The organism is Bacteroidetes bacterium GWF2_43_63, from assembly GCA_001769275.1.
Lineage (GTDB): Bacteria > Bacteroidota > Bacteroidia > Bacteroidales > DTU049 > GWF2-43-63.
The window spans coordinates 1-57,671 of record MEOQ01000050.1 but is presented as its reverse complement, the minus strand read 5'-3'; the positions used below and the strand labels follow the sequence as shown (position 1 = coordinate 57,671).

Below are 57,671 nucleotides of genomic sequence, written 5' to 3'. Positions count from 1 at the left end.
TAAAAAGTTCACCAACACCCTCAGTTGAGAATTCAAGCCAGGTACTTACACCAGCTTTATATGCGGAGGTGATTGGATCTTCAACCTTTGAAAAGTCAGCGGTGATACTACCATCAGGGCTCGTTGAGAAAACAACATCCTTCATCTGTCGATTGGCATACGACTCAAGGAATGCGGGGGAAACCGCTGTATAAAACGCTCCTTCTATTGAGGCGCTTGTCACAGTGCCAGCAATACGCGGGAGGATCTTCGTGGTTATTTTCTCTGTCTGCTGTATGACGTATTTTGTTGCGCCCCTTGACATCCCTTTTGCCATACCTCGTCCAGCGCCAAATGTGAGCATAAACGGAACCATTTCACTGACAGCACCGCCAGTATTATACACCCACGACAGCTGATTATTCTTTGCAGCCTCATCCTTGAAAATATACCCCATCAGGGCAGCCTTGTCAGCATCAGAGGCATTCGGTCCAGTTCCACGCTCAACAAGATTTTTGACATCCTGAGTCTGACCATAACCATACAGGCCAAGTGTAAGTGCATCCGCAAGGGCTTCCTCTCCGTTGTCAGCAAAGTACTGGAAAAAGTCTCCTACGCTTTCTTCACCGCGCTTTGGCGCTGCTTTGATTTCTTTGGTTTTTTCAATCTGTTTGAGACCAGCTCCAATATTTGCAAGCTCATCAAATATAGCCTCCCCGTTTGGCAGCCCAGCCTCAAGTAATCTCTGTTTCACACCCTCTGGGTTCGAAAATATTTCATTCTGAGGAATAGACAGCGCTGTTTCAATCTCAATAAGACGGTCACGTAAAACCCATTCGGTGGCCAGAATTGGATCCATTGTACTCAGCCGATCCTCTGCCATCTTTTTATACTTGTCTTTCGTAGCCTGATCAACATTCAACTGATCAATACGGTTTGCAGCATGGACTTTCGCCATGGTGATTGCATCCATATTTCCGGCTTCTCCCATGGCGGGAATAACATCAATCATTTCGCGGACCTTATCCGTCGTCATGTATCCGTTATCAAATACTCCGGGAGTGAATTCCTGCTTTTGATACCCCTTAACTTGTTCCTGTTTTGCGGCGCCGGCGGCGTTGACTCCTGAATAATTCAGCTTTGTAAGTCGCTGATCAATCTGCTGTAAATAGTCTGCAATTGCAAACTGAGACTGAGCATCCTGGTTCAAAAGAAATTGCTCCGGTGTAATATCCGGCTTTGTGAGTGTAACCCGGTCGGGGCTGTTCACCTTTGCGAATGTAAGATTAGCAAGGTTTTCAGCATCCTCCGGAGACATCTTTTGAGTCCGGATGAGGTAATCTGAGAAACGTTGGAAGGCATCATCTCCCACTCCATAATTCAAAACAATGGACTCAAAGTCATCCGATATCCGTTTGTTTGCATCTCTGGTTTCGCCAGTGAGCTCAGACTTTTCAATGTTTGGCTGTGCAAGAATTTGATTACCCTTGACCTGATTGGCGGCCGCCTGAGTTGTTTGAGGTGTGGCGGTCATCTGGGTTGTCTCAGACTTCTGTTCAAGCAATGCATTAGGATCAAACCCGAAATCATAGTTTAATGGGCTTGCCTGTTCTGGCTCCGGCTTAGGTTTAGGCTTGTAGTTTTTATATGCTGGATTGATTCCCGGCTTATTCTTGAGGGCTCCACCAATATTTTCATCACCACCATCCGGCTGTTCGATCACCGGAACCTGTGGCGAATATGTAGTTTGAACGGGTGTTGTCTGGCCGCCGCCGTACATTTTGGCGCCCTTCTGGATCTCATCAAAATTAACTGTACGTTGCTGCTGGTTTTTGGTTGGATCGTTATCAGGAAGCATAGTGTTTACTTTGTTATGAACTGTTCGGTTACTTTGGCTGCATCCGGGACGGATAGATTATACTGATTGGTCAGCATATTGATGGCCTCGCGCTGATATTGCTCAGGGCTCAATCCGAGTGTGGTCAGATATTGCATTGAATAACCAATCTCAGCATCGGTCCCGCGGATATCCTCTGGAATTTCTGGCGCCTCGAGTGGATCATATCCAATATAGAAGTCATCATCCTGTAAATACGGAGACATCGTTGGATCGGCAGCAAGCTTCATTTTAGCAAGCTTCAGGCGCTCGTTGTCGTTATTCAGTCTCGCGTATGCAAGTTGTAGAGCCTTCGCATCTTTAGTCTTGAGATAGTCTTTCCAGGCTTTATCCTGTTCCGCTTTAGCCTGCTGCATCGATACCCTGGCGGCGTTATACTCATTCATGTCCTTTTGCTTCTGCAGCTGCATGTCCTGATTGCCCTTGTAAATTCCAAGCTGCTCATCCCACTTTTTGTTTGCATCATCCTGGGCCTGTTTCTTCATCCGGAGTCCAGCGACGGTATTGGTATATGCATCTCGCCTTGTTGTGTAGTCGGTGTTTAGGTCCTGTAACCCCTTGAACACGAATGGTTGTATCTGTGATGGCTGTCTCCTTTCGACATTACCCTTCGTTGCGGCAGTAACCATATCCCCGATTGCGCGAAATCCTTCACCGTAGGCATTGGCCTTTGAAAGTCGGCGGAGTCTTTCTTCGGATGCTGTGTCATACTTAGGCTTGGTTGTTTCAAGGAGGGTTTCAAGCTGTGCGTACCAATCCTCCTGCTCTTTTTCCTGTTGCTGACCTGAGCCAGCCTGGACCGGAGTTTTAAACAGGTCGAGGTTTGCGGTTATTTCGTTTGGATCTGGCATGTGATTATTCATTTGGTTTCATTGAATCAAGCCACGCAAAGTTCATAGCCGCGTCACCAATGTTTCCGCCGGCGTTGGACCAGTTGGCCGCATTCTGTTGATGGAAATTCGATTGGATGTTCCCGCGTGCCATTGCAAGGTTGTTTAATACGCTGTCAATACCTGACTGGCGCTGATTGAATTCAGATCTTGCCGCATCCTTCCGTGCCTCATCCTGAATTCCAATGCTGTTCACTGTATCACCGACGGTCTGACCCATCGCAGTGTTGTTTGCAACAACCGCCTCGTCGGATCCACCGGTTAGTGCAGCCTGGGCCTTTCCCTGCTCACTCCTTCCGCGAACATAGTCCATCAGCTTTGTCATCTGGGCTTTTGCTGTTTTGCTCTGTAGTGCGGGAGTGTTGGATATATCCGAATACCACTTATCAAGTTCAGCCTGCCTCTTATCCGCAGTACCCTGAACAGTGTCAAGCGCGCCGAGTGACGCGTTAAGCGCTTTCTTATTCTGTCGTCCGGAGAAGATCCCCGAGACAAGTGATCCGGCAGCGCCGATTCCGAGAGCTAATAATGGGAGGGGCATGGTTGTAAATTTTCCCCGAAAATACGTCGCAATAATAAGGTGATTGCATCAATTATATTCAATATTGTTGTTATTAACTGCAAAAATCACATCAAACCAGCGTACATTTGTCGAACACAATGTTTTATGCGCAAGAAAACGGAAGCAAAAAATGACACCAAAGAACTTCAGGTTACCAATCTGGACGAATTAATGGTGTTGGAGTCGGATGAGATTGTGCCATTATCCGATGAGCGAATGACGGAGCTCGAAGACAACGCAACAAGACTGGCCTATGAGATCCGGGATAAGGCTCTGCAGAAATTAAAGACGGCAACAGAAAGAGCATTCGACGCAAACACCCTTGGGAATATCATTGCAGTCTCCCAGGGTGTGATCAACCGTCCGAAGTTGGGAGCCAAAACAGCCGATGTCGGTTTCTTTGAAAACCTAAACCAGCAGCTAAAGGTCAAGGTTGAAACCAAGACAATTGAGATAACATATCAAAAAATACCCACACAGAATGAAAAAGAAATTAAGCCTGAACGGAATAGTGGCAAGTCAACCAAACGCGCAGGGTCCGGCGGGAAACATGTCGGAGGTAATAAACGCAAGGCTCGATGATGGTGCGTGGAGATCTGTTCCGCCGGTAAAGAAACACACACTATCTGCTGATGCTCTGTTTGTTCACGTGTTGGATGACCGGGAGAATTTTATCTTCTGGGAGGAGAATAATCTGTCGGTTGGCTACATGGATCCAGCGGGAGTGACCTATCCAATATTTGATGCTGTTTCAACTGATTTTATATTCACTCAGTACAAAAATATTCTGATCGTGTCATCGGTTACGGATATGTATCGGAAGTATTGTATCTGGGACGCAACGGATGAAACATATCTTGTGATTGATACATCTGAAATAAACCTTGATATTCAGTTATATACAGAGTTGACCGCCACACCGCTCGTGGCGTGTAGTGGAATGAGTGATCATGAAACAAACCTAACGACCGCCAAAAAGAAGGGTGAGTTTTACGGGCAGGTTTTGATAGTGTATGCTTTCGAAACAATTTACGGGGAAATCATTAAGCATAGTCGGCCTATTTACGCATACATAGGAGCTGGATGGTGGGGGGATCCATACAACGGAAACTATAATTTTTATAAAGGGTTTGTAATGGCGCGCATCCTGAACAATGCAAGGAATAACGCGTTTATGCTTAAAAAAACATTGTTTGGAAAAATTATAAAATCTGTAAACTTTTACATGACCGACCCTCTTCATGACACAGTTCTGAAAGAGGATAACGATCTTGAAAAACTCAATATTGATTATTTTTATGGGGAACAGGTTTTTTTAGAATTATATAAATACGACTTCAAGTCTCTTGTGGAAAACAATACAAGCGTGTACACGGATTTCAAGCTACTAATGAATAGTAATTTACAGTTTGATACAGTCACGCCATCATATCAATATCCGGGAGACGTCACGGATATGGCAACCAGAGATGAAATGCCGGTTGATAATTTTTCTCATCACGCATTTGTTGCAAACCATAACCACATATACAACAATCGGTTACTATTGGCAGACGTTTCAACATCCTTGCGTGATCCAGAGACGGCGGAAATGTTTACATACCCAACTGATAAGTGTGGTGGTGGTGTGTCGATTGGCACACATTCATTAAAGCTTGAAATAACGCTTCAATCTTCAAGTGGTGAAAAAATAACACTATGTGATTATGCTAATGTTGATGTTATTTCACACAACGCAACGTCGCAGGTTGCATGGCTTCCCGTAATAACATACCCAGACAACAGGGCAATCAGGGTTAGAATTATCGAGGATTGGTTGGGGGCTTTAACTTATTTTAATTGTCCTTTGGCTGGTTTAGAGATGAAGGCCCATGCGCTTCACAATTATTCGTTTGTTTGTGCAAGTAGCGGTAATCCATTTATTCCATACGGGGGTGTCGAATTTGCATCTCTTAAGGGCGTTACTATTAACTGGAAGGGTGGTACTTCTGCTGGACCAGTGGTTGATAATACTAAAGACAACATCATAAAAGACCCAAACCGTGTTCAGGCGTCCGCGGTCGACAATGTGTTTTATTTCCCGGCACTAAATTCCTATCAGGTTGGAAACTCAAGGGTCCTCGCCATCAGTGAGAATGCAATGCCGGTATCAACTGGCCAGTTCGGATCATATCCGTTGATCGCCTTCACGGAGTCTGGCATCTGGGCTATGAATGTAGATCCATCCGGAGCCATGTTTGTCACATCCATCACTCCGATATCGGATGATCGACTCTCGAGTGCGGGATCATTAACGAAGGCCGGGAATATTATTCTCTTTGCCTCATCAAAGGGCATCGGCGCCATGGCTGGGCAGGATATTCAGTACATCAGCCAGCTGATTGATGGGTTGGATTTCAAGACGAAGATCTATTCCAACGCGCATTTCAACACCATCGCGACCGGCGCAAACTTCGGGACGTTCTTCAGCCTCCTGACAACCACGAAGCTTAGTTCCTACATCGGGGGGATGACTGGCATCGGAGGAACAACCGCCTGTATTATGGGTTTTGATCCGATTGAAAACGAGTTGATTATCTCCAATCCATCATTCGCATATTCCTGGATCTATTCATTCAAACATCAGGTATGGACAAAGAGTAGTGTTGTTTACAGAAGGTTTCTCTATGGTCGAAGCCGGACCTACGCACTCCGGAATGGATCCAATCAGCTTTATATCCTGGGGGAAGTCAGCGCAACAACCTACACGGGTGTTTATGCTACGGACTTTGCTGCAGAACCGGAATTGTTCCGGCCGATGGTATTTATCAGTCAGCCATTCCAGGGAGAGGCCGCGGATATCTATACGAAGATTGAGCAGCTTTTTGCCGACGGATCCGGAATTGTCGCCAGTGGAAAGTCGCTTGGTATATTTCTGTTTTCATCCGTTGATGGTGAAAGCTGGTATATGAATTCGGCGGTTGATATTCTGGGAACATCCACGGAACTGAAGTGGCGCAATATTCAGACACAAAGATCTGGTTTCTCAGCAAAGTATCACATCCTGATGATCTGCGGCCCGATGGGCGACGTGTATATTTCTCCTGAGATGGAGATTAGTTTCTCTGAAAAATATACAAGAAAAAGCCGCTAAAATGACGTTAAGTTATATTTCTGTATATCAATACATTATGGCATGATAAGGCAATTAGAAGTTCAAAACAGCCAAATTGATAGAAGCACCGTGGGTATAAAATGCTGGCTCACGGCAAGCGGTATTACTGAAGTTCGGAGATACACCAAAAGTTACGAGGGAGCGGAAATCGTAAATACGTGGGTCTGCGAGGAGAAAAAGATCCTGGTGGAGATAATCTACAGTGGACAGCTATATACGCTCTGGTTGCCCGCCTATGAGCGTTTTTATCGGCTTGGATTGCGTAAGGAGTCTCTGATGTTTCAGCCGCGCGCAAGAATTCCATTTTTTTTGTATGAACGGATGATGAGAATTTCCGGGGTGTGGCGGATGGATATAAACGACACGATGAGAAGATTGATTGATCTGGGAATTCAGGCAGCCGAAAAAGAGATTCGGGATAATTCAAAATAATTTTTTGTTTTAAAAAAAAAGAACACGATGTGCGAAGCACTTCTTTCTTTTTCTTTCTTTTCCTTTCCTTTCTATTTCCTTTCCTTTCCTTTTATGCACCGATTGATCGACGATCGTTCGACGAGTGATCGTAGAAATTTACGATGATTCGACGATTAATCGACGACCATTCGACGATCGTTCGACGACAAAACGCTGTAACGTATTGATAATCAAGATAGGCATTTTTGGGGGTACATAAACTTTTGGGGTATTTCCGGGGATGTTTTTGAACGTTGGGTGAATCTTTGTAATTTATGATGCGGGAGGGTTTTTAAAATTCGACGAGCGTTCGACGATTGATCGACGATGATTCGACGAGCGTTCGACGAATAGTCGTCGAATGGTATGCGAATGATCGTGGTGTTAATTGATGGTTAAATTGTTGCATTGTGTTAGCGTATTGCTTAACTTTGTGTTCGTGATTTTTTCATAGGTAAGTTTTAGTTGACAGCCGCGAAAGACCGGCACCTGGTTCAGTGGATTAGTGGAAGATCGTCAATATGAAGCCGGTAGGGGAAGCTCTTGAAAAAACTCGTAAAGTAAAGGCACCGTAAAGCTTTGAGAAGGCGAGGGTTCGATTCCCTCCTGGACCGCAAACCGTAAAAAGAAAGGGTGTGGTGAAAGTTATTTTTTTCAGGTGAAGCTGACAGGGAAAAGATGATTTCGCCAAAGTACACGGAGATAGCCACACCCGTTATTGGTTCAGTAGCTCAGTTGGTAGAGCGCAAGCCTGTTAAGCTTGATGTCGGTGGTTCGAGTCCACTCTGGATCGCGGATTCCGTTCGAGTCGGATCGTTGACTGAGGTTATGGTAAGCAGGCACGCAAAGCCGGATGGCCTCTGGTGTGCGGACAGTCACCCGGAAACGGGTTTAGTTATAACTAAACAGAAAAATCAAAACCAAAATAAAATGGAAGAACAAAACGACATCAAAAGACTGGACCAAATTTCGAAGGCGTTAGCACTTGTTGGTATTAATACAAATGTAGCCAGTATGTATGCAATTGAACAGGTGCAAAAACGCGTAGCGGAAAAAGGTAGCCAATTCAGTATTCAGGATGCTGAGGAAATCAACGCTGATCTAATGCAAAAATTTCCACCGGAACCTGTAAAATAACGCAGATTATGATCTGGAAGGCTGTTCAAAGAATATTACAAAGCAAAGAGGGTAAGATCAACTCGAAAATGCTGGGCACTCCCCGGGCGCTGGTAGTTCCGGTTGGTACAGTGATCCCGGATGATGTGAAAGATATGTCGCTCAATCTGGGTGCCGAAATTATATTCAGCGAGAAGGTGTCGGGCGGGATTGCACTATCGTGGATCCCGGTGTCAACAACGCAGATCCCGAAAAGCATTTGGGTAATTTTCGAAAACTTTACAGCACAATGAAATCAGGTGATAAAGTAGTGTGTATAAAAACACATTCGAAAAACTTCGTAATTAAAGGTAGGATTTATACCATCACACGTGTTGTCAAATGTGTAAGGTGTAATTCTGTTTTTTACGAACTGGCAGAGGTCCCGCCGCCATTAAAGCGGGAGGGTGGAACATTCTGCCATCAGTGTAACGATCGGGTGTCCATCGGGACGTTTGTGTTTGTCCACTGGCTGTTTGAAAAGCCCATCGAAAACCATGCGGAGAAGGATGAGACTGAGGTGGTGAAGGTCGGTCAGGAGAATGTGTTGGAATTGGAGGAGGTGTTATGAAGCCCGAAATAAAAGGATTTGAGCTGTCAACCGACTACAAAGAATTGTGGCGATTGATACATGAAGGTTTCAGAATTCCCGCGTGGATTTTATACTCAAGAGGATACGATGATCCAATTTATGATTTGGTTGAGGTAAAGACACTTTTCGGCCAATATAGGATTGGGGTCAGGGGAATTGGTTATGAGGGTTTTAGTAAAACAATTGAAGAGTTTGAGTCAATCTGCAAAAAATATGAACTCCGATGGGTGAAACCTCAAATACAACCACAATGATCTACTTGGACAAAATAAAGAAAATCAGGATCAGAAACATTGATTGGAGTGGTCCGCGGGATGATATTTCAACTGGGTTTAATCTTGCTTTCAAGAGGCCGGGAAGCAATTTGTGGACGATATACGACTTTCATATTCGGATGGAGGCCATGATGGACACATGGTTTACACTCCGGACGACATATTGGGTTGAAGTTTCACGCGATGGCGATGGTGGTGAGGTTTGGGATAATAATGGTTGTTGGGCTCAGTCATTGCGTCGTGCGAAACGTCAGGCAGTAAGAGAGATAAACAGGATGATCAAGGAGTTAAGATGAGCGAAGAAGATAAAGCGATAGCGAACCTGCATGATTTTTTTATTACCAGCATCCGGAAGGAGATGGCTAAACAGGGCATGACTCAGGGTGTGTTGTCAAAGAGGATTGGATATTCATCGGCGTATGTCTCCCAGCTGTTCAATGGTAAGCGGATGCTGAACCTGAAAACACTGGCGAAGATTCAGGAGGCCCTTGGAATTAAGTTTGAAACTAAGAATGTGGAGGAAAAATGATCAGCCAGGAAGCGGATAAAAAAACAATAGTGGTTTGGTTTTCATGCGGCGCCGCGTCAGCTGTTGCGGCAAAACGAACAATTGAGTTATATGGCAAGGAGTGCCGCGTTATTGTTGCAAACAGTCCCATAAAAGAGGAGCACGAAGACAACAGGCGGTTTCTTAAAGATATTTCAGAGTGGATTCAACAGCCGATTATTGAGGTAAAGAATAAGGATTTTCCAAACGCTTCCATAGTCGAGGTGTTTGATAAAAGAAAATACATGGGTGGAATTATAGGAGCTCCATGCACTATGATTCTCAAAAAAGAGGCAAGATATCAATTTGAAAAATCAGTAAAGATTAATTTTCATGTCCTTGGCTTTACTGTAGATGAATGGGAAAGACAAAAACATTTCAACGAAGGTGAAAGACAAAACACCATTCCGGTTCTGACAACATCACTGATCACGAAAAAGGACTGTTTTAATATTCTGAGAAAACAAAACATTAAAATTCCAGAAATATACACCCTCAAATTTCCGAACGCTAACTGCGTAGGCTGTGTTAAGGCGACAAGCCCGAGTTATTGGAATTTGGTACGCGAGTGCTTTCCGAATGTATTTGAGTGTAGGGCTGAACAGAGCAGACGACTTGGAGTTAGATTGGTGCGCGTTAAGGGTAAACGAATTTTTCTTGACGAGTTAAAGAAAAGCGACACTGGCGCACCAATAAAAAGTTGGGAGTGTGGAATATTTTGCAAGTAAATTATAACAAACCCGCCCCCGGCGTTCCGGGGAGATAAAAACCAGAAGCAAAATGGAATTTACAATCAACATTCAAGCAACAGGTGATTACACCGAAGAAGATTTAAAACAGTATCTACTTTTTACAATAGGATTCGGAAGTTGTCCGCAGGATAATCCATTTATTAATGAGGATTGTGATGCAGATATTACAGATGTGGAGTTATACTAAGCATGCCAAAAATACCCATTTTACTATGACATTAAAAAGAAATAAGAGAGAAAAAGCCGGATGCTTGATCGCGGTAATGCTTGTTTTGACAATAATATTCTTTGTCCTGGCATGTGTGCAAAACAACTATTATTTTGCGCTGGCCGCAATAGTCTCCTTTGCAATGATATTTGCGATCAATAATTCTGTTGAAAGGAGTGACAAATGAATACCACAGAACAACACGTCAATTTGGCGGCAAAGCTCTATTCCTGCCGCGATGCCTGCAAAACACTTTGGGGTAAGAATTGGAAAATGGAGCTCGAGTTTTATACAAACCTTATCCACGCCGTTATGAAAAAGCATGGTATTGACAACGAGGTGAAGGCCGCCATGTTTGCAATTGAGGAGTGTGCGGATGAGTATGGCAAGGATGTTTTTACGATGAAGATACTGGCAGCCGCTGTTGAAATTATTGAACCAACTGAATAAAACCATGAGTATCTGTATTTTCACCAATGGGAAAGACAAAAAGAGGGTGGCCTTATGTCCTCAGCAAGATAATGAATGCGATCCATGCTGCCGTGCACAAATGCAATTATGGCTGCTTGGGGAGGGAGTGTTCAAGGTCAAAGGATTTTTTGCCGGGTATATTACTGTAAAGAAAAAATATATTGGGGGTTACTCCGTGATGTGGACAACCGGAAAAGACACACACAATCCTTTTGGGGGTCCGGCATACTACTTTGAAATTCTACAAGACCGAAGTATTAAAAACACGATGCAGTCAGCGTTGACATTTCATCCAGACAACGAGTCGGAGCGAGAGGAGACAATAGAAATCCTGTTCAATAAAATAGATAGGGCATTTCAAAAGCAATTCGGAAAGGTAAAAACCCATGAGTAAATCGATCGACGACGAATTCCTTTGGGACCAGTTTTGTAGACTTGGTGAAATGATGGGTGATGGATTGCATCACGAAGCCGATGGAAGGTGGATTAGTAAGGAATACAATAGGCTCGCAAAAATACTGATACCCGAGATTAAAGAAGCACATTCAATCCAGCGGAAACAGCGAAATGCAAATAGGGATGAACAAATGGCAAAACTGATTGAAAAGTTTAAGTGTAGGAAGTGTGGTGGCAATCTGAAACAAAGCAGGTCGGGATCAAAAATTATGCACTGTGAAGCGTGCAACGCAAGATATACAGCAACGTCTAAAGCCAATCAAAATGAGTAAATCAGCCAGACATAATTCAAGAAGGAAGCCGAAGGCGTTCGGCGGGATATACCGGCACAACTACAGCCGGCCAAAAACACTTACCTTTTTGGAACATGCTCAATTTGACGCATTGATAAAAGCCATAAACGAACTGTTATTCAGAATGCGCTTACTTCCTCCCGTAATCTCAGAGGAGAGTTTCCATTCGCAACCGCCGCTGACTCCAAAAGAAAGTTTCCTATCCGGACCATACCCACACGACAGAAACAAATACAGGGAGGAATAATGATGGGCTCAATACTTGCCGAATTTATCAACAATATGGTTGAAATTACGAAGGATGAATTTCAGGACATGATCCGTGGAATGCAAATGTATGTATCCCTTGTGGGGGCAACAGACGGCAGTGTTTTAGATGTGTATTCATTGCACGTATATCCGCGCCTTGCTCTCGAAAAGTTTCCCGATGGCAGGATGTATTTCTATGCGCAAAAAATCCATCAACACGATGCGTTTTTTGATGATATGATTATAAATCAACGAAGGACAAACCAGCGAAATATATAAAAGGGTAAAACTATAAAAATTGGGTTCAAATGAAAAAGGCAAATATGTTCAACCAGTTAAAGTATTACAAATATAGACTTGAGGGGGTTGCTGTAAACAACAGGTGGCGACGCAAGCCTTTTACCCGCAGCGACAATTGGGTTATATTCGGTTTTTCAAAGCGGTGGTTTATGCCAATGCAATTCGAATATGCTATACACCTGTTTGGAATTGATATTGGTTTTTGGTTTCGCAAGATTTCAAGGATTAAAAAATGAGCAACCAGATTTCCATACACGGCGACTGTCTTGATGTCATGAAAACATTTCGTGATAATCAATTTGATATAGGCGTTGTTGACCCACCTTATTTTTCAGGACCTGAAAAGAGAAGATTTTACGGAAAAGCTCAGTCAAAAACAACAAAGCGCACCGATTATCCTGTAACCGAAACATGGGAAGTTTCGGGAGAGGATTATTTCAGGGAGTTGTTTCGCGTAACAAAGCATCAGATCATTTGGGGAATAAATTACTTTGATGTAAAGGTTGGTCCTGGCCGGATAATATGGGATAAAGTAAATGGCGATTCAAGTTTTTCGGACTGTGAGATCGCCTACTGTTCTTTGATTGATTCCGTGAGGTTATTCCGGTTTATGTGGAATGGAATGTGCCAGGGTGAGAGCGTTTTCAATGGACAACGGATGCAAGGAAATAAGAAGCTCAATGAAAAGAGAATTCATCCAACGCAAAAACCTGTTTCCTTGTATAAATGGACATACATGAAATTTGTGGAACTGGGTTGAAGTATTCTTGATACACACCTTGGGAGCGGCAGTTCGAGGATTGCGGCCTATGATATGGATATTGAATTTGTTGGTATTGAAAAGTCATTTACCCATTTTAATAACGAGAATAAGCGCTTCGCAGACTATGTGAGCATTAAGGAAAATCAGTTGGAATTATTTTCCCACAAATAGCAACAATTTTCCACACAATTGATATCTATTACGCAGCACTTCATGTGTATATTTGCGAAATGACGCGCGAGGAAAAACTGAAATATTACAACGAGTCGAAAAACTTCGGTTACGCCGGATCCTTTGTGGAGTATTGGGCCGCTCATACGGAATTACTCAAAGAGGTTGGCGCAAAGAATGAAGATAAGATCCCGCTGGCTATCGCGAAACAGCTGGTGTCCGGGATCAATATTGCTACCATAAACAATCAGTCGCTACTTGGCGGTGGAAATATTACAATCTCATCCGGAGGAAACTCATACTTCCCTAGTGGTTGGTAAAACTAATAAGTCATGGCAACAAGATACGCTGTAGCAAATGGTAACTGGAGTAATGTAGCAACATGGGATGGTGGTTTAACTATTCCTGGTGTTGGTGATGATGTGTATGCTAATAATAAGGCTATTACATTAGACCAAAACATTGTTGTAAATTCTTTAAACAACACTGTAAGTGGTGGAATAGTGGCAGGTGGTACTTTTACTGCCACAACAGCTTTAACATTATCTTTTAATACTTGTACGGTTGCCAATGCCATTCCTATAGTCATAAATTGTTTACTAGGTAATGACGTAATTTTTACAGCACCTTCGGGTACCATGTCACTGTATGGAACAACTGGTGTTCGTTCTATAAATAATACAGGCAGTAGTTGCATTATTTTTAATTGTAATTTGGTTATTGATAAATATGGAATATATCTAGCAGGTAGCAGTTCTTCTATAGAAATTAATGGTAATTGTACATTTACAGGGGCTTATTATATTTTAAACAATGCAGGAGGAGATGTAACTATTAATGGTAATGTTACAAATTATTGTACACAAGTTGCAATATATATATCTGTTACTGGTACTTTTTCTTTTACTGGCGATGTTAACATATATACAAATACTACTACTTTTTATTGCGCTGGCGTTGGTACTATAGATTTTCATCCAGGTACAATTACATATAACAGTTCTTATAAAGGAGGTGTGATTCAGTGTGCATCTAATCAAAGTAATATTTATGGGGATATAACGCAAACTGGTATAGGTTGCACAGCTATGTATTATATATCCGGTGGAATTTGTGATGTTTATGGTGACGCTCTTGGAACAGATATAGTTGGAGTTACCAGCGTGGCATTACAAACGTCTTATGCTGCTGTATGTATTATTCATGGTAGCGTGATAATGAAGTCTAAAGCTGCGACAGCATCTTCAGGGTCTGGCTTGATATATCACAGTTCTAGTAATACACTGACTATTACTGGTAATGTGACAGGTGGTACATCTAGTAACTGTTTTGGTATTGGTATGTTTAGTAACGGAGGTTGTATTGTTCAGGGTGATATGATTGGCGGTTCTGCTACAACAGCCTATGCCGTTAGATTAAATAGTGGAACAAGTATTGTCGAAGTACAAGGAAATATAAGGCACACTATTCTTGGTGCTTATGCTTATTATAGTGTATCTACTACAAATCCAACATTACGAGTAAAAGGTACACTTACCTGTCTTAATAAAGAATTACCTTTTGGTTATAGCCACCCCACTTATGTTGAAATAGACAATAGTGCAGTTCAAATATTTACATTTCAATCTATATCTGGTGCAGATAGAGCAATGAGCACTGATACAGTTAATGCTAATCAAGCTATAGAAAGTGATGTACGTCTTGGTGTTATATATGGCCCTACTAATAATTTAACTGGAACTTGTGCTGTTCCTCCTCCTGCTGCCACAGGAATAGGAGTACCAGTAGATAACACAGTAGGAACCGCTGCTATTACTGCTACTGATATGCAGAATGCTATACTTGGTAAAGTAGCTGATGGTACTTATACTATAGAAGATTTAATTAAAATAATGGCAGCTATTATGGCTGGTAAAACCACGATAGTTGATTTAGGAAGTGGCTTAGCTACTGTCACTTTTAGAAACCTTGCAGATACTATTAATAAAGTTGTAGTCGATATGGATCATAGCAAAAGGACTGGTGTGACGATTACGCCATAATTTTGCCAATAAATTATTTTGCTAAAGCGGTTTTGTTATATTTGCAAATAACAAAACTTAAACCTATGGAAAACTTTTTTGATGAAGCTGCCATTTCAGCAATGAACGCAATTATTAGCAACAAACAACTTTACGCAGATCTTCAATCAATCGCAATTTCAGACAAGGTGGCAATGAACACTGTAATTGCCGAAAGAGCGTTTGATATAGCAAAGGCGATGTTGGATGAACATAATAAAAGATGTACCAAAGAAATCAAGGTTTATTGAAAAACTCTTCCCCGGATTCTTCCCCCTGAAATTCAAAAGGCTTGTAATCAACTGATTTACAAGCCTTTTTATTTCTGTGTGGTGCCCGGAACAGGACTCGAACCTGCACACCCTTGCGAATACTAGTCCCTGAAACTAGCGCGTCTACCAATTCCGCCATCCGGGCTGAAATAAGTTGAAAGTGGAAAGTTTGTAAAGTGAAAAGGTGTTTTATAAAGCGTCTTTCAACTTTATAACTTTACAGCTTTATGAACTTCATCAGTGCCCAGGACAAGACTCGAACTTGCACAACCTTGCGATCACCAGCCCCTCAAGCTGGCGTGTCTACCAATTTCACCACCTGGGCGGATTTTAAAAGAACGATTTTCTTTTAGGGACTGCAAAATTATAAAAATTTATGATGTAAGCGCGGTTTTGTGAAAAATAATTTCTATTTGCTGCCTTCGCTTTTCAGAAAAGCATTTCAACAGCCAGCCAAAAGAAAAATAGCGCCTGAGCCAAAAAGAAAAGACCCCAGAACCAGACCGGCAGCCCGGTGTATTTGTTCATGTTGGTGGCATCTCCTGCATTGTCGCGCGATGTGACCGATAGCCAGAATACCACGCCCGCCGAAAACAATCCTTCAAGCAGCATAATTCCTGTGTAGAAATACACCAAAATCCATGAATATTCAGGCGCTTTGAACAAAACAAAAAAATATGCCGAAAGCATAGCCAATATCCAGATAATACCATACGCATTGCGGACTGCAAGCAATAATAATATCCCCGACAATGCTGTGATTGAAATATGCAAGGCGATCTCATATCCTTCGGACAACAATATTATGAAAACCCAGGGGACAACCGATGCAAACACATATCCCGCCAGCGAAATAATGATCTGCTCTCCCTTCGAATTGCTTTTTGTGATCGTTGTACCGGATGTGTCATAAAACAAATCAATGCGCAGAACCTCGCCCTTGGTGAACCACGCTGCCAGCGCGTGTCCGCCTTCATGGAAAAGGGTGTTGAATACGCGCAGGAATTTTCCCACATACGGTATCCGGCACAGCAGAAAACCGCCTGCAGCCAACGTGAGAAACAATATGGATTCTTCTTTTGTCAATCAGAAAATATTGAATACAAAGAAACAAAAAAACTATAAGGCCACGAAGGCACAAAGGCTCCAAAATGAATATTGAACAAGGATTTTTCGAAGTATGAAGTAATCCGCCGCTGCTAATGAAGTGAAGATCCTTCGATGTTCTCACTTCCTTGTTCTTAATTCAGTGTTCAAAGGAGCCGGGATCTCCCCCTCTCACTGGGCGCGCGTCTCCTGCATGCAACGTTATACGTTGACGCGTGACCACTTGCACTCTTTTCGTCCGCGAATTGCGCTAATGCACGCTAAGAAATTTTCTTCCCTTAGCAGGTCTGATTGACGCTAATGCGAATCACCCTTCACCTATGGTGAAGAATGATTCAGGGTGTTTCCGGATTTTGCCACAAAGACATCAAGACACAAAAGAAAATATTGAACAAGGATTTTTCGAAGTATGAAGTAATCCGCCGCTGCTAATGAAGTGAAGATCCTTCGATGTTCTCACTTCCTTGTTCCATGTTCAAAGTTCACATGAGACGGGATACTCCTGGGAAAACTCCGCCGCACTTAGCACTCAGCTGATCCGACACAAAAAAACATCACATGGATTACAAATCCACGCGATGTTTTTCTATTGAAAAATAATTTACAATATTATTCCAGCGAGTGCACCACAAGCCCGCTGCGGAGCTTTGGTTCGAACCAGGTGGTTTTGGGAGGCATAATGTTGTTGGTGTCGGCAATGTCAATCAGCTGCTTCATGGTAACAGGATACAGTGCAAACGCCACTTTCATTTCACCGCTGTCAACGCGCTTCACAAGCTCGCCCAGCCCGCGGATACCGCCAACAAAATCAATTCTCTTATCTGTGCGGAGATCTTTAACCGCAAGATGTTTGTCGAGAATCAGCTCTGAAAGAATGGTCACATCAAGCACACCAATCGGATCATTGTCGTTGTAGGTGCCGTGTTTCGCAGTGAGTGAATACCATTTGCCTTCAAGATACATGCTGAAATTGTGCAGGCTTTCTGGCTTATAAATGTCTGTGCCCTTGAGCTCAATATCGAAATTCTCGCTGAGTTTTTCAATAAATTGAGCAGCACTCATGCCATTCAAATCTTTCACAACACGGTTGTAATCGATGATGGTGAGCTGATTGTCGGGGAAATGTACCGCCAGAAAATAATTGAATTCTTCTTTTCCGGTGTAACCGGGATTCAGGTTGCGTTTTTCTTTTCCAACAAGTGCAGCAGCAGCTGTGCGATGATGTCCATCAGCCACATACACATATGGGATTTGTTCAAACAAACTGATTATTTTTCCAATCACTTCGTCTTCGCGAATCACCCAGAAATGATGTCCAACGCCATCGGTAGCGGTGAAATCATATTCAGCAGTGTGTGATTTTGCATAATCCAGAATCAGATTGTCGAGCTCGGGTTTGGCCGGATATGAAAAGAAAACGGGCTCCATGTTGGCATTGGTGATGCGCACATGTTTCATGCGGTCTTCTTCTTTATCTTTTCTGGTGAGCTCATGCTTTTTGATCACATTGTTCAGATAATCATCAACACCTGCACAACCAACAATGCCATACTGGGTTTTCCCATTCATGGTCTGCGCATAGATGTAGAGATAATCTTTTTCATCCTGCACCAACCAACCATTCTCACGGTATTTCGCGAGGTTTTCTTTCGCTTTGTTATAGACCGATTCGTCGTGTTCATCAATACCCACAGCCAGATCGATTTCGGGCTTAATAATGCGGAGCAGCGAATATTCATTTCCTTCTGCTTCAACGCGGGCTTCCTTTGAATTGAGCACGTCGTACGGACGTGATGCAACCTGATGTGCAATGTTTTTTGGAGGGCGGAGTCCTTTAAACGCCTTTAATGTAGCCATTCTTTAGAGTTTTTACAGTTTATAAATCAAATTCTTCATCCGATGACAGCGGTGCAATTTCCTCGGCATGTTCATCGAATTCATCGTTGTCTTCTTTTGGTCTTCCTTTTTGCAACGAAGAAATGAGTGCTCCTACCATCTTCGAAAGTTCGATCAACACGGAGCGCGATTCTTCATGTTTTTCCTGACTCAGATAATTTTCATTGAGTCCTACAGTAGTGAAAACAACACATTCCCGAACGCAGCTTTTGGCCAATTTGAGATAATACACAAACTGACTTTTGTTGCGACCACTTCCTTCCGCAATGTTGATGGCTATATGCATGGCCGATTTCGAAAAGCTTTTTGCATAATAGTCCGATACCGGGCCGAGCTCAACCATCTTCATCTGTTCGTCAACCCAACGCGAGTATTCAAGCGCCTTGTGGTACACCCGAAGGTCTTCGAAGCGGAAAAAATTAAACACTTTATTTTCCATAACTGTGGGGGGATTTGATTATGGATTTTTTATTTGTTTACCTGGAATGTTTTGTCGCCGTTCTTGATGAACTTCACGATCTGCTCGGCAGCGGCAATACCAGCATTGTTGTTGGCTTCCGATGTCTGAGCACCGAGTTTTTTCGGTGTAAAGAAAACTCGGGGTGCACATTTTTCAACAAAAGCTGCTGCATTGTCTGGTGCAATATCGCTTACATAGCGAAGGTCTGTACGTTCTTCGAACAGCTGAAGCAATTCTTCTTCGTTGATCACTTCCTTGCGGGCGGTATTCACGAGTACGCCACCTTTGGGCATCAAAGAAACCAATGCTTTGTTGACAGATTTTTTTGTCTTATCATTGGCCGGAATATGCAGTGAAACGAACTGGCAGTTTTTGTACAGATCTTCGACACTGGCCGCTGGAATAATGCCATCAATTTCCATTACGCTTTTGTCAACGAATGGATCAAAGGCCATAATTTTCATATTGAATCCTTTGGCAATACGTGCCAGGTTCTTTCCAACATAGCCATAGGCGTGAATTCCGAGGGTTTTGTCTTTTACCTCAGTACCGCTGGTTCCATCATATTTGTTGCGGACAATCATGAGCATCATTCCAATGGCGAGTTCAGCAACAGCATTGCTGTTCTGTCCCGGGGTATTCATGGCAACAATGCCTTTTGCAGTGCAGGCAGCCAGATCGAGGTTGTCGTAACCGGCACCGGCGCGGATAACGATTTTCAGATTTTTTGCATGTTCCACCACTTCGGCATCAATAATGTCACTGCGGACAATCATTGCATCAACATCGGCCACTGCATCGAGCAGTTGTTTTTTCTCTGTGTATTTTTCAAGTAAAGCAAGCTCAAAACCGGCGGTTTCAACTACGCTGCGTATTGCATTCACTGCAGAAGCAGCAAAAGGTTTATCAGTAGCTATAAGAACTTTTGTCATGACTTTTTATTTTAATTACTTAGGTGTCTCAAAGTTAAAAAAATATTGTTTGCCGGCACCTGTAAAGACAAACTTTATTCGGAAAATTGAAAATCCTGTTTAAAACAAAATCCCGCAGAAGCTCTTCATTCCAATGAATCAATATCTCCTGCGGGATCAGTTTGAATTTAATTATGCGTTTAGTTTTTCGAATTCCTTCATGCACTCAACGAGGAATTCAACACTTTCTTTCGGAAGAGCATTGTAGGTTGATGCGCGGAATCCGCCAACAGAGCGGTGTCCCTTGAGACCAATCAGACCTTTTGTTTTTGCAAATTCGAGGAAAGCTTCTTCTTTGTCTTTGTATTGTTCTTTCATCACAAAGCAGATGTTCATGAGCGAACGGCTGTCTTTTTCAGCGGTACCAACAAACATATTGCTGCTATCGATGGCATTGTACAGGATGTCAGCTTTCTCAATATTCATTTTTTCCATCACCTTCAGTCCGCCAATTTCCTTCAGCCACTTCATCACTTCCATGATGGTGTAGATCGGAAGACATGGAGGCGTGTTGAACATGCTGCCTTCTTTCACATGGGTGGTGTAATTCAGCATGGTTGGGATATGACGGGTGTCGGTAATTTTCTGCAGAAATTCGTCTTTAATGATTACGAAAGTAGCACCGGCAGGTCCGATGTTTTTCTGAGCACCACCATAAATCATGTCGTATTTTTTCACATCAACCGGTCGGCTGCACATGTCGGACGACATATCAGCGATGAGCGGAACATTGCAATCGAAGTCTTCGCGGATTTCAGTTCCGTAAATAGTATTGTTGGTTGTGATGTGGAAATAATCAACATCGGCAGGAACTGTCCAGCCTTTAGGAATATAGTTGAAGTTTTTGTCGGCAGAACTGGCAACAGTAACAACCTCACCAAAACCTTTGGCTTCTTTCAGCGCTTTTTTCGCCCAAACGCCAGTTTCGAGATAAGCCGCTTTTGTTTTCAGGAAGTTGAAAGGGATCATGCAGAACTGAGTGCTGGCGCCGCCTCCAAGGAAAAGAACATGATAGTTGTCCGGAATGCCCATCACTTCTCTCATGAGAGCAACAGCGTTATCCATTACAGCCTGGAAATCCTTGCTGCGGTGACTGATTTCGAGAATCGACATGCCAATGCCATTCAGGTCGAGAATAGCTTTTGCGGTGTTTTCGATAGCAATCCGGGGCAGAATAGCCGGGCCGGCGTTGAAATTATGCTTTTTCATATGAAATTGAATTTAGTTTTATTCGCAGCAAAGATATAGAATACATTCATTGTGCGGGCTGAACAAACTAAAATTTAAACGTTCTAAATAGTCGTATATACAGCTGTTTATCAGCACATTACTGAGCGATTGAGAAAAATCAATTTTTTACTGCGTTTTCGTCAATACTCAGGTCGACTCTTTTGAGTCTGAATGCCGTTGCGTGAACCATAGTGAAACACTGTATCTGGCTTTCATACAAAACACCACTTACTGAATATTTCACAATCTATCAAAATCCTCTCCTGCAGCGCTCTTCATATACGTCGGGCGTAGTCTGGAGAAATATTAATTGCTGGGTTTAGTCTGGAGACAAAACCCAACAGATTAGTCTTTAAAGACTACGCCCAGCCTTGATTTTAAAGAATTGCAGGAGCGGAAAATACTACTCTACTTCAATTCCATTTTTCTGAATTTCACTCAGGAAATCTCCTTTATCGTTATCCCTTTCTATCAGAAGGGGTTCTATTCTGTCATCAATTTGACGTCTGAGTTTCCAAAGTAATGGTGTTACGGAAAAATAGTCTCCTTCAATATGGCTGACGACAATAGCGACATCAATATCAGAATCTGCCCTGTAGGTGTTCTTTGCATACGAGCCATACAAATAAATCTTCTCAAGAGGAAAATACTTCCTGAGCAAAAGGCCGTAGCTTCTGACAATATTTATAGCTTCGCTTTTATCCATTGCTGTAATTCCTTCGTCTTGGTAATAATTTCAATGCATTTTGTTTCCGTCAAACTTTTCAATAACCGCTCTTTATGCGATGGGTAGCGAGCCTCGATATTCAATGGCTCAATCTGATCGAGAAAATCTTTTTGTTCCTCAGAAAATTGTTCGTAAAAATCTCCGCTTTTTGCTAGAAAAGACAAGCTATGAGAATAAGGCGCAACCTCAGATTTTAATGCGGTAAAATATGCTTTAAATATTTTTTAATGGTCTGATGACACATAAACCCGACATAGAGGTATCGCTTGCTTTGAAGCATTGCATCTGCGGTTTCCAAGTCATAATCAGATATGTCAACCCAATATTTTACTTTTTCATCCATTGTGCTAAATATATCCCAAAGATACAACAAATTAGACATATTCACATCAAGTTCTGTAATATCAAATTTTGCCCCTGTCCTGGATCATCTTCATCAAACGCAGAAAATATTCTTCCAGGTTTTCGCCGGATTCTTTTGGAACGATTTCAAGCGCAGATGTAAAGCTTTTCATCAGAGAAGTGTATTTATTGAAATTTGCTTTCAGCACTTCAATGTTATTTGTTTCCCAGTATTCTCCTTCGTCTTTCAATTCAAAGGATGAAAAATATTTTTTATTCAAATAGCGAAATAAATCAATGATAAACTGATGGATTTCGATTCCGGCGAATTGTGTTTTGACCGAAATCATATATAAATATTCGCTTTGCGGCGGTTCTTTGGCATCGCCCCAGAACTGAAGGTGCATCGGGCTGCTGATGCGGCCGTTCGATAGAAAACAAATCCATACCGGCTCGCATTCAGGAGGCGAGAATACAACGCCGTAAACATCCTGATTGAACTCGTCTTTTCCAAAATCGCCTTCCGGAAATTCGCGCTCAAACTCCTGCACATCCCATTGATGAACTTTGGCAATATCGCGCACTTCATCCATTAATTCCGGTAACAATTCCGGACTGGCAATACTTCCGCTGTATTGAAAACTCAGGCCCATGGCTTTACCAATTCAAAAATTTTACAGTTTCAAAAAAAATAAATATCAAAACAACTGATAACCGGATTTATTTCCGCAACTCTATTCCGGTTTTTAAAATTTCGAAAACAAAAGGATTGTTTGATTCCATATCATTTAAAGACAATGGATGTGGCTCTATCCTTAAATCAAATTTTGAGGCCAATAGCATCAATTGTACCTGAGTATCGAATTTTTCAGAGTCCTGCAGATTGTCAATGATTAATGCAATGTCAATATCACTGTCAGGACGCTGATTCCCTTTTGCATAGGAACCAAATAAATATGCAGTAACATATCCCGGTGTTTGCTCCGAAACTGTTGATATGAATTGTCTTATTATTTTATCTGTTCTTTTATCCATATTCGGTTGATTTTAATTTTTTCAATCCAAATTGAAGTAAATTCAGGCGTGCATTTTTTTTGAAAACTCATTTTATAATCATCGTAACGGGCGTTGATGTTAAATGCAGTTACTGTAATAAAAAATAATTTCTGTTCATCAGTCAATTCCAGTTTGCATTTTTCAGCAAGCAATAATAAATTATGAATAAAAGGTGGATAATCTTTATTTACCTGTACGAAAAAAGCCTTTAGCAGCTTTTCAATCATTAAATGACCTACAAATAAAGCCCAGCTATACTTTTTACTTTCATATAAAGCAAGCATTGTGTCAAAGTCTTCGTCTGAACTTTCAGACCAGAACTTTTGGAATTTTTCACTATCGAAATTCCTATTTTCCATTTCTCAAAGATACAAATATTTTGAGTATTGTTTCAACAATTATTCGGTGTTTTCATTTCTTGTCTTCTGTTGATAAAAATCAAGTTGTTTTTACTGACTCTTTCCTTTGCGAAAACCTGAAAACGACATTGCATTACAATCTACTCTATTTTCTGATGGTTGAAGCATCCGGTTGAATTTCTTCATTTAATATTTTTAACAGTTGTTCCTTTAAAGCGTCGTAATCGGACAGATCGCTGAATTTATATGACCAGTACGAAAAATGGTTATTGTTTTTTTCAACAGCAAGAATATAATCTCCTTCTGATTGCCTTACTGCAGCACTACTCTCAGATTGCACCCAATACTCGATATTTCCTTTGCCGTCGGTTACAAAAAAGCGATATTTTATTGTCTTAAATCCATTGTCTAATACTTCAAAATACTCATATGCCATTACCAGCTTATCCTTCCAATAAAACTGATCATAACAGAACATATCCTCCATGCTATTGGGTAAAACGTTTTTTGTATGTAATTCATATAAACTTTTTTTGTATGACTCGCTTTCCGAATATTTTTTCTGAGCATAAAAAGATTGTATCAATTTGGGAATGGCATCATAATACTTTGGAAATTTTTCCAGACAGGAAATGAGATACGGCTCAGCTTTATCGGCCTGGCCCAATAAAAGATGAAATAATCCGATATTGTACAAGGCGTTTTTATACTCGTTTGAATTTTCACTGACATTATTCAGTACGCACTTGTTGATGTGAATCGCTCTGTTGTAGTTCTTTGTCTCTGAAAGCAAATAAGCAAGTTCATCCAGAATCTGGATGTTTGAAGAGTCAATCTGAAATGCGGTCTCCAGTGTCAGAATGGCTGAATCGGTTTTTCCCAAAGCACTGTAAACTTTCGATTTTCCAAGATAAAAATCCATCTCGTCCGGCAGCAGGTCAATTGCCCTGTTGATATCAGGCAATGCTTCGGCGTATTGTTTCATGTAATACAGAGTCATCCCCCTGTAATAGTACATATCGAAATCAGCCGGCCCTTTCTCAATGGATGCTGATAAAAATTTCAGTGCATTTTCGTCATCTTCAAGCATATAATATGACATCCCGACATAATAAATCTCTTTCGCACTCAGCTTTTTTGTTTTGTCAGCATATTTGTTTATCAAACTCTTGTATTCTCCATTTTTATAGGACTCTCTCATACTCTCCAGATTAGAATCCGTTTGTGCAAAGAGTGTTTGTATACAAAGAATCAGGATTGTTGTGAACAGCGTTTTCATTGATTTCATGTGTTGTTTACTGAATTCATGCGCAATATAGACATTTTTGCCAATTGGTTTATCAAAATGTTATTATTGTTGCATTGAATCTCATTGGCGCGCGCGTCTCTCCTGTGCTGATGAAGGAACTTCCGTCAGCAGGCGCGTGACCATCCAACTCAAAGGTGCTTCGCACACCTTGTTCCTGGGGCCTTCAGCCCAAGGCTAACCTATATTGCGCCGCCGGCGCATCCAATGGTGCTACGCAGCTTTCTTTGATGCCTTCGGCTCATGATGCATTGAACGTTGCGCCTTGTGCACCGCATGCCTTATGCCTATCGACTTACGCCTTATCAAAACATCCCCGGCCAATACCCCTGTTTCAACAACTCCTTTTTTACTGTCTCAAATTCAGTGCGATAAGTTTTCAGCAGCGCGGCCTCACCAAAAAACTCAAAAGCCTTGATTGCTCTTTTGTAAAAATCAATCACCTGAACAGGATGTAAATTCGATTTACTCAGCAAATCATGATTCTGCTTTGCGAAATCGCGGATGCTGTATTGATTGGCTGTCTGAAAAGCCGCCAGGCGATTGGTGTTCAGCACAAACAGACGATTAGTATCGTTGGACTCGAATTCATACCTGCAAAGCTGATCATATTTTTTTATAGAATCCGGCTCTCCAATCTGTGCATACAGCAAAACCAAATCGAGCTGACACGATGAAATTCCGTATTGAAGGTCCAATCGGTTATACAATGACATTGCAGTCTTGATTTCTTTTTCTGCTTCTTTGAATTTTTTCATTCTCAGAAGAACAATTCCTCGCGCTTTGATATTATTTGCCAGCTGAGAATTATCGACAAGCTTTGTCCAAATGGCAATCGCTTCATCAATCAAAGGAAGCGCCCGATCTGGCTTTCCAACTATTTCAGAATAGAGCAGCGCACGATTCAAATATGTCAAGGCAAGTGATTTTTCATTTATATTTTGTTTGTACAGTTCTTCCTTTTCCATTAAAAAATGATCACATTGCCAAGGCGCCAGATAATACAATTGCATCAGCCCATCCAGCAGCTGCTCGCGACTGTTGTTGCAGCTTACAGCCAATCTGTTTTGCAATTCAACAGGAATAATAAAAGGAATAGTATCGAGCTGGTCGCGCACGACAAGCACTGATGCGACAGTCAATTTAATTGTAGATTCAGCAGCATCACTCATGCCGGCTTCAACCAGCAATTTCAGCGAGCGTTCGAAAGGATTGCTTTCGTCAAAAGCAGATACCTCAGGCGCAGTGCCATTTTTGTAATACTTGTCCCATGCTGTTTTGGCAGAAGCTGAACTTCGGTCATAGGCCGTAAACGGAGTCTGCGCAAAAGACGTGCTACTGCAAAACAACAATATTCCAATACAAAAGGATTGAAGAAATTTCATGAAACAATTTTTTGACACAAAATATTTTATGCAAATAAACATCATTTTTTTGAGAGCTTCAAGATATTTGCATCAAATTCTCCCAGGTCACGCGTCAGGAGACGCGCGCCCAATGTAGTTGTTTGTCTCCAATGCCTCCTTCGCCACTCTTTCCATTATTTTGTCCGTCAATCCAACCTGAATGCATTGTGACTGAGTCATCACGTGAAACGTGACAAGCTGTTTCACGTGAAGCTATCTCTCTGCGTTGGATTGTTACCGTCAAAAACTTTCCCGACATTTTAGCCACGCCACTGTCATCCTGAGACCACCAGCAATGCGTGCATCTCAACCCAAAATTGAATGGCACACCCTCGCTGTCATCCTGAGTGCCGCTCTCGCAGCTCATTTGCAAAAAGAGATTTGCGAAGTATCGAAGGAGACAGCGAGATAAACTCCAACATATAAGGGTTGCCAAAAGACCTGCAGACATGGAATCGTCGGGAAGATAGTCATTCAAACACCCAACGATTCCGTGTCCATTCCCTTAATCAATAAGAGTCGGTTGGACGCCAAAATGTTGGGTGCCATTCTTCCACGAAATTCAACCGTCGGAGCTAAAAGAGAACACCCTGTATCCAGCTCCCAATGCGTCAGGGAGTAAAGCAGATCATACATTCCCATGGCCAGTCATAATTTTTTTAATTAAAAAAACACGATTGTTTCGCCAGAATGATTAATTTTGCAGCGGGTAAGTCCTGTACAACCAGCTCCCGCGAACTCCCCCAGGTTCGGAAGGAAGCAAGGGTAAGTGGTTGAAGCGGTGTGATATGGGTACTTACCCATTTTTTATTTTTTGCAAACAAGGAACGACTTAAAGAAAAAAGATAAAAGGCGAAAGATAAAAGAAATCTAGGGCAAGAGATTAAAGTATCCTTTTGATTTTCAAATTACCAAATTTTCAAATTTTCAAATTAAATCATGAAATTTTTCATTGACACAGCCAATCTCAAAGAAATCGAAACCGCACAGAGCTGGGGAATTCTCGATGGAGTGACCACCAATCCCAGTCTCATGGCCAAAGAAGGTATCAAGGGACAGAACAATATTTTGAAACATTATGTCGATATCTGCAATATTGTCGAGGGCGATGTAAGTGCCGAAGTGATTGCACTTGATTTCGACGGTATGATTCGCGAAGCTGAAATTCTTGCTTCGTTGCATTCAAACATCGTGGTGAAAGTTCCGATGACCAAAGATGGGATTAAAGCCGTGAAATATCTTTTTGGCCAGGGAATCAAGACCAACTGCACGCTGGTTTTTAGCGCAGGTCAGGCAATACTTGCAGCAAAAGCAGGCGCCACCTATGTTTCCCCTTTCGTTGGCCGCCTCGATGATATTTCTGCCGACGGCATTGCGTTGATCAATCAGCTGGTGAATATTTTCACCACGCAGGAATACGGTACGCAAATTCTGGCGGCCAGTCTGCGCCATCCGATGCATATTGTTCAGTGTGCCGAAATCGGCGCCGATGTTGTCACTTGTCCTTTTAAAACCATTGAACAATTATTTCATCATCCGCTGACCGATAGCGGGCTGGAGAAATTTATGGAAGATTACAAAAACGCACAGAAATAAATGTTGCTTGAAATTCATCCGGTCAATCCGCAGGAAAAATTTATCATTCAAGTCGTTGAAAGCCTGAAACAGGGCGGCATTGTGATTTTTCCAACCGACACCGTTTATGCACTTGGTTGCAGTCTTTATCAGCCAAAGGCTGTTGAGCGTATTGCACGAATCAAAGGCATTAAAACAGATAAAGCAAAATTTTCAATCCTGGCCGATGGAATGAGTAATCTCAGTGAATACACAAAGCCAATCGGCAACCATATTTTCAGGTTGATGAAAAAAGTTTTACCCGGACCATACACTTTTATTCTTCCTGCCAGCAGCAAAGTACCGGGGATTTTTGAATCGAAAAAAAAGACGATAGGTCTGCGTGTTCCGGATAACATTATTTTGCAGATGATTATTACCCGCCTTGGGCATCCACTGGTCTCAACCTCGCTCCACAGCGACGATGACGACTATCTGGAATATGTTGTCAATGCGGAACTTATTTACGAGAAATATGAAAACCTCGTCGATTTCGTGATCGATGGCGGGCCTGGCGGCATCGAGCCATCAACTATTCTTGATTGCACTGGAGATGATGTTGAAATAATTCGTGAGGGCAAAGGCCCGATTGATATGATCTAGAGTTGTAATATGTAATGAAAACAGTATTGGAAGCCAGTTTTCAGAATATAAAAAATATTATTTCAAGTCCTTGTTGTTAATTGAATATTATTTGTACATTTGCAGTCCGAAATCGGGGTATAGCGTAGCCCGGCTAGCGCGCCTGCTTTGGGAGCAGGAGGTCGCAGGTTCGAATCCTGCTACCCCGACAATCAAAAATCCAACACGAAGTGTGTTGGATTTTTTTTATGCCCATTGCCATGCTCGCATGAGCAATGGGCATAAAAAAATCCAATATTTTCGCGCAGCGAAAATGGATTTTGATTGTCTCTCCCCCACCTTCAGGTTCACGGCGAACAAAGTGAGTCGTAATCCTGAAGCCTCAGGATAATCCTTTCGCGCAGCGAAAATGGATTTTTGATTGTCTCTCCCCCACCTTCAGGTTCACGGCGAACAAAGTGAGCCGTAATCCTGTAGCCCCAAAGAGAATATTTTCGCGCAGCGAAAATGGATTTTGATTGTCTCTCCCCCACCTTCAGGTTCACGACGAACAAAGCGAGCCGTAATCCTGTAACCCCAATGAAAATTCATTCGCGCAGCGAAACGAATTTTCCCTTGTACATGATTTATGAAGCATCATCTGAGCCTGCCTCAGAGACAAAACAAGCCCCCACAAGTGAGGGCTTAACCAACAAACACAAATAAAGTTTATTATTGGATAACTATCTGCTTATATTCTATACCCTTGCTGCTGCTGGCTTTCAGGAAATAAACGCCTTTACCAACGCTGCTCAAATCTACAGGTACTGCAGTACCATTCCATTTAAATTCCATGATAAGTTTTCCGGTGATCGAAAATATTTGCACCATCGCATCATCATTAGAACCCGCGGCTGAAGCCAGTGTCAGGATACCTGTGCTGGGATTCGGAAATATTGTGAGTCCGAATGGATCCTGCAATTCCGCCACAAAGAACGGAGCATCGTCGTAATAGGTGATGAGATCTCCGGCAACAATGATGTACGGATTGTAGGTCTCAAGGCAGTTTGCGCAAGTGCTGCTGTTGCATGCGGGATTGAACGATGAGCAGTAATCAACATACGTTGTATCGAAAATATAAGCTGCATTCACAATTTGACCAATATTTGCAGTCAGATCAAATCGCCAGAGCTGCGGAATAGTGCCAGGACACCAGCCTGAACGATCATAATACCATGTTCCGTTCTGCGGCTGACAACTTGTAGGACTCGGGTTGCAGGTGCGCCACAAATGCTGATCAAAAGCGTTAGTACCATTGATTTTGATATGATGCGTTGATTCACGGAATTCGGCAGCATTTTCCGAATTGTTGCTTCCCCAGCCATGTCCGGATGATACGATACGAATAAAAGCTGATTCAACAGCAATTCCGTATGTTTCTGACAGGTTGAGATCGCGAACCTCTGCAGGCTGCTCAGCAACACCTATTGCAACATATTTTCCGAATGGATAATCATTGTGCCAGAGTGGCGTCACCCAGCTGTACTTATGTGCAGGCGTGCCTTCAAAATATTTAATCTCAATGGTAAGTACTGATTTCGGTGGAAAATTAGCAATGAGTTCAATCTTACCCTGCAGCTGCGATGCCAGATCGGTGATGTCAAGACTGTCGTAACAGGCAACGCCGTATGGAGTAATATAGCGCACCAATTCAATTAATTCGCCATTAGCACCACGCGTATTAATCTTCGCAACGCGGTCCCATTCTTCGCAGCCTTCAGATGGACATTCGTAACTTAAATATGCAATTATCTTAGAATAAGTTCCTGAAAAAACAGGCATTGAAATCGTAGTATCCAATGAGCTTACCACTCCATCATTGGGCTGTGTGGCCATATATAAATGATCAATAATAAATTCCGAGCGCGTGGGTGCTGCCGCCTGACTTACGTAAAATGAAAATGTTGTATCTGTCGATGTGCCACCGGTGCTGTTTGCAATCACCTGAATGCTGTGTGTTCCTTGTGAAAGCGGATCGAAATAAGCGAAATAATAATCATTTTCGGTTGCATTTGCAGTAATTACTGTACCGCCATCAACGATTAGTTCAACATTTTCGATTGACAGAATATCGCTGTGATCAATCGTTGCTGTGGCAAACATCAGCACTTTGCCGAGATCGGGAGCAATAACAGTGTCTGCAGCAATCGGGCATTTGACCGAGAGTTCGGGAAATACACCCAGCGGATCTATCACATTAAATGAAACAGTATCGTTGGCGGCAGCCATCACAACTGTATCTCCGGCCTGGCTGGCAATAACGGTCACTGCACCGGCTGTTCCGGTAAGCGACAGCATATCTCCGGCAACTGTGGCAGGGCCCGATAAAATGGAATAAGTAACCGGCAAACCTTTGTTGGTGTAGGCCAGCAGCTGGAATGGCGCATCGGTAGTGAGATGATCTCCAATGGATGGAAATGTGATGTACTGATATTGCATTCCAGGCGGCACATCGGGCTGACGGATGATGATGTTGTCAAACGCAGCATAGGAGCCCGTGGACTGAATAAATAATTTTGTCCAAGTGGCTGGATCTGTTTTGGTATTGGTGCCAGGCGTAAGGCCCAGATTAATGTTCTGAATCTGTGAAATCGCATCAAATGCGCCACCCGGCGATTTTCCATACAACGAAAGACTGCCGGCTCCACCGTTTGCATCGAAATCGATAATCATTTTATACGTGTTCCATCCGGCATACAAACTATCATAAGTGAACGTTATTTTTGTGCCGTCTGGTTTCATGAAGCAATTCAATGCAGCACTCTGCGGTCTTTTGGTCAGATAAAAACCAATACCACCTTCGTTGCTTTCATAAGCGGCAGTCTGTTCAATACCAGGGACAACATATCCATTTGAATTGGCATCGTATCCAAAACCAAAAAAAGTTCCCCACCATGCAGCCGTTATATCAACCTGAATCTCCATGATACTTGCGTTGGCAAAATCAAACGGAAACGAAGGTGCTGAAACCCTGGATGCTGTGCGGCCTACGTTCGGACCGCCACATGAATAATAGGCACACATCGATAAATCGGGCGGTGTCAAACTGCCATAACCGATGTTAATGTCAACACAACTGGTGTTGCCATCGGCATTGATATTGTTCACCGATGTCCAGCCATCCTGGCCATTAATAACATCCATATTCAGAGCATTGAAATCAATTTTGTTTTCCACCATCTGAGCCAGGCCCGGAGTTACGGAAATAAACACAAAAAAGATTAAAAGGCAAATTGATTTAAATTGTTTTTTCATTAGGGTTAATTTTCTTATTCAACAATGAGTTTCTTAACTGCAATTCCTTGTTCAGTCTGAACTTTCAAAATATAAATACCTTCCGAAAGCTGCGTCAGATCTAGCATGCGTGATTCACCATTCCACCGGAACTGCTGAACCAGATTTCCTGTAACGTCAAGTACAGATACATTTGCATCGCGCATTAAACTAACACTTGTTTCTATGGTGAACACGCCATTGGAAGGATTTGGAAATACTTCCATCTGTATTTCAACTTCCTCGATTGAAACAGGGATCACATCAAAATAGCTAATCAGATCAGCAGCTACATCAATAATCGGGTTGGCAGGATCGGTGCAATCGGTACATGTAGAACCGCTCACACAGCCAGGATTCGCAGAACTGCAAAAATCAGTGTAAGTCGGATCGAACTGATAATTCAGCTCTACATCCTGATGGATATATGAGCTCAGATCGAATCTCCAGAGAATTGGAATCGAGCCAGGACACCAGCCTGCACGATTGTATTGCCATGTTCCTGATTGTGCGTTGCATCCTGTTGGATTCGGATTACAGGTCTGCCACAAGTGTTGCGTGTAAACAGTCGTTCCGTTCACTTGTATGTTATGCGTTGCTTCTTTGAATTCAGCAGCATTGTCGGTATTGTTGGTTCCCCAGTTGTGACCACTGCTCATGATGCGCAGATACGCATGATGAATATAAACATCATTGGTATCCTGCAACGCCACAGTCTTTTCTTCAACCGATTGTTGATTGGCAAAATTGCCAAAGCTGTAATACTGATTGTACCACACTTTTTTCACCCAACTGTATTTTGCCGGGGCTTCGCCTTCGTGATACTTCAGCGTCAGAGTGATTTTCGACTTCGATGGAAAATCGGCTACCAGATGAATTTTTCCTTGTAACTGGGAAACTAAATCCGTTACGTCAACACTGTCGGAGCACGCTTTTGCGTAAGGTGTGATGTATTTGAAAAGTTCTGTTTCTTCGCCATTCGCTCCGGTAGTAAAGATATGACAAACGCGGTCCCATGGCTCACATCCCTCGGGTGGACAATCATAATTCAGATAAGCTGTAACTTTCTGAAAGGTGCCGCTGAATGATGGGAAAACAATAGTTGTGTCCAGACGCATCAATAATCCGAATGTGGTTTGCGTGGCCATATGCAATTGATTGATGGCCACAAATTCCTGCGAAGATGAATCCTGAACGACATTGAATGTAAAATCAGCTGATGTTGTAGATGCGCCACCTGTGCTGGTTGCAACCACATGACCGGTATAACTTCCGTAGGCGGCGGGTTGCCAGTAGCAAATATAATAACCGTTAGCCGTAGCTGTCGCAATATAATCAGTTCCGCCTATCACAAATTTCACTTGCGAAATGGGAAGCAATTCAGGATAATCAATGACTGCCGTTGCGTTCAATGGAATTTTAAGCAGTTTCGGATTTTTTACGGTCGCGCCATCCACCGGATTTTTTATATCCACTTCGGGAAAAACAGCAAGCGGATCCACGGCCTCAAAAGTCTGAGATACATCAGCAGCAGAATCAATGGTGGTACCGTTTCCCGCTTGATGCGCAGTTATTGTCACCATGCCGGGACCTGTAATTGTCACTACAGTATCATTGGTAATTGTGGCCGGCCCGCTGATTGTGAAATTCACAGGCAGACCGTGATTGGTATATGCATGCAATACAAAAGCGGGATCAGTTGTAAGCATTGTGGCCGGAATCGATTCGAAAACGATGTACTGATAACTGGGTCCGTACTGACGAATCACAATATCGTCAAATCCGCCCACACCACCCTGAGAGTGCATGAACAAACGGTTCCACATAGCCGGATCAAGTATATTGCTGCTTCCGGGCGTCAATCCAAGATTCATACTGTTGATTTCGGGAATGGTTACCCATGTGCCGGTCGGTGTTTTAGCATACATGGTAATGGCTCCGGCACCCGCGTTTGCGGTAAAGTCAATCGAAAAACGGAAGACATTCCATGCTGAAACTGAGTTGTCGTATGTGAATGTAACCGTGGTTCCATCAGGTTTTGTGAAAGAATGCAGATTGTGCGCTGTGTTATTGGCGTTTTTCAAAGTAAACCAACAACCACCATCGTTTGCATCTGCTGTTCCAAAATTCAGTGTGCCATTGTTGGTTGCATCATAGCCCCAGCCAAAGCCAATACCCCACCAGTTCACCATCATTTTTACTTCAATTTCCATGATGCCTCCCGCCGAAAAATCAAATGGCAAAGCAGGCGTAGTGAGTCTGGATGCGGTTTGTCCAATGCCAGGTCCACCATGATTGTAGAGCAGACACAATGAATTATCGGGCGACAGTGTCGAACCGCCTGCAGTATAATTCACTTCAAAGTCGCCACCCGAAACGGTTTGGAATGTACTTATCCAGTCATCCTGCCCATTGATTGCTGAGCCAAGGGTTAGGCTGTTGAAGTCGTAAGTGTACATGGTCTGTGCATTCAGTATGCCACATGAAATCATGCATACAAATGCTACTGAAATCAAAAACGCTTTTTTCATATCATCATTTATTAATTTTCATTTTTATTCCAACCACCAGATTTTAGTCGATGTTAGATCTGCTGCACCATAGGCGTCGAGCCAATTCTCATAATTGTAATTCACTTCGGAAGCCGGTATGAGAAAACGGAAAAACGAGATTGGATCGCCTTCACGCGGTGTGCGGCCTGTACGGGCAAGTGCAAACGCTTCGGCGGGTTGCCAGAATAAATCAATCATTCGCTGTGTATAAATCATCTGAATTTTTTCTTCCTGCGTGCTGAAATTCCAGAGGTCAACCTTCATCTGCAATTTCGTCAAATCGAGCGATGATGGAACTGTAACGACATCGTAAAATGTTCCGGTTCCATTCGGCAGTTGTGCCTGCGACATTCGGTCATCCCAAAAATAATAAGATGCCTGCAGGCCGCTCAAAAACTCATTGTCGGCAATGCCGTCGCTTTGAGCGACACCAATTCCGCGCTGATATGCTTCGGCTTTCAGAAAATGCACCTCGGCGCCGGATATCAATATTTCAGGAATAATCTGATTGTCGCTGATAAGAAAGAAATTAAACGGCGAATACAGACAGTCATCTCCTTTGATGAAATATGCAGCATCGCTGCGGCGCTGACTGCCGTAGGGCGCTCCACCATCAGGTGCAAATCCGGCTGGCGGATCCTGAGGATATGGAGTCCACTCACCATCATTGTTGGTGTCAAAAAAGAAATAGGCACGGCGATCAAAAATCCCACTGCCATCCGTGCTGTCATTTTCCGACATCTGATGCCACATAGTAGTGCCCATGCGCAGGTTCTTGTGCTCGCGGAAAGCCCATTCCGTGCTTCCCTGCCCCAGATGCTGAATCTGATTGCACAACGAAGCCGATTCAAGGGCAGCGCCACCGAGATCCATTCCAATAAACACTTTTTTATTGTCTTCTATTATTTCCTGTACGTGCGCAGCTGCAATCACCGGCTCTTTATCGTACATGCGAACGGCATAACGCAGCCGGAGCGAATTGGCAAATTTCAGCCACATTTCCATATCACCACTGAACAGAATATCATAGGTTTTAAAGGTGGCAAACGGCTCTGCAGAAGTTGCTGTCAGATTAATATTGTCGTCGCACCATTCAAGCTCGTCGAGCAAAAACAGATAGATATCACGCTGGGTGTCGAATTTCGGATACAGTTTGCTGTCGTCGAGATAGCCGTAACCGGCTTCGAAGAAAGGAATGTCGCCAAACAAATCAGTCACTTTAAAGGTTTTATAAGCCAGCAGAATTTTCACCATCGCTTTCATGTTGTTTAGCTCTGGCGAAGGAATGGCAGCATCGAAGCGACGTTCCAGCTCACGTACATTCGGCATTCGCGTGTAATAATTGCTCCAGATGTCTTCGGTTCCGATGTTGTAATTTCCCCACGCTTCTTTGGTCAATGCGCCCATCTGAGTCTGTTTGTACAACACTTCATTGTTGACATAAAACAACTCGTTGGAAGGCCTGATGAGTGAATGCTGAATGCCCAGAAAAAGCGAGCCATCACTGGCAGTGGTGTATAAATCGATTGGTGTATTGATTTCTTCAAAATCCTTGGTGCACGATGTATTCATCGCAACCATTATAAACAGGAACAAAATGTAATATATCTTCGTTTTCATTTCTGATGATTTACTGATTAGAATTTGGCTTTGATTCCGAATGAATACGAGCGGCATCCGGGCAATGAAGCCCATTCGAAGCCCTGTGCATTACCCGATCCGTTGATGCCTTCCGGGTTGATTCTGTCAGGAATACTTGAATAAATATATCCGACATCGCGGCAAACAAAGCTCACTCCGATTTCCTGCACAAATTTCATTTTCGAAATATATTTGCGCGGAATATTATAGATGACGGCCACCTCACGCAGTTTGATCCAGGTGTCTTCAACAATGCCGGGAGTAGAAAGGAATTTTCCCCAGCCGCCGTAGTTGGGCATATACTTATAATAATAGTGAACAACTTCGGTATTCACGGTGCCATCTTCGTGCACGCCTTCTAGAATTACGCCGGTGTTGCTCACATTTCCGTCAGGATCGGTATAGGGCAATCCACCTCCATCGCGCTCCAGCAGCGTTTCGGGACTCTGTCCGGTCTGCATGCCAATCACGTAGGTGCCGCTATAAATGTCGCCGCCGATTTTAGAATCAATCAGCGTACTCACCGTAAGATTGCGATATGTCCATGTTCCGGTGAATCCCCATAAAAATTTTGGCGATGCATTTCCAATGGGAACGCGCGTATCGGTTATCAGATATTTGGTGCCTTCGTCATTCAAAATAGGATTGCCGTTTTCATCTCTTATGTAATCGTAACCGCTGATGGTTCCGTAATCATCGCCGGCCTGCAAAATCTGCGCTGGTCCATTGAGTCCCCACAGATCCCCGATGACCAGCTGTGTGCCATCTTCGCCAAGACTAATGACTTTGTTTTTGTTGCGTGTCAGATTCAATCCGAATTTCAAACGCTGATCTTTTCTTTCCAGTGCGACAGCACTCAAGGTAATTTCAACTCCGGTGTTCGACATTTCGCCGTTGTTGATTTTCACACTCGGAGCGCCTGAAGACGTTGGTATCGGAAGTCCTGGCACTATCTGATCGAAAGAAAATTTATAGTAATAAGTGAAGTCGAATTCAATTTTTCCTTTCAGCATTTCGGTGCTGAGACCGGCCTCATAGGAATTTACACGCTGAGGTTTCAGTCCAACAGGCGGAATGGGCTGCGGAAAAGTGACTGCCTGCATCCCATTTACTAAAAAAGAATTGTACTGAAAATAGGTTTCGTAAGGCGCACAGTCCGATGCAGTCTGAGCTGCACCCATGCGCACTTTGCAGAAATTCATCCAGCTGTCGGCAAAATGAAATGCGTCGGACAAAACAAAACTCAGCGAAGCCGATGGATAGACATAGGAATTGGCTCCTTCGGGCAAAGTCGATGACCAGTCGTTGCGGCCCGTGAGTTCAAGAAATAAAAGGTTTTTGTAAGACAGATTCAAAAAAGCAAAAACAGAGTTGGTCTTGCGGCGCCAAATCGATTCAGTCGCCCTGACCTCACCCGGATAATCAAATTGCGGATCATCGACATTACCCGTGTAATTTGCAAGAGAATACATATTCGGATAATACCAGTTTCCTGAACGGCCCGACAGTCCATTGTTGTTTTGTGAAAATGTGGCTGAGCCGGCACTGAATCGTCCGTTGAACTGACTTCCAAACAGACTGTCTTTATGCGCAATGAATAAAAATTCGCTGTTGTTGGTCTGCGCCTTGTTCAGCGATTTGCTGTAATATCCATAGAGCAGCCCTTCGGTATCGATGGGCTTGTTTTTCATCTCCCATTCATCAAGTCCGTAATCAATGCCGGTCCGGCCAGTTGCATTCAGCCAGCTGTTTATTTCATAATTGAGCGAAATGCCGCCAATGAATTTATTTCTGTCAAGCGTGGTGTTGTTGTTATTGTAACTCCACCAGAGATATGGGTCGATATAAGCGTACGGATAATTCAAACGTTCGACTCTGGATCCATCTTCATTGGCATAATTGAACATGTCTTCGCCCTGATAGCTGCGCGGATAACAATACAAAAAACCTTTGGAAAATGAGTTTTCCGACTCGCCCAGTTGAGGACTGTTCAATCGGTTGTAATTGATGTATTGGATAGAAACACCTGCCGTAATCTTTTTTGAAATCGTAAAATTGGAATTTGAATTCAGCGTGGTCTGCGTGTAGTTCGAATTATCAACAATGGGTTTACTGTCGGTTCGTGTAATTGAAAGCCGGGTATTGGCAGTTGCTGTTCCGCCTTCGAGCGCAATGTTGTGAGTTGTTGTTAACCCGTTTTTGAATGCCAGTTTCAGATTGTCGGGCTGTGGCGACCATGAACGCATGGTTCCGTCCCACCAGCGAACTTGTTGTCCCAGCATTTCAGGACCCCACGAAACCGCGCTGCCGTAATAACCGAATTCCGACGAAGTGGATGAAATGTCGCCATCCTGATTCAGAATCAGATTGTCGGTATGTTGCTGGGTCTGATAATAAAAAACACCATCCGAATCCATCGGAAATGTAGGCGGAGTCAATGTGAGCGGAGCGCCACCCCCATATTTATTCTGAACATCGCGGTATCGATAAGGCGTTGTTATTTTGGTTGTTACGCTATATGTAACGCCAATGCCCTGTCGTGCTTTTCCTTTTTTCATGGTTATCAGAATCACGCCATTGGCGCCGCGCGATCCGTAAAGCGCTGATGCTGAACCGCCAGGAAGAATTGACATTTCTTCAATGTCATCAGGGTTGATATTGTTGATGGCCGAGCCCCAGTCCGATCCGGCGCGGGTGCCGATTCCTTCAGAGTTTTCCATCGGAATTCCGTCCACTACAATGAGTGGTTGATTGGTTGTCAGGAAGTTATTGTTTCCACGGATAACAATACGCGTAGTACCGCCATCCACTCCATTGCTGTTGGATACCTGCACCCCCGCCGATTTTCCGGATATAGCACTGATGACATTTGACGTATTTGATTTCAGAATATCTTCGCCATCAACCTTTTGGGTGGCATATCCAACCTCGCGGCTTTGACGAGTGACACCCAGCGCAGTAATTTCCACCGCTTCGAGTTGCTGAATGGTCGGTTTAAGCTTGATATTTATAACCAGCTGATTACCAACAGCGACTGTCATAGGTTCATACCCCACAAAGCTGAATTTCAGCGAATCTTTTGCCAGTACACCCGGAATGCGGTAATTTCCGTCAATGTCGGTATTTGCACCTTTGGTGGTGCCTTTTACAGCCACAGCGACAAAAGGCAGTGGCGAATCATCGGCTGCCGAAGTCACTTTTCCGGAAATGGTTTTTTCCTGAGCCAGCGCTGCACCAACAAAAATCAATGTGCAGAGCAGCATTGCGTAAAGTTTTCTCATTCTGTTTCAACTAATTAAACAATCTGAAATAATTCCCGATAAAATTAATCTTATAAGAAAAGAAGTATTTTTTATTTATTTGTAATGTGGCATTATTCCACCAATGGCGACAGAAAAGCTGGAAGAGAGCTGAAGCATTGATTGATGTATAAAAGATATTATTCAAGATTCACAGCATTGATTCAAAAACTCATAGCAGACAAGCAAAAAAATCATTACTTTTGCAGTCCTTTTAAATGGTCTCGTAGCTCAGTTGGATAGAGCAGCAGCCTTCTAAGCTGCGGGTCGCGCGTTCGAATCGCGCCGAGATCACCAAGAGACAAATCCGCGAGGGAAAAAACAATCAGCCCTAAGTCACGATCGAACTTGTTCGAATAGTGACTTAGGGCTGATTGTTTCAGCGCCGAAGGAGCTGCGCGGATTTGTCTCGGAATTCGGAGCTCAAGTGAAAAGCGGAGCAAAGTACGAAGCGAAGCGTAGTCACTTTGCTCCGCTAATCCGCTGCATTTTTTACAAATTTGACATTTCTGATTTATCAGAAATTCAAATGAGTAAAACCAGAATCAATAATCCTAAGAAGATACGAAGCTAATCCGCCGCATTTTTTTACGAATTTCATGTTTCTGATACTTCAGAAACATGAAATAAGTAAAACCAGAATCAAATCACTGTCTCCGTCAGCGATCAGGACCACGCCAGCAATGAGGAGACGCTGAATTTTAATTCAATGCATCAAAGCCAGACCCAGCGCTATAATTCATATACTTTTATGTCAAAATGCGCCCGAAGGAGGAGCCGCACCCAGCGGAGCGGCCGCAAACCCTGGAGCTCTCAGCCCAGCACGACCTCTCTGCATCGCAAAGCGAAGCGGCGCGATCTGAGTGCGTCGTGCCTGAGAACAATAATATCTGTTTTTTACTCAAACAATAAAAAATTTATCTTTGTTATAGTTTGTTGCGAAATGAAAAACGAAATTATTGTTTATCAGAATGTAGAAGATTCAACTCGTCTGGAGGTCAGAATCGAGGATGAGACGGTTTGGCTCTCGCAAGCACAAATGGCCGAATTATTTCAAACCTCTGCACAGAACATCACCATGCATGTAGGGAATGTTTTTCGCGAAAAAGAATTGAGTAAAAGCGGAACCTGTAAGGATTTCTTACAAGTTCAAAAAGAAGGTAAAAGACACGTAACCAGGAATGTGCAGCTGTATAATCTTGATGTAATTATTTCGGTGGGTTATAGAGTCAAATCAAAGCGGGGAACTCAGTTTCGGATTTGGGCGAACAAAGTGATCAAGGATTTTTTACTCAAAGGATATGCATTGAGTCAGCGATTTGAGCGCATCGAAAGCGACATGCACACTATGAAAAGCGAGCTTGGTGAAATCAAATTGCAATTAGAAACATCAATTCCGCCAAATCAGGGAGTGTTCTTCGACGGACAAATTTTTGATGCACATGTTTTCATTTCAGGCATTATAAAATCGGCAAAAAGCTCAATTATTTTAATCGACAATTATATTGATGAAAGTGTTTTGACCCTTCTTCTAAAGAGAAAAGAAGGTGTTACTGCAACAATTTTGACGAAGTCTGTTTCGAGAAAACTCGAACTTGATTTAAGTAAGCATAATCAGCAATATCCGGCAATTGAGGTCAAGTCATTTGCGAAATCTCACGACAGATTTATAATTATTGATAAGGAAACAGTTTTTCATATAGGGGCATCTCTAAAAGATTTGGGTAAACGTTGGTTTGCCTTTTCAAAAATGAATATAGAAACACTTGGGTTACTCAATAAAATTGAAATTTGATTGTTTGTCAAACTCGACATACAAATGACGCTATCAACAATTGCAAGAATCAAATAGTGGTCAAAAATGCAGTTCGAATTTTCCCGGCTACGCAACCCAAAACCGGCAATACCTCCATTTGACAAACAATATGTTGAATAGAAAACCACTTCAATGTTTTACTGACCCTTTAAATTTTCGGGCAGAGCTTAAAAAAAGTTAAAATACAGGCCAAAAAGCAGTCAATTAAGGAGATAATTATGAAACATATTGCATTAATAATAATAGCGTTTTTGTTCACTTCATGTTATTCAAAGTACTCAAAGGATAATTATAAATCAACTCGTAAGTTGAATGATAGCTTATTTGTCGAGAGATACATGGTTTATAATGGAGGTGTTTTTGCAAGTAATTCCAACTCTTATTACTTGACAGATTCTTTAAACTTCAGGGTTTATTTATATACAATTACAGAAGATAGAGATAGATTATACTTAGATCTCCAAGATGACATACTGTGGATATACAAGGTGACTCCAAAAGACACGATTGAGGTTAATAAAATTGATATAATTAAGCAAAAACAAGAAAGAAGGTTTGACTAGCTTTTTAACCGCCACTGCCCCATCCAAACAAATCCTCACACCCCATCCCTCCAATCGCTATCGGAAATTGATGAACCATTGTTTTTCAATGTACTTATTCAAATCCAGCCACAGCGCCGTATTTAATGAATAGAATTGTGTTCTTTTCTTGTGGAGGCAAATGCAGTTAATTTTTTCAACTTTTGGGCTGCATATTTTCTGAAAACAAAAAATCAATCAATTCCAGTAACGAAAAAACACATCGCTGATACGTGTATTTGCCAGGCCTGAGCACCACGGTCCCGGTTGATACCGGATCCTGATGATTGCCATAGCGACTGCCAATTCTATACAGCATCACAGCCGAATCGTAGAGCTCGATCGGAAGAACCTGCTGCCTCATTGTTTCCAGAATTTGCCGCGTGCGGCTTTTGTCACCGAAACGAAACGAGTCGGGTTCTTTTCCCAGCTTCTGCCGGCAAGCTTCGTCAATCACATTTTCAAGCAGCAAACGCAATGTTCCAAGTCCCGTTGTAATGTCTGCCTTGTCCGACATTTCCATTGTCAACAGCACTCTGACCAGTAATTCTTGAAACTCATCATCAAAATGCTTGTCGGTCTTTTCAAAAATATCGGCATACGCTTCCCGGACGGTCGTAGCTGGCAATGCTTTTATCAAATCTTTCAGATGTCTGAAAAGGGCGTCATGATCTTTGTTTTTCAAAAACACTTCAGCAATGCCCATCAGGTCTTCTTTGAATTCATCGGGTGTTTCGGTGTTGACACAAAAAGGGATGACGCGATTGTATTCGTCTTCGAGTTCTCTGATTTGCTCAATGGCATGTACTACAAAATTCGATCGCACCGGCTCCTGCCTGTCAGATGTGAGATGGCACCGGCCATCGAGAATGACCGCTTTTATATTGCGGTTGCTCCTTAGCAAATCCGCACCATCAGCCAGATTCCATGCGGTCGCTAATTCAAATCCAAATGCTTTTGCTTCCGCTTGCAGCAGCTTTGAATAATTTTCATCATCATCAATTAATAATATACGCGTGCTCATTTGTTCTGTTTATTTGAGTGCATAAAAATACTAAAAAGTTACCTATTCGCTTTCAGTAGTCAGTATTTTGAAGTGACCGTTGCTTTGCATTTCGTCCTCCCCGACATTCTACCGTCTGCCAGAAGTGGTTGGCAAAACAGTATTGCTGACGTGGAATCGTCGGGGAGAAACACACCCAATATTTTAGTCCTGCCTCTGCAGGATAAATTCCCTGCCATACATTTGTTTGAGTAGAGGAGCGGTCCCGAAATCGTTAGGTGCTGAGCATCGTCATTCTTCAACGCACTCAGGTCGCCTTGCGACGCAGAGAGGTTGAAGAAAAAGCGCCAGGCAGCAAGCTTTCAACTAATTCTCGAAATTATTAAATTTTCAAATTACCAACCGAACGATGAAATCGTGGGCTCGACTTGTCACGTTTGACGTAAAGTCCCGGAAAAAAACAGTCAATAACCCAAAAAAAATTTCGTTGAAAGCTCAAAATCTGTTTTTGTAATGCCCATTGCCTAACGCCTTATGACTCTCGCTTATGCCTATCGCGTTGCGCCCTGTGCATTGAGCTGCAAGCCGCATGCCTCAAGCCGCATGCTATATAAAAGATTTTTACTAATTTAGCCCCACATTTAATTAAAAGCAATTGTTATGATCAGAACGAGGGAACAATATCTGGCCGCACTGAAGGCGCTCAAACCTAATATATACAAGAATGGTGAACAGATCGCCGATGTGACCAGCCATCCTGCAACACGACGCGTGGTGGAAAGCCATTGCCGTGCTTTCGATGCCGCACACGATGAAAAACACAAAAGTCTTTTTACTGCCAAATCGTATTTCACGGGAAATGAAATTCTCCGCTTCAATGGCATGATGAAGTCGTTGGACGACATTATGAATAATGCTAAACTGAAACGCGAAATGTATCATTTCACCGGTTCCTGCACGGGCGGCTGCTGTGTCGGCTGGAACTCACAAAACGTTATGTGGGCTGTAACAAATGATATTGACAAGGAATTCGGAACTGACTATCAAAAACGTCTCGAAAAATGGATTCTGAATGCTGAAGAAAAAGGGACTGTTTGTGCCGGTGCGCTCACCGATGCCAAAGGCAACCGCACGTTGAAACCCACTCAGCAAGCCGATCCGGATGTGAATCTTCGCATGGTTGAAAAACGTGCCGATGGCATCGTGGTTCGTGGTGCAAAGCTCATGATCTGCGGTGTGGCTGCTTCCGAAGAAATTTTCATTCTGCCGGGTTCTGGCTACAAAGATACCGATGCCGAATTTGCAGTATCATTCGTAATCCCGCGCGATATTGAAGGTCTGACTATTGTTGAAACCATGCGTCCAAGCGACGATCGCGATTACAAAGATGGATGGGATACCATGGAAACCGGAATTACTCAGGCTTACCTGATGTTCGACAATGTTTTCATTCCGAACGAACGCGTATTTATGGCCGGTGAATTCAAATATGCCGGAAAAGTGGTTGAATATTTCACCGCCAATTACCGCGCCTGCATTGGTGCCTGTGTTGCCGGTCAGGGCGACGTGATGATCGGTGCCGGTGTGCTGATGGCCCGCGCCAATGGAATTTCGAATAAAAAATTCGATGATAAATTCACCGTAATGTCTGCCAACAACAACACCACCTATGGTCTTGGAATCGGCGCCATGGCATTGGGCGGAGCTCATGCTTCCGGTGTCTGGATTTCGGATTCACAGATTGCGCATCTCAATAAAATTTATGTGGCTACCCTGCCCTACGAAACAAAACGTCTCTGTCAGGAAATTGGAGGTGGTATTGTCGAAACCGGCTGTACGCCTTCGTTCAAGGACTGGAATGATCCGCGCTACGGCGAAATGATTCGCAAATATGTGAAAGCCGGCGATTGCTCGGCCGAAAGCAGAGTGCGCGCTGCACGCCTTTCGGAATGGCTCACCATAGGTTCTGGTGTTCCGGGCTGTATGCACGGCGGCGGCTCACCCGACGGCGCCCGCATGGTTGTAAAAGCATTCACGCCGTTTGAAGTCTATGCTGACTTTGCAAAAAAAATTGCCGGTATCACCGAAAACATTACGGATCCTGCAGCCGACAAAAAATAAACAGCAAAAAAAACTTGCTGTCACATTGAGCTTTGCCTGCTGTCATCCTGAGTGTTTTTTCGAAGTGAAACGAAGAAAAAATGTATCGAAGGAAACAGCAGGATAAACACCATCAAAATGCGACAATTTGCGATTTTCCCGATAAACTAATTTGTACAACAAACAAAAAAAATCAATATGTTTCAGTTTTTCAATAACGATCAGAAATCACTACAGAAATTAGTGAGAGAATTTGTTGAACAGGAAGTAGCGCCACACGCTGCGGAATGGGATGAAAAAGACGTTTGCCCCGATCATTTGTGGCCGCAGCTTGGCCAGATGGGCTTTTTTGGAATCTATGTTCCGGCGCAGTATGGCGGACCGGGACTGGGTCTGACCGAACGTGCCATCGTACTCGAAGAAGTATCGCGCCATTCAGCTGGGTTAGGCATTGCCATCATGACGCATGATCTGGCCATTGCTGCCATTCTGAATTTTGGAAGCGAAGAGCAAAAGCAGAAATATCTGCCACAACTTATTTCCGGCGAAAAAATTGGCGGACTTTCCGTAACCGAACCAACCGGTGGATCTGACTTTGGGAATCAAAATACCACCATTGAAAAAACCGAAGAAGGCTATGTAATCAATGGCCGAAAATGTTTTATCACCAATTCGCACAATGCGGTAATCAATGTTGTAACCGGCACCAGTGGAGTGAATGAAAAAGGTCGCAAAATGATCAGCGCAGTGATTGTTCCTGAAGGAACTCCGGGTTGGTCAGCTGGTCGCAAAGAACACAAACTGGGCCTTCGCGGTTCCGTTACCGGCGATGTTATCTGCAGCGACTTGAAAGTTACGGCCGATTGCATGATTGGTAAAGAAGGCGACGGAAGTAAAATCGCTATGCACACCATTGGTCATTTTGGTCGCTCGGGAATGGCTGCCATTGCGCTTGGCGTGATTCGCGGCTGCTGCGAAGAAGGTTTGAATTTTGCAAAAAACAGAATCACCTACGGTAAACCTCTTACTGCATTGCAGGCCATTCAGCTTATTATTGCCGATAATCAGGTTGACTATGAAGCAGGTCAGGCAATGTTGTACAACGCAACATCAATTTACGACAGCGGCGTTCAGTGCGCTCCTGAAGTAGCTGCTGCAAAATTGTTCATTTCGCGAAATGCCATTAAAGCAGCCGAACGCACCATTGATTTGATGGGCGGATACGGTGTAATCAATGAATATCCTGCAGGCCGCTTCCTGCGCGATGCTATGGCAATTATTCCTTCCGGCGGAACTTCTCAGATTATGGGAATTATCGTCGCAGGAAATCAGCTTCGTTAATCCAATAATCAGCAATCAGGCATTATGGCATTGAATATTGCAGTTTGTGTAAAAGCAGTACCTGATTCAAAGTACTACGATAAAATTTCCATTGACCCCGCTACGCGAATGATGGTGCGTGAAGGCATTCCAACTGTCATCAGCGATCTCGACAAACATGCGCTGGAAGCCGCACTGGCTCTGCGTGATAAAAATCAGGGAAAAGTTTCTGTTTTTACAATGGCTCCGGGAAGCGCACGGGACAACATTCTTGAAGCACTCGCCATGGGCGCTGACGAAGGTTTTCTGCTGAGCGACCGTGCTTTTGCCGGTGCCGACACGCTGGCGACATCCTACACGCTTGCCGCTGCCATTCAGGCAAAAGGACCCTTCGATATTGTAATCACAGGAAACGAAAGCGATGATGGAAGTACGGGTCAGGTCTCCGCTCAACTGGGCGAATGGCTTGGTTTTCCTCACATCATGAACATCAGTGCATTGGCATATTCTGAAAATACACTGAACGTAACAGCCCTCTCCGAAGATGGATCCATTGATTACAAAATGGCTCTGCCGGCCGTTTTAGGCGTTACGCGTAAATTGAATAAACCGCGGCTGACCAACATCATGGGCATGTTGAAGGCGAAGTCAAAGCCGCTCACCGTGCTGCATTATGGAGATTTCCCAACGGATGATAATTATCTCGGATTGAAGGGATCTCCTACACAACCCGGTGATATTTACGCCCCGAAAATGAGCCGAAAAACCGTGGAACTAAGCGGAACACCCGAAGAAATTGCCGACAGAATTGTGCAGGAATTATGCAAAGCAGGAGTGAGACATTGATTGTTATGAAAGAAATAAACTCATATCATTCATTCAAAAACACTGTCAGTCTAACCCCTGCTGTCATCCTGAGCCCCGACATTGTCACACTGAGTCCTTCCTGCTGTCACACTGAGCGGAGTCGAAGTGTCAACAGCAGGGTAAACTCCCCCGAAGAATAAATAGTGCAACTCTGTATGACAGCCTTTGAATAATTGATAAATTGCAAACCAATAAATGAACATCAGCGATTACAAACATATTCTCGTTTACGCCGAAATCAAAGATGATAAGGTAAACGGCACTTCACTCGAATTGCTGGGCGAAGCCACACGTCTGGCTGCAGCACAGGGCAACAACACCGAAGTGTGGGCCGCTGTTCTTGGCGTCGACGGAGAAAAGTATTCATCCGAACTATTCCGCTATGGCGCGCAAAAAGTAATTGTGAACAACAATTCAAAACTCGATGTTTACCGCAGCGATCTGTACAGCGAAGCACTGACACAATTAATCAAAAAATACAAACCTGAAACAGTTCTTGTTGGAGCCACCTATGCGGGTTCCGAATTGGCACCAACGGTTGCAGCCAAACTAAAAACAGGACTGGCAGCGCATTGCAACGAACTCCGCATTGACGACAACAAACGGTTTATTCAAGTGGTTCCTGCCTTCGGCGGAAAAGTACTGGGCGATATTCTCACACCCAATCATCGTCCACAGATGGCAACCATCAAAAGTGGCATCATGCAGAAAATTGAACCCGTGGAGAAAATCGGAACTGTTGAAGTGTTTGACTTCGACTTGTCTTTCGTAGGGGATAGAATTCAGGTTTTGTCTGTTAGCAAAGAGCAGACAACCCGAAAGCCACTGAATGAATCGGATGTAATTATTGGAGGTGGCTTTGGGATTGGCAGTAAAGAAAAATGGGCGCAACTCGAAGAACTCGCAGCCCTGCTGGGCGGCGCCACGGGTTGCACCAGGCCTGCTCTTGATGAAGGCTGGACGCAAGGCGAACATACCATGATCGGAACCAGCGGAGTGGCGGTGAAACCGAAAGTATATATCAATTTTGGGATTTCAGGCGCCGCTCATCACACCTGTGGAATCAAGGATGCTGGGCTCATTATAAGCGTAAATAAAGATACTAATGCACCGATTTTCGAATCATCGGATTTAAAAATTGTTTGCGACTGGGAGAAAATTGTTCCTGCCATTATTGAAAAACTAAAATAAATTCACCGCTTTTGCGCTATTTCCGCAAATTTACTGATGATGAAAATTTTTACGACAGCAAAAAAAAATATTGGTCTTAAGTTGCTCTTCAGTGCATCTCTCGTGCTGATGTTTTGCTGTCCGGGAATCATGCATGCGCAGAATATTCAGGGCGAGTTTATTGGTGGATTCAATCTGTCGCAGGTTGATGGTGACGAAGTGGTTGGATATCGTAAAATCGGCTTCAATGGCGGCGTTGGTGCTGCCCTGCCCCTCGGAAAAAGTTGGTTTGTTTCGGTCGAAACTTTATTCAATCAGAAAGGCGCCTACAAAAAATATCCGCCTAACAGCAACAACCTGAATCTTCCTTATTACAATCTGCGCCTCAATTATGCAGAGATTCCGATGCTGATTCACTATAACGACAGAGATCAGATAACAATCGGCCTCGGCCTGGCTTATAGCAGACTTGTTTCGATGCGCGAAACCGAACATGGAGTTCTCATCGACTGGGCCACCAGCACTGGTCCATATAAATCTGAAGATTTGAACATTCTTGTCGATTTTCGTTTACGTGCGTTCTGGAAAGTCCATTTTAATTTCCGCTACGCCTATTCTTTAGGAAAAATCAGAACGAGAGATTATAACAACACCGTAAGCACCTGGTCACGTGATCAATTCAACAATCTTCTTAGTTTTCGCCTTGTATTTGTTTTTAATGAAAAGCTAAAATAATTTATTTCGGCAAAATCATTTTTATACGTACTGAAATTTGCTTTTTATTCGACAGAAATACGTATAGTGCAACGTCAAAATGTTTTTTTTGTCTTTATAAAAAAAGATTGTATCTTTGCTTTTCAATGTTAAACCTAAACCCAAATCAATCATGAAAAAAGTTCTATTTTTAGGTGCTGCTATGCTTATTTCAGCAGGCATCATGGCCCAGAGCACCGGGGAAAGAACACTTGTTGGGGCTTCTAATAAATATGAAAAAGTTCAGAAGCTTAATCGTACCGAAAGTGTTAATCAACAGGTTTCAAATCCTGTTAACCGTCCAGTTCAGAAATTAAACAACAAAGCTGCTCTTGCAATTACCAAAACCTACATCGGCACCTCAGCTAACGTATTCAGTGTGCTGCTGCCCGAACAAGCTGGCCTTGCAGCCAATGAAGCAACTGGATTAATCCAGATGACCCATCGTGCTAATGGAGTTGATTTCAGTTCAGGTTATATCCATGCAGCTTTCTCTACTGATGGTGGATTCTCTTTTAATGATTCCACTGTTATGGTCTGGGAAAACAATGATTCTTATATTGCTCGTTATCCAAGCGGTGTAATTTACAACCCAACAGGAAATACTACTCCTGCTAATGCATATGCAGTGAGTGCTGGTCCTGTAATTGTCAGCACCTGGGCTGGTGGTTATTTTTCTTCTGAAACATTCGCCGGGACAAACTTTGCGTATGATTTATCTTTGTTCACAGACACCGTTGGTGGTGCTCAACCTTACAACTACATGCCAAGAATGCACATGCAGGCTCGTGGAAACAAAGTTTTCCTCTATGGCGATGCAAATACCGATGATGGCACTAATTACACCGGCATCAATACTACTATTAATATTGGAACTTTCAACGCTGGCACCAACAGCTTCGACTGGACTCTTGCAACCCACACTCCTACTTACCTCGCAGATGGTTTAGGAAATCCTGATGGCTATGTTTATCCTGGTTTTGCTATGGACGATGATGGCTTGAATGGCTATCTTATCTATATCGGACGTAATGGTGATGCTATTGACCAACTGACCTATCAGCCGCTGGTTTACAAAACTACTGATGGTGGTTTAACATGGACCGAACAAGCTGCTTTCAACTGGACAACCTGTCCGGCTATTCAGACTTTAGCTACAGATCTTTCTCCTGTTGGACGCCCAATGTTCAGCACTGTTAAAGACGCGACTATCGATGCTGACGGATATCTGCATTTTTCCAGTTACATTCATGGCGCTTACAGTGATAACGTTGACTCTCTTGGATACTATTCTGTTTACACTGGTATGCAGGGAATTATCTTTGATACTTATCAGACCGCTACCGGTTGGGCTTCAATGATTGTTGATACCGTTTTTGCAACTGATCCTGATGATGCTACAACTTTGATTGATGCAGGTACTGCTGATTATGTTGCATGGGACGAGCGTTTCCAGATGAGCCGCACTGACGATGGTTCAAAAATCGTTTATGCCTGGATGGATACAGACCCAATCCTTACCGATGTGAACATTTATCCTGACATCATGGTGAAAATGTACGATGTTGCTACCGGCGTTATGGGCCCAAAAATTAACCTTACAGCTGGTACTGCTTACGATGCAATGAACTATTGGATGTATCTTGCTGATATCACTTTTGACAAAGGTTCCTACTATCAGGTCAACATGTCAACATCAACATTGAATATGGCCAGCGGTGGTCCGGTTGATCACGAATACATCAACGGAGTTTATCTTGATGAAACAGGAAACCTCTACACAGGTATTAATGATCTTCCTCTTGATGCAGCTATTTCAATGTATCCTAACCCAACCTCAGGTGACCTGAATATTTCATTCAACAACCTGGCAGCTGGAAATTACAATGTTGTTGTTTACAACACCATTGGTGGCGTTGTTATCAACCAGAACATGGATGTAAACGGTGCAGTTGTTCGTACAATCAACATGAACGAACTCCCAACCGGAATTTACATGGTTCAGGTTTCTAACGAAAATGGTGCTACTACCAAAAAAGTTATCAAGAACTAATACTTCTTGCTAAATACTAAAAAAGCTGTCCGCAATGCGGACAGCTTTTTTTTTACGAAGTTGTGCGAAGTTTTTAAGCTGTGCGAAATTTGTAAACTTCGCACAACTTTTTACATCCGCTGAAACCGGATTTCCCGGTCTTCGCGGCCTTCGAGCATGGCCTTCAGCTTGGCAATAAGGGATACCGATGTACCTTGCTCCTCAATGAATTCAACATCGGTAACGTGCAGATAATAATCAACATCGCCGATTGAATCTTCTTCGAGTGCTTCTGCCAAAGCAGCAAATTCTTCATCTGTCAGGTCAACAATAAACTGGTCAGATTCCAGATCAAATATTTTTACCATTTTGTTTGTGTTTGAAAAACAAACATATAAATATTTTCAATACAATATGCAATTCAGTGTATTTTTGTACTGTCATGTTAAGCAATCAAAAAACATTTTCCGTTCTGATACCGGCTGCAGGAAACAGTGAACGCATGGGAACGCCCAAATTGTTTCTTCCTTTTGGCAATCACACCTTTGTTGAAGAACTTGAAGCCCGCTATTTGGAGTTTGGTTGCCTGAGAATAATTCTGGTAGTCAATTCAAATGACTTCCATGAAATTGAAAACCGGAAAATTCGTTTTTCTGCCAATACCGTGATTGTTGTAAATGATAATCCAGAACTCGGCCGCTTCCATTCTATTCGACTCGGACTGGAAAAACTTGATTCCGGAACAACCTGCTTTTTTCAGAATATCGACAATCCTTTTGCCGGCTTCGAAGTTTTGAATGCAATAGCTGAGAAAGCCAACAGCGTATCTGTTGTCGTTCCGACTTTCAACAAACAACGTGGACATCCGATAGCACTGGGGGCCGCTGTGTGGCAGGCATTACTTTGCCAGGATGGGAACCAGACAAATCTCAAAGAAGAACTTATGAAGTTTCCGGATATTGAAATTCCAGTCAATAATCCGGACATCCTCATAAACATGAATAATATGGACGATTTTCGGGCGTTTTTTGGCAAAACGTTGTAATTCTAGCTGATAATTATCTTCTTTTTCCATTCAAAATCGAATAATTATGTAATTTTGTCATCGATATGCATTTCTTTTCATATCGTAAGTTTACAACAACAAACAAAAAAGCAACTAAAGAAGAAAGGAATAAATAATGAACAATGCAATTTTTCAACTTCGCGAACCGCACAGTGAGCCAGTTTTCAATTATCTACCCGGCTCGCCTGAATATATTGAAATGATGAGTGAACTCAAGCGGATGAGTGAAGACCAAATCGACATTCCGCTGATTATAGGAGGTAAGGAAGTTAGAACCGGCAATATCGGCACCGTTGTAAGCCCCAATAATCACGAAAAAGTGCTCGCAACTTATCACAAAGCAGGAGAAAAAGAAGTTAAAATGGCCATTCAAGCTGCCATGGAGGCCAAAGAAGAATGGGGCAACATGTCGTGGGTAGAGCGTGTTTCAATCTTTATGAAAATGGCGGAACTGCTATCGAAAAAATACCGGTATCTCATAAATGCAGCAACCATGCTTGGACAGGGAAAGAATCTCTTCCAGGCCGAAATCGATGCTGCCTGCGAAAGCATTGATTACCTGCGTTTCAATAGCTACTTCGTTTCAAAACTTTACGATGATCAACCCACCTCAGATACCGCAGCTCTTAACCGGCTTGAGTTTCGTCCACTGGAAGGATTTGTCTTTGCTGTGAGTCCATTCAATTTCACTGCAATAGGACTCAATCTTTGCATGTCGCCTGCACTCATGGGCAACACAATTGTATGGAAACCTGCTACCACAGCGCTGCTCAGCAACTATTTGCTCATGAAGATTTACAAAGAAGCAGGCCTGCCCGATGGCGTTATCAATTTCATTCCCGGCCCTGGCAGCGTTGTTGGGAACATTGTAATGGAAGATAAAGACCTGGCCGGCATTCATTTTACAGGAGGAACGAATACCTTCAATCATTTGTGGAAAACTACGGCAGCCAATCTCGATCGCTATGTGTCCTATCCAAAACTGATCGGTGAAACAGGCGGAAAAGACTTTATTGTGGTGCACAACAGTGCAGATCCGCAGGAAGTTGCAGTAGCCATAGCCCGCGGTGCATTCGAATATCAGGGGCAGAAATGTTCAGCTGCTTCCAGATCGTATATTCCAAAATCGCTGTGGCCGGAAATTCATACAAAGCTTTTATCGATAGTCAACGAAATGAAAGTTGGCGATGTAAGTGACGTCAATAATTTTGTGAATGCTGTTATTGATAAAACAGCGTTCGACAACATCATGAATTACATCAAATTCGCTGCTGAAGCAAAAGATGCCGAAATCCTCTGTGGCGGAAAAGGCGATGATTCAATTGGCTATTTTATCCAACCAACAGTGATACTCACAAGCAATCCTCATTTCAAAACAATGGAAGAGGAAATCTTCGGACCGGTAATGACCATCTATGTTTACAACGACGAAGACTGGGATGAGACTTTGAAAATGGTTAATGCAACCTCTCCTTACGCCTTGACAGGTTCGGTTTTCGCCCGCGACCGGCAAACAATAATTGAGGCCTGCCGCACCCTGCGATATGCCGCCGGCAATTTTTATTACAACGATAAACCTTCAGGAGCCATGGTAGGTATGCAGCCATTTGGCGGTGCGCGCAAATCTGGCACCAATGATAAAGCAGGCGGACATCTCAATCTGATACGCTGGACCAGTCCGAGGACTATCAAGGAAACGTACATTCCCGCTACTAATTTCAAATATCCATACATGAAATAAATTATCCGATCCTAGAGAAAAAGCTCGTCGCAATACGGGCTTTTTTCATGTACATTTGCATTCAAATGATGAATGTATGAAAAGAGTTTCTTCTAAAAAACAATTCTTTCATTTGCTTTTTGCAATTTTATTATTTCAGCTTACTTCCTGTAACAGCCAGGAAGAATGCCGGTTCTGTGATATAAAGCAGCAGGGTGCCGTTTATCAGAATATCCAATGCAAATCCGATACAAGTGTACGTTATAATTTATATGTCCCGTCGGGTACCGGGGTCAGAAAAGTTCCGGTGCTAATATTGCTAGATCCGCATGGAAACACAGCTCCGGCTTTGAAGAAATACACCGATCTTGCTGAGAAATACCATGTAATACTTGCCGGTTTCAATCCATCTTCAAACAATATCGCCTTTGAAAATATTTATCGCAGCTTCAAACCCTGGCTTAGCGAACTATATGCAACAGCTCCGGTGGATAGCACAAAAATATTTATCGCCGGATTTTCAGGCGGAGCGCGGGTTGCAACACTGATTGAAAACAAAATGCCCGAAGTGAATGCCGTCGCTATGTGTGGTGCCGGCCCGGCTGATGTTCAGGCATGGTCGCGATCTTCGAAACCGGCAATGATGTTTGTGGGATCAAGAGATTTTAATTATTTCGAAGTTGCCAGTCTATTCAACAATCAAACAGTTAAAAGACCGCGATCTCTGAGCGTTTTCGCAGGCCGCCACGACTGGCCTCCCGCCGAGACTTTCGAAGATTTCTTTGTGTTGATCGAACGACTGTCAAATGGCAAAGTGACTTCAGCTAATGAAAACGATTTTCTCAAAAGATCGAAAATATTTCTGAATCTTCAGCGTCCTGACCTTGCTTTGCAATCTGCTTCCAGTGCCCTTTTTGCGCTCGGTGAAATGAGTAATCTGAAACTGCAAAATTTCGCCGACAGTCTGCAAAAGAATTTTCCAGAGGAATTTGTTGCAGAAATGAATGCCAATTCAAAAATGGAAGTACTGATGCAAAACCGCATCGGAGCAATGTTTCAGGATGCTGACACATTGAAATATTTTGCATTGATTGATTCATTGAACAACGAAATTACAACTGATTCTCTTTCGCTGCAATCCGATGTATTGTATAGAGTTAAGGCCTGGTGCGGTATTGCAGCCTATTCATTTTCGAATCAGGCAAAAAAAATGAATATTCCTTTTTATTTCAGCATCCTGCGGATGTATGAATACACGGAACCTGCAAATCCCGATATGCTTATTCTTATGTCTGCATACTACGCTGCTTCGGGGCAATGCATGAAAGCCCGCATTTATCTGAACAATGCCAAAAGAAACGGCTTCAAAGATCAGAAAAAGCTAAGTTCAATGAAAGAATTCGACAATTGCGAAGATATTCGGAATTGATTTTAGATATAAGATTTTAGTCCGCTGCAGCGGATTAGATTTTTGATTTTCGCAATCGACGTTTTAGCGGAGTTTATCCCGCTGTCTCCTTCGATACATCCGCAAGCTGGCTGACACTTAGGATGACAGCAGGGTGAAATAACCTCAACCTGGGCGCGCGTCTCTGGGCGCGCGTCTCCTGACGCGTGACGCTGACTCGTGACCTTGACCTTTTCTTGACCTTGACCTTAACCTGGGAGCGCGTCTACCGCATACAACGTTTTACGTTGACGCGTGACCTTGTTCTTGACCTTTACCTGGGCGCGCGTCTCCCGACGCGTGACCTTGACCTTGGTATTGACCTATTCGGTATAAACTCCAATCTCGCTCACACAGGGCTCAGCAGCTGATTTTAAAATGCGAACGCGCAATTTTTTTGTCGTGTAATATTTATCCAATTCAACAATGCGCAGCGCACCAATACTTGTGATCCGAGCAACTTCGCTCCAGGCGCCATTCTCCAGAATATCAAACGCGACTGAATCGATGCGGTGACCCAATTTTATATTCTCCCTGATCGTGATGAAATTAAATGTCTGCGCCTTTTTCCAGCTCAAAATTAACTCGGCTTCTTTAATTTCATCATCGGTTGCCCAATAGGAATAGCGACTTGAGTCCGTAAGGTTTTGAACTCCAAATTTTTTATTGTTTTTACCCCTTACATTGCTGGCGAAAATTTTTGCATCTAAAGCAAGATTCTCATTAAATGTTTCGATCAGCCATTTTCCAAAAGCAGTAAGCGTATCAACATCATTCGGATGCAGCTGCCCGCGCGTGTCAGGGGATAATCCGAGATCGAGACACTGTCCACGTCCGACAGAACATAAATAAATATATTTCAGTTCTTCCACTGATTTGATTTGATTGTCCTGATCAGAATGATAGAACCAGCCCGGGCGCAGCGGCACATCACACTCTCCGGGTATCCAGAATTTTCCATCGCGATGTCCGGTTATTCCTTCTTTATATTTTGTATCACCTGGTACGGGCCTTTCGGAATCATCGCTCCCATGCGGGCTATATGTAGCCCAGCAGGTTTCTCCGGCTATACCGTTTTCGTTTCCGATCCATCGTACATCCCAGCCGGCATCGCTGAAAATGCAGGCCATTGGCTGCATGGATCTGGTTATTGCCCAAGTTGAATCCCAGCCATAGTAGGTTTTTCGGTCGATGTTTCGCATTTCCTTTGCACCGCCATAGAAGCCATCTCCGCCGTTGGCGCCATCGTGCCACGACATGAATAATTCTCCATAGCCGGTATAAATTTCTTTGAGTTGTTCTCTGTAAATCCTTACGTATTCTGGCTTTCCGTAATATTGACTGTTGCGATCCCATGGCGAAACATAAGCGCCGAATTTCATGTCAAGACTATCACATGCCTTGCGGAATTCAAGCACCATATTGCCTTTCCCGCCTTTCCACGGACTTTTTGAGATGTTGTAATCGGTTGTTTTGGTAGGCCATAAACAAAATCCATCATGATGTTTGCAAACAAAAACAATCCCTTTCATGCCACCGGACTGAGCTGCTGCCACAATCTGATTCGCATCGAAGTCAGACGGGTCGAAAACCGATGGATCAGCATCACCATAGCCCCACTCCTTGTTTTCAAAGGTTGTTGGGGTGAAGTGAATGATGGCGTAAAATTCTGTTTCGTGCCAGCGAAGCTGCCGTTCGGAAGGCACCGGGCCGTATGGTGCTGGTTCAACGTTGTTTTGCGAAAATCCGGTTGCTGCCTGGAATAATAAAGCAGCAAAAACAAAAATTGAAATATGTCTCATCTGAAATTGGGATTGGGGGAATCGAGGCAAAAATACGAATAAGATCTCATCCCTCGAAGGGTTTGAAACCCTTCGAGGGATTTAGTAAATTAAATTTGTATTTTTGTGCATGGCCGACACCAACGACAGTAAATTATTTTATTCGATCGGAGAAATTACCGAACGGTATAAAATCCGCCCGTCGGCCCTGCATTTTTGGGAAAAGCAGTTTCCTGAACTGAAGCCCAGACGCAATAAAAAGGGAAACCGGTTCTACACCGACGAAGACATTGTATTGCTCGATATGATTTATTACCTCACGAAAGTAAAGGGCTACACTCTCAAAGGAGCCCGTGAGCGAATCAAGTCAGACCGCAAATCAATCGAGCGTAATGCAACCATTCAAACCACACTCACACGGGTAAAAGAGTTTCTGGTTGGGTTGAAGAGTGAGATGAAATAAAGTTGTGAAAAATCATTTCTCTGGCGCGGATTTGCAATCCGTGACAGATTGTATTTTCTTTGCAACATTCGATAAAAAAACATCGCACGGATTTCAAATCATGAGTGTTCGAAACACTGAAAACGATTAAATCATTTTTTGGATTTTTAATTTCAGACAGTTATCAACAAAATATGTTAATAATTCTGTTGAT

General features: G+C 43.0%; 58 protein-coding genes, 5 tRNA genes, 1 other RNA gene and 1 pseudogene (1 of these 65 running past the window's edge). 39 read left to right on the top strand and 26 right to left on the bottom strand.

Annotation, left to right across the window (positions count from 1 at the left end; genetic code table 11):
- The 3 genes in view from A2W93_14240 to A2W93_14230 are tightly spaced (at most 5 nt apart) and all read right to left on the bottom strand, a layout consistent with a single transcriptional unit that may run on beyond the window.
- Positions 1-1,837: the 5' portion of a hypothetical protein gene (locus tag A2W93_14240; protein ID OFY52500.1), read on the bottom strand. 10,412 nt of this gene lie to the left of the window's left edge; only the first 1,837 of its 12,249 coding nucleotides appear in the window; its start codon is at positions 1,835-1,837; its stop codon lies beyond the left edge, outside the window.
- A gap of 5 nt (positions 1,838-1,842) precedes the next feature.
- A complete protein-coding gene (locus tag A2W93_14235) occupies positions 1,843-2,739 on the bottom strand; it encodes a hypothetical protein (protein ID OFY52499.1) in 897 nt (298 codons plus the stop codon).
- A complete protein-coding gene (locus A2W93_14230; protein ID OFY52498.1) occupies positions 2,732-3,307 on the bottom strand; it encodes a hypothetical protein in 576 nt (191 codons plus the stop codon). Before A2W93_14230 ends, A2W93_14235 begins: the two co-directional genes overlap by 8 nt.
- Before the next feature lie 126 nt (positions 3,308-3,433).
- On the opposite strand from A2W93_14230, the gene A2W93_14225 reads away from it, so the two are divergent.
- The 18 genes and pseudogenes from A2W93_14225 to A2W93_14140 all read left to right on the top strand — a co-directional run bounded on the left by A2W93_14225 (position 3,434) and on the right by A2W93_14140 (position 13,487).
- The gene (locus tag A2W93_14225) at positions 3,434-3,910 is read left to right on the top strand and encodes a hypothetical protein (GenBank protein OFY52497.1); all 477 of its coding nucleotides are present in this window, start codon (positions 3,434-3,436) and stop codon (positions 3,908-3,910) included.
- Between the two features lie 67 nt (positions 3,911-3,977).
- Positions 3,978-6,461 (top strand): hypothetical protein, encoded by a 2,484-nt coding sequence (locus tag A2W93_14220; protein ID OFY52496.1) that lies wholly within the window; start codon positions 3,978-3,980, stop codon positions 6,459-6,461.
- A 42-nt stretch (positions 6,462-6,503) separates the two neighbouring features.
- Positions 6,504-6,914 (top strand): hypothetical protein, encoded by a 411-nt coding sequence (locus tag A2W93_14215; protein ID OFY52495.1) that lies wholly within the window; start codon positions 6,504-6,506, stop codon positions 6,912-6,914.
- 741 nt (positions 6,915-7,655) lie between these two features.
- Positions 7,656-7,728 (top strand) — tRNA-Asn (locus A2W93_14210).
- 35 nt (positions 7,729-7,763) lie between these two features.
- A complete protein-coding gene (locus A2W93_14205; protein ID OFY52494.1) occupies positions 7,764-8,072 on the top strand; it encodes a hypothetical protein in 309 nt (102 codons plus the stop codon).
- Positions 8,073-8,080: 8 nt separating this feature from the next.
- Positions 8,081-8,344 (top strand): hypothetical protein, encoded by a 264-nt coding sequence (locus tag A2W93_14200; GenBank protein OFY52493.1) that lies wholly within the window; start codon positions 8,081-8,083, stop codon positions 8,342-8,344.
- Positions 8,341-8,661 (top strand): hypothetical protein, encoded by a 321-nt coding sequence (locus A2W93_14195; GenBank protein ID OFY52492.1) that lies wholly within the window; start codon positions 8,341-8,343, stop codon positions 8,659-8,661. Before A2W93_14200 ends, A2W93_14195 begins: the two co-directional genes overlap by 4 nt.
- A complete protein-coding gene (locus A2W93_14190) occupies positions 8,658-8,936 on the top strand; it encodes a hypothetical protein (protein ID OFY52491.1) in 279 nt (92 codons plus the stop codon). The genes A2W93_14195 and A2W93_14190 overlap by 4 nt, the downstream gene beginning before the upstream one ends.
- The gene (locus tag A2W93_14185; protein OFY52490.1) at positions 8,933-9,253 is read left to right on the top strand and encodes a hypothetical protein; all 321 of its coding nucleotides are present in this window, start codon (positions 8,933-8,935) and stop codon (positions 9,251-9,253) included. Before A2W93_14190 ends, A2W93_14185 begins: the two co-directional genes overlap by 4 nt.
- A 229-nt stretch (positions 9,254-9,482) precedes the next feature.
- Positions 9,483-10,232 carry a hypothetical protein gene (locus A2W93_14180; protein ID OFY52489.1) on the top strand — a complete coding sequence of 250 codons (750 nt, stop codon included), beginning with the start codon at positions 9,483-9,485 and terminating at the stop codon, positions 10,230-10,232.
- 167 nt (positions 10,233-10,399) lie between these two features.
- A complete protein-coding gene (locus A2W93_14175; protein ID OFY52488.1) occupies positions 10,400-10,651 on the top strand; it encodes a hypothetical protein in 252 nt (83 codons plus the stop codon).
- Positions 10,648-10,914 (top strand): hypothetical protein, encoded by a 267-nt coding sequence (locus A2W93_14170; GenBank protein ID OFY52487.1) that lies wholly within the window; start codon positions 10,648-10,650, stop codon positions 10,912-10,914. Before A2W93_14175 ends, A2W93_14170 begins: the two co-directional genes overlap by 4 nt.
- Complete coding sequence (locus tag A2W93_14165; protein OFY52486.1) at positions 10,898-11,329, top strand: hypothetical protein; 432 nt, start codon at positions 10,898-10,900, stop codon at positions 11,327-11,329. Before A2W93_14170 ends, A2W93_14165 begins: the two co-directional genes overlap by 17 nt.
- Entirely contained in the window at positions 11,322-11,663 is a 342-nt protein-coding gene (locus A2W93_14160) for a hypothetical protein (GenBank protein ID OFY52485.1), read from the top strand. Before A2W93_14165 ends, A2W93_14160 begins: the two co-directional genes overlap by 8 nt.
- Before the next feature lie 303 nt (positions 11,664-11,966).
- Complete coding sequence (locus A2W93_14155; protein OFY52484.1) at positions 11,967-12,212, top strand: hypothetical protein; 246 nt, start codon at positions 11,967-11,969, stop codon at positions 12,210-12,212.
- A gap of 29 nt (positions 12,213-12,241) precedes the next feature.
- The gene (locus A2W93_14150; protein ID OFY52483.1) at positions 12,242-12,469 is read left to right on the top strand and encodes a hypothetical protein; all 228 of its coding nucleotides are present in this window, start codon (positions 12,242-12,244) and stop codon (positions 12,467-12,469) included.
- A pseudogene (locus A2W93_14145) lies at positions 12,466-13,167 on the top strand (DNA methylase). Before A2W93_14150 ends, A2W93_14145 begins: the two are co-directional and overlap by 4 nt.
- Positions 13,168-13,226: 59 nt before the next feature.
- Positions 13,227-13,487, top strand: coding sequence for a hypothetical protein (locus A2W93_14140; GenBank protein OFY52482.1), 261 nt, complete (start codon positions 13,227-13,229; stop codon positions 13,485-13,487).
- Positions 13,488-13,489: 2 nt separating this feature from the next.
- Here the strand turns inward: A2W93_14140 and A2W93_14135 are convergent, their stop codons facing one another.
- Positions 13,490-13,807 carry a hypothetical protein gene (locus A2W93_14135; protein OFY52481.1) on the bottom strand — a complete coding sequence of 106 codons (318 nt, stop codon included), beginning with the start codon at positions 13,805-13,807 and terminating at the stop codon, positions 13,490-13,492.
- On the opposite strand from A2W93_14135, the gene A2W93_14130 reads away from it, so the two are divergent.
- Positions 13,806-15,209, top strand: coding sequence for a hypothetical protein (locus A2W93_14130; GenBank protein ID OFY52480.1), 1,404 nt, complete (start codon positions 13,806-13,808; stop codon positions 15,207-15,209). The genes A2W93_14135 and A2W93_14130 overlap by 2 nt on opposite strands.
- Positions 15,210-15,274: 65 nt before the next feature.
- A complete protein-coding gene (locus A2W93_14125) occupies positions 15,275-15,478 on the top strand; it encodes a hypothetical protein (protein OFY52479.1) in 204 nt (67 codons plus the stop codon).
- A 79-nt stretch (positions 15,479-15,557) separates the two neighbouring features.
- Here the strand turns inward: A2W93_14125 and A2W93_14120 are convergent.
- The 15 genes from A2W93_14120 to A2W93_14050 all read right to left on the bottom strand — a co-directional run bounded on the left by A2W93_14120 (position 15,558) and on the right by A2W93_14050 (position 26,726).
- A tRNA-Leu gene (locus tag A2W93_14120) sits at positions 15,558-15,644 on the bottom strand.
- Between the two features lie 96 nt (positions 15,645-15,740).
- Positions 15,741-15,824, bottom strand: a tRNA-Leu gene (locus A2W93_14115).
- 104 nt (positions 15,825-15,928) lie between these two features.
- Positions 15,929-16,585 (bottom strand): hypothetical protein, encoded by a 657-nt coding sequence (locus tag A2W93_14110; protein OFY52478.1) that lies wholly within the window; start codon positions 16,583-16,585, stop codon positions 15,929-15,931.
- 630 nt (positions 16,586-17,215) lie between these two features.
- The gene (locus A2W93_14105) at positions 17,216-18,463 is read right to left on the bottom strand and encodes a hypothetical protein (protein ID OFY52477.1); all 1,248 of its coding nucleotides are present in this window, start codon (positions 18,461-18,463) and stop codon (positions 17,216-17,218) included.
- A gap of 19 nt (positions 18,464-18,482) precedes the next feature.
- On the bottom strand, positions 18,483-18,896 hold the full coding sequence (locus A2W93_14100) for a hypothetical protein (GenBank protein ID OFY52476.1): 414 nt from the start codon (positions 18,894-18,896) through the stop codon (positions 18,483-18,485).
- A gap of 74 nt (positions 18,897-18,970) precedes the next feature.
- Positions 18,971-19,894: a 3-phosphoglycerate dehydrogenase gene (locus A2W93_14095; GenBank protein OFY52475.1), complete on the bottom strand. Its 924-nt coding sequence runs from the start codon at positions 19,892-19,894 to the stop codon at positions 18,971-18,973.
- Positions 19,895-20,065: 171 nt separating this feature from the next.
- The gene (locus A2W93_14090; protein ID OFY52474.1) at positions 20,066-21,142 is read right to left on the bottom strand and encodes a phosphoserine transaminase; all 1,077 of its coding nucleotides are present in this window, start codon (positions 21,140-21,142) and stop codon (positions 20,066-20,068) included.
- Positions 21,143-21,566: 424 nt separating this feature from the next.
- Positions 21,567-21,869 carry a nucleotidyltransferase gene (locus A2W93_14085; GenBank protein ID OFY52473.1) on the bottom strand — a complete coding sequence of 101 codons (303 nt, stop codon included), beginning with the start codon at positions 21,867-21,869 and terminating at the stop codon, positions 21,567-21,569.
- Positions 21,848-22,111, bottom strand: a complete 264-nt coding sequence (locus A2W93_14080) for a hypothetical protein (protein ID OFY52472.1) — start codon at positions 22,109-22,111, stop codon at positions 21,848-21,850. The genes A2W93_14085 and A2W93_14080 overlap by 22 nt, the downstream gene beginning before the upstream one ends.
- Before the next feature lie 183 nt (positions 22,112-22,294).
- Entirely contained in the window at positions 22,295-22,885 is a 591-nt protein-coding gene (locus A2W93_14075) for a hypothetical protein (protein ID OFY52471.1), read from the bottom strand.
- A gap of 67 nt (positions 22,886-22,952) precedes the next feature.
- On the bottom strand, positions 22,953-23,267 hold the full coding sequence (locus tag A2W93_14070; GenBank protein OFY52470.1) for a DNA polymerase subunit beta: 315 nt from the start codon (positions 23,265-23,267) through the stop codon (positions 22,953-22,955).
- On the bottom strand, positions 23,243-23,647 hold the full coding sequence (locus tag A2W93_14065; GenBank protein OFY52469.1) for a DNA-binding protein: 405 nt from the start codon (positions 23,645-23,647) through the stop codon (positions 23,243-23,245). Before A2W93_14065 ends, A2W93_14070 begins: the two co-directional genes overlap by 25 nt.
- 145 nt (positions 23,648-23,792) lie before the next feature.
- On the bottom strand, positions 23,793-24,848 hold the full coding sequence (locus A2W93_14060) for a hypothetical protein (protein ID OFY52468.1): 1,056 nt from the start codon (positions 24,846-24,848) through the stop codon (positions 23,793-23,795).
- Positions 24,849-25,258: 410 nt separating this feature from the next.
- The gene (locus tag A2W93_14055; protein ID OFY52467.1) at positions 25,259-26,338 is read right to left on the bottom strand and encodes a hypothetical protein; all 1,080 of its coding nucleotides are present in this window, start codon (positions 26,336-26,338) and stop codon (positions 25,259-25,261) included.
- A 94-nt stretch (positions 26,339-26,432) separates the two neighbouring features.
- Positions 26,433-26,726, bottom strand: coding sequence for a hypothetical protein (locus A2W93_14050; GenBank protein ID OFY52466.1), 294 nt, complete (start codon positions 26,724-26,726; stop codon positions 26,433-26,435).
- Positions 26,727-27,066: 340 nt separating this feature from the next.
- Between A2W93_14050 and ffs the strand changes: the two genes are divergently transcribed.
- From ffs to A2W93_14025, 5 genes are all read left to right on the top strand, one after another.
- An RNA gene (gene ffs / locus A2W93_14045) (signal recognition particle sRNA small type) lies at positions 27,067-27,164 on the top strand.
- 134 nt (positions 27,165-27,298) lie between these two features.
- The gene (locus tag A2W93_14040) at positions 27,299-27,955 is read left to right on the top strand and encodes a fructose-6-phosphate aldolase (protein OFY52465.1); all 657 of its coding nucleotides are present in this window, start codon (positions 27,299-27,301) and stop codon (positions 27,953-27,955) included.
- Positions 27,956-28,576, top strand: a complete 621-nt coding sequence (locus A2W93_14035; GenBank protein ID OFY52464.1) for a threonylcarbamoyl-AMP synthase — start codon at positions 27,956-27,958, stop codon at positions 28,574-28,576. It abuts the gene before it with no gap.
- Positions 28,577-28,689: 113 nt separating this feature from the next.
- Positions 28,690-28,767, top strand: a tRNA-Pro gene (locus A2W93_14030).
- Between the two features lie 295 nt (positions 28,768-29,062).
- A complete protein-coding gene (locus tag A2W93_14025; protein OFY52463.1) occupies positions 29,063-29,260 on the top strand; it encodes a hypothetical protein in 198 nt (65 codons plus the stop codon).
- Positions 29,261-29,266: 6 nt separating this feature from the next.
- Here A2W93_14025 and A2W93_14020 read toward each other — a convergent pair whose 3' ends face one another.
- From A2W93_14020 to A2W93_14005, 4 genes are all read right to left on the bottom strand, one after another.
- Positions 29,267-31,849, bottom strand: a complete 2,583-nt coding sequence (locus A2W93_14020) for a hypothetical protein (GenBank protein ID OFY52462.1) — start codon at positions 31,847-31,849, stop codon at positions 29,267-29,269.
- A gap of 14 nt (positions 31,850-31,863) precedes the next feature.
- Entirely contained in the window at positions 31,864-34,359 is a 2,496-nt protein-coding gene (locus A2W93_14015) for a hypothetical protein (protein OFY52461.1), read from the bottom strand.
- A 63-nt stretch (positions 34,360-34,422) separates the two neighbouring features.
- Entirely contained in the window at positions 34,423-36,000 is a 1,578-nt protein-coding gene (locus A2W93_14010; protein ID OFY52460.1) for a hypothetical protein, read from the bottom strand.
- 56 nt (positions 36,001-36,056) lie between these two features.
- Positions 36,057-39,320 carry a hypothetical protein gene (locus A2W93_14005; protein OFY52661.1) on the bottom strand — a complete coding sequence of 1,088 codons (3,264 nt, stop codon included), beginning with the start codon at positions 39,318-39,320 and terminating at the stop codon, positions 36,057-36,059.
- A 259-nt stretch (positions 39,321-39,579) separates the two neighbouring features.
- Here A2W93_14005 and A2W93_14000 point away from each other — a divergent pair.
- From A2W93_14000 to A2W93_13990, 3 genes are all read left to right on the top strand, one after another.
- Positions 39,580-39,656 (top strand) — tRNA-Arg (locus A2W93_14000).
- Positions 39,657-40,302: 646 nt separating this feature from the next.
- Positions 40,303-41,154 (top strand): DNA-binding protein, encoded by an 852-nt coding sequence (locus tag A2W93_13995; GenBank protein OFY52459.1) that lies wholly within the window; start codon positions 40,303-40,305, stop codon positions 41,152-41,154.
- Between the two features lie 359 nt (positions 41,155-41,513).
- A complete protein-coding gene (locus tag A2W93_13990; GenBank protein OFY52458.1) occupies positions 41,514-41,738 on the top strand; it encodes a hypothetical protein in 225 nt (74 codons plus the stop codon).
- A 175-nt stretch (positions 41,739-41,913) separates the two neighbouring features.
- Here the strand turns inward: A2W93_13990 and A2W93_13985 are convergent, their stop codons facing one another.
- A complete protein-coding gene (locus tag A2W93_13985) occupies positions 41,914-42,780 on the bottom strand; it encodes a hypothetical protein (protein OFY52457.1) in 867 nt (288 codons plus the stop codon).
- Here A2W93_13985 and A2W93_13980 point away from each other — a divergent pair, their 5' ends adjacent.
- The 7 genes from A2W93_13980 (at position 42,781) to A2W93_13950 (ending at position 51,022) form a co-directional block, all read left to right on the top strand.
- Positions 42,781-43,014 carry a hypothetical protein gene (locus A2W93_13980; protein OFY52456.1) on the top strand — a complete coding sequence of 78 codons (234 nt, stop codon included), beginning with the start codon at positions 42,781-42,783 and terminating at the stop codon, positions 43,012-43,014.
- Positions 43,015-43,419: 405 nt separating this feature from the next.
- On the top strand, positions 43,420-44,880 hold the full coding sequence (locus tag A2W93_13975) for a 4-hydroxyphenylacetate 3-hydroxylase (GenBank protein OFY52455.1): 1,461 nt from the start codon (positions 43,420-43,422) through the stop codon (positions 44,878-44,880).
- Between the two features lie 177 nt (positions 44,881-45,057).
- The gene (locus tag A2W93_13970) at positions 45,058-46,200 is read left to right on the top strand and encodes a hypothetical protein (protein ID OFY52454.1); all 1,143 of its coding nucleotides are present in this window, start codon (positions 45,058-45,060) and stop codon (positions 46,198-46,200) included.
- A 30-nt stretch (positions 46,201-46,230) separates the two neighbouring features.
- Entirely contained in the window at positions 46,231-47,025 is a 795-nt protein-coding gene (locus A2W93_13965; GenBank protein ID OFY52660.1) for a hypothetical protein, read from the top strand.
- A gap of 216 nt (positions 47,026-47,241) precedes the next feature.
- The gene (locus A2W93_13960; GenBank protein OFY52453.1) at positions 47,242-48,237 is read left to right on the top strand and encodes a hypothetical protein; all 996 of its coding nucleotides are present in this window, start codon (positions 47,242-47,244) and stop codon (positions 48,235-48,237) included.
- A gap of 36 nt (positions 48,238-48,273) precedes the next feature.
- A complete protein-coding gene (locus A2W93_13955) occupies positions 48,274-48,951 on the top strand; it encodes a hypothetical protein (protein OFY52452.1) in 678 nt (225 codons plus the stop codon).
- Positions 48,952-49,102: 151 nt separating this feature from the next.
- Positions 49,103-51,022: a hypothetical protein gene (locus A2W93_13950; GenBank protein ID OFY52451.1), complete on the top strand. Its 1,920-nt coding sequence runs from the start codon at positions 49,103-49,105 to the stop codon at positions 51,020-51,022.
- Positions 51,023-51,132: 110 nt separating this feature from the next.
- Here the strand turns inward: A2W93_13950 and A2W93_13945 are convergent, their stop codons facing one another.
- Entirely contained in the window at positions 51,133-51,369 is a 237-nt protein-coding gene (locus tag A2W93_13945) for a hypothetical protein (GenBank protein OFY52450.1), read from the bottom strand.
- A gap of 74 nt (positions 51,370-51,443) precedes the next feature.
- Here A2W93_13945 and A2W93_13940 point away from each other — a divergent pair, with 74 nt between their 5' ends.
- From A2W93_13940 to A2W93_13930, 3 genes are all read left to right on the top strand, one after another.
- The gene (locus tag A2W93_13940) at positions 51,444-52,046 is read left to right on the top strand and encodes a hypothetical protein (GenBank protein ID OFY52449.1); all 603 of its coding nucleotides are present in this window, start codon (positions 51,444-51,446) and stop codon (positions 52,044-52,046) included.
- Between the two features lie 136 nt (positions 52,047-52,182).
- Positions 52,183-53,808 carry a 1-pyrroline-5-carboxylate dehydrogenase gene (locus A2W93_13935; protein OFY52448.1) on the top strand — a complete coding sequence of 542 codons (1,626 nt, stop codon included), beginning with the start codon at positions 52,183-52,185 and terminating at the stop codon, positions 53,806-53,808.
- Between the two features lie 76 nt (positions 53,809-53,884).
- Positions 53,885-55,216, top strand: a complete 1,332-nt coding sequence (locus tag A2W93_13930) for a hypothetical protein (protein OFY52447.1) — start codon at positions 53,885-53,887, stop codon at positions 55,214-55,216.
- A gap of 341 nt (positions 55,217-55,557) precedes the next feature.
- On the opposite strand, the gene A2W93_13925 is transcribed toward A2W93_13930, so the two are convergent.
- Positions 55,558-57,036 carry an alpha-L-fucosidase gene (locus A2W93_13925; protein ID OFY52446.1) on the bottom strand — a complete coding sequence of 493 codons (1,479 nt, stop codon included), beginning with the start codon at positions 57,034-57,036 and terminating at the stop codon, positions 55,558-55,560.
- 109 nt (positions 57,037-57,145) lie between these two features.
- Here A2W93_13925 and A2W93_13920 point away from each other — a divergent pair, with 109 nt between their 5' ends.
- Complete coding sequence (locus A2W93_13920) at positions 57,146-57,478, top strand: hypothetical protein (protein ID OFY52445.1); 333 nt, start codon at positions 57,146-57,148, stop codon at positions 57,476-57,478.
- The last annotated feature ends 193 nt before the right edge of the window (positions 57,479-57,671 follow it).

What these genes read in the sequence shown, in the direction of transcription:
- A2W93_13945 (OFY52450.1), bottom strand. Translation starts at nt 51,369, where the DNA reads ATGGTAAAAATATTTGATCTGGAATCTGACCAGTTTATTGTTGACCTG.
- A2W93_14065 (OFY52469.1), bottom strand. Translation starts at nt 23,647, where the DNA reads ATGGAAAATAGGAATTTCGATAGTGAAAAATTCCAAAAGTTCTGGTCT.
- A2W93_13925 (OFY52446.1), bottom strand. Translation starts at nt 57,036, where the DNA reads ATGAGACATATTTCAATTTTTGTTTTTGCTGCTTTATTATTCCAGGCA.
- A2W93_14215 (OFY52495.1), top strand. Translation starts at nt 6,504, where the DNA reads ATGATAAGGCAATTAGAAGTTCAAAACAGCCAAATTGATAGAAGCACC.
- A2W93_14140 (OFY52482.1), top strand. Translation starts at nt 13,227, where the DNA reads ATGACGCGCGAGGAAAAACTGAAATATTACAACGAGTCGAAAAACTTC.
- A2W93_14035 (OFY52464.1), top strand. Translation starts at nt 27,956, where the DNA reads ATGTTGCTTGAAATTCATCCGGTCAATCCGCAGGAAAAATTTATCATT.
- A2W93_13975 (OFY52455.1), top strand. Translation starts at nt 43,420, where the DNA reads ATGATCAGAACGAGGGAACAATATCTGGCCGCACTGAAGGCGCTCAAA.
- A2W93_14125 (OFY52479.1), top strand. Translation starts at nt 15,275, where the DNA reads ATGGAAAACTTTTTTGATGAAGCTGCCATTTCAGCAATGAACGCAATT.
- A2W93_13920 (OFY52445.1), top strand. Translation starts at nt 57,146, where the DNA reads ATGGCCGACACCAACGACAGTAAATTATTTTATTCGATCGGAGAAATT.
- A2W93_13940 (OFY52449.1), top strand. Translation starts at nt 51,444, where the DNA reads ATGTTAAGCAATCAAAAAACATTTTCCGTTCTGATACCGGCTGCAGGA.
- A2W93_13990 (OFY52458.1), top strand. Translation starts at nt 41,514, where the DNA reads ATGGTTTATAATGGAGGTGTTTTTGCAAGTAATTCCAACTCTTATTAC.
- A2W93_13960 (OFY52453.1), top strand. Translation starts at nt 47,242, where the DNA reads ATGAACATCAGCGATTACAAACATATTCTCGTTTACGCCGAAATCAAA.
- A2W93_14015 (OFY52461.1), bottom strand. Translation starts at nt 34,359, where the DNA reads ATGATTTCATGTGGCATACTGAATGCACAGACCATGTACACTTACGAC.
- A2W93_14010 (OFY52460.1), bottom strand. Translation starts at nt 36,000, where the DNA reads ATGGTTGCGATGAATACATCGTGCACCAAGGATTTTGAAGAAATCAAT.
- A2W93_14070 (OFY52470.1), bottom strand. Translation starts at nt 23,267, where the DNA reads ATGGATAAAAGAACAGATAAAATAATAAGACAATTCATATCAACAGTT.
- A2W93_13955 (OFY52452.1), top strand. Translation starts at nt 48,274, where the DNA reads ATGATGAAAATTTTTACGACAGCAAAAAAAAATATTGGTCTTAAGTTG.
- A2W93_14225 (OFY52497.1), top strand. Translation starts at nt 3,434, where the DNA reads ATGCGCAAGAAAACGGAAGCAAAAAATGACACCAAAGAACTTCAGGTT.
- A2W93_14135 (OFY52481.1), bottom strand. Translation starts at nt 13,807, where the DNA reads ATGGTACCCGAAGGTGCTGTAAAAATTACGTCATTACCTAGTAAACAA.
- A2W93_14180 (OFY52489.1), top strand. Translation starts at nt 9,483, where the DNA reads ATGATCAGCCAGGAAGCGGATAAAAAAACAATAGTGGTTTGGTTTTCA.
- A2W93_13985 (OFY52457.1), bottom strand. Translation starts at nt 42,780, where the DNA reads ATGAGCACGCGTATATTATTAATTGATGATGATGAAAATTATTCAAAG.
- A2W93_14020 (OFY52462.1), bottom strand. Translation starts at nt 31,849, where the DNA reads ATGAAAAAACAATTTAAATCAATTTGCCTTTTAATCTTTTTTGTGTTT.
- A2W93_14150 (OFY52483.1), top strand. Translation starts at nt 12,242, where the DNA reads ATGAAAAAGGCAAATATGTTCAACCAGTTAAAGTATTACAAATATAGA.
- A2W93_14155 (OFY52484.1), top strand. Translation starts at nt 11,967, where the DNA reads ATGGTTGAAATTACGAAGGATGAATTTCAGGACATGATCCGTGGAATG.
- A2W93_14090 (OFY52474.1), bottom strand. Translation starts at nt 21,142, where the DNA reads ATGAAAAAGCATAATTTCAACGCCGGCCCGGCTATTCTGCCCCGGATT.
- A2W93_13950 (OFY52451.1), top strand. Translation starts at nt 49,103, where the DNA reads ATGAAAAAAGTTCTATTTTTAGGTGCTGCTATGCTTATTTCAGCAGGC.
- A2W93_14055 (OFY52467.1), bottom strand. Translation starts at nt 26,338, where the DNA reads ATGAAATTTCTTCAATCCTTTTGTATTGGAATATTGTTGTTTTGCAGT.
- A2W93_14185 (OFY52490.1), top strand. Translation starts at nt 8,933, where the DNA reads ATGATCTACTTGGACAAAATAAAGAAAATCAGGATCAGAAACATTGAT.
- A2W93_14040 (OFY52465.1), top strand. Translation starts at nt 27,299, where the DNA reads ATGAAATTTTTCATTGACACAGCCAATCTCAAAGAAATCGAAACCGCA.
- A2W93_13970 (OFY52454.1), top strand. Translation starts at nt 45,058, where the DNA reads ATGTTTCAGTTTTTCAATAACGATCAGAAATCACTACAGAAATTAGTG.
- A2W93_14230 (OFY52498.1), bottom strand. Translation starts at nt 3,307, where the DNA reads ATGCCCCTCCCATTATTAGCTCTCGGAATCGGCGCTGCCGGATCACTT.
- A2W93_14060 (OFY52468.1), bottom strand. Translation starts at nt 24,848, where the DNA reads ATGAGAGAGTCCTATAAAAATGGAGAATACAAGAGTTTGATAAACAAA.
- A2W93_14095 (OFY52475.1), bottom strand. Translation starts at nt 19,894, where the DNA reads ATGACAAAAGTTCTTATAGCTACTGATAAACCTTTTGCTGCTTCTGCA.
- A2W93_14130 (OFY52480.1), top strand. Translation starts at nt 13,806, where the DNA reads ATGTCACTGTATGGAACAACTGGTGTTCGTTCTATAAATAATACAGGC.
- A2W93_14170 (OFY52487.1), top strand. Translation starts at nt 10,648, where the DNA reads ATGAATACCACAGAACAACACGTCAATTTGGCGGCAAAGCTCTATTCC.
- A2W93_14190 (OFY52491.1), top strand. Translation starts at nt 8,658, where the DNA reads ATGAAGCCCGAAATAAAAGGATTTGAGCTGTCAACCGACTACAAAGAA.
- A2W93_14075 (OFY52471.1), bottom strand. Translation starts at nt 22,885, where the DNA reads ATGGGCCTGAGTTTTCAATACAGCGGAAGTATTGCCAGTCCGGAATTG.
- A2W93_13995 (OFY52459.1), top strand. Translation starts at nt 40,303, where the DNA reads ATGAAAAACGAAATTATTGTTTATCAGAATGTAGAAGATTCAACTCGT.
- A2W93_14050 (OFY52466.1), bottom strand. Translation starts at nt 26,726, where the DNA reads ATGAGCTGCGAGAGCGGCACTCAGGATGACAGCGAGGGTGTGCCATTC.
- A2W93_14105 (OFY52477.1), bottom strand. Translation starts at nt 18,463, where the DNA reads ATGGCTACATTAAAGGCGTTTAAAGGACTCCGCCCTCCAAAAAACATT.
- A2W93_14085 (OFY52473.1), bottom strand. Translation starts at nt 21,869, where the DNA reads ATGGATAAAAGCGAAGCTATAAATATTGTCAGAAGCTACGGCCTTTTG.
- A2W93_13930 (OFY52447.1), top strand. Translation starts at nt 53,885, where the DNA reads ATGAAAAGAGTTTCTTCTAAAAAACAATTCTTTCATTTGCTTTTTGCA.
- A2W93_14025 (OFY52463.1), top strand. Translation starts at nt 29,063, where the DNA reads ATGGATTTTGATTGTCTCTCCCCCACCTTCAGGTTCACGACGAACAAA.
- A2W93_14235 (OFY52499.1), bottom strand. Translation starts at nt 2,739, where the DNA reads ATGAATAATCACATGCCAGATCCAAACGAAATAACCGCAAACCTCGAC.
- A2W93_13935 (OFY52448.1), top strand. Translation starts at nt 52,183, where the DNA reads ATGAACAATGCAATTTTTCAACTTCGCGAACCGCACAGTGAGCCAGTT.
- A2W93_14195 (OFY52492.1), top strand. Translation starts at nt 8,341, where the DNA reads ATGAAATCAGGTGATAAAGTAGTGTGTATAAAAACACATTCGAAAAAC.
- A2W93_14175 (OFY52488.1), top strand. Translation starts at nt 10,400, where the DNA reads ATGAGGATTGTGATGCAGATATTACAGATGTGGAGTTATACTAAGCAT.
- A2W93_14200 (OFY52493.1), top strand. Translation starts at nt 8,081, where the DNA reads ATGATCTGGAAGGCTGTTCAAAGAATATTACAAAGCAAAGAGGGTAAG.
- A2W93_14160 (OFY52485.1), top strand. Translation starts at nt 11,322, where the DNA reads ATGAGTAAATCGATCGACGACGAATTCCTTTGGGACCAGTTTTGTAGA.
- A2W93_14205 (OFY52494.1), top strand. Translation starts at nt 7,764, where the DNA reads ATGGTAAGCAGGCACGCAAAGCCGGATGGCCTCTGGTGTGCGGACAGT.